Annotated in this window: 50 protein-coding genes (2 of these 50 cut by a window edge); 28 read left to right on the forward strand and 22 right to left on the reverse strand. The window is 74.0% G+C overall.

What is annotated here, in order from left to right; genetic code table 11:
- The 3 genes in view from DSZ44_RS00245 to DSZ44_RS00255 are tightly spaced (at most 14 nt apart) and all read right to left on the reverse strand, a layout consistent with a single transcriptional unit that may run on beyond the window.
- Positions 1-376, reverse strand: partial view of an ABC transporter permease gene (locus DSZ44_RS00245; protein ID WP_110850600.1) — the 5' end (the start) only. It extends 527 nt beyond the left edge of the window; only the first 376 of its 903 coding nucleotides appear in the window; its start codon is at positions 374-376; its stop codon lies off the left edge, out of view.
- Entirely contained in the window at positions 373-1,317 is a 945-nt protein-coding gene (locus DSZ44_RS00250; protein ID WP_110850601.1) for an ABC transporter permease, read from the reverse strand. The genes DSZ44_RS00245 and DSZ44_RS00250 overlap by 4 nt, the downstream gene beginning before the upstream one ends.
- A 14-nt stretch (positions 1,318-1,331) precedes the next feature.
- Positions 1,332-2,888, reverse strand: a complete 1,557-nt coding sequence (locus tag DSZ44_RS00255) for an ABC transporter substrate-binding protein (protein WP_110850602.1) — start codon at positions 2,886-2,888, stop codon at positions 1,332-1,334.
- 112 nt (positions 2,889-3,000) lie between these two features.
- Between DSZ44_RS00255 and DSZ44_RS00260 the strand changes: the two genes are divergently transcribed.
- The 4 genes from DSZ44_RS00260 (at position 3,001) to DSZ44_RS00275 (ending at position 7,636) form a co-directional block, all read left to right on the forward strand.
- On the forward strand, positions 3,001-3,639 hold the full coding sequence (locus DSZ44_RS00260; RefSeq protein ID WP_181424487.1) for a DUF1028 domain-containing protein: 639 nt from the start codon (positions 3,001-3,003) through the stop codon (positions 3,637-3,639).
- Position 3,640: 1 nt separating this feature from the next.
- A complete protein-coding gene (locus DSZ44_RS00265; protein ID WP_110850604.1) occupies positions 3,641-4,252 on the forward strand; it encodes a helix-turn-helix domain-containing protein in 612 nt (203 codons plus the stop codon).
- A gap of 94 nt (positions 4,253-4,346) precedes the next feature.
- On the forward strand, positions 4,347-5,276 hold the full coding sequence (locus DSZ44_RS00270) for a ComEA family DNA-binding protein (protein ID WP_258369115.1): 930 nt from the start codon (positions 4,347-4,349) through the stop codon (positions 5,274-5,276).
- Entirely contained in the window at positions 5,273-7,636 is a 2,364-nt protein-coding gene (locus DSZ44_RS00275) for a ComEC/Rec2 family competence protein (RefSeq protein ID WP_110850605.1), read from the forward strand. Before DSZ44_RS00270 ends, DSZ44_RS00275 begins: the two co-directional genes overlap by 4 nt.
- Here the strand turns inward: DSZ44_RS00275 and DSZ44_RS00280 are convergent.
- The 5 genes from DSZ44_RS00280 to DSZ44_RS00300 all read right to left on the reverse strand — a co-directional run bounded on the left by DSZ44_RS00280 (position 7,627) and on the right by DSZ44_RS00300 (position 12,357).
- The gene (locus DSZ44_RS00280) at positions 7,627-8,136 is read right to left on the reverse strand and encodes an NUDIX hydrolase (RefSeq protein WP_110850606.1); all 510 of its coding nucleotides are present in this window, start codon (positions 8,134-8,136) and stop codon (positions 7,627-7,629) included. The genes DSZ44_RS00275 and DSZ44_RS00280 overlap by 10 nt on opposite strands.
- Complete coding sequence (gene holA / locus DSZ44_RS00285; protein ID WP_258369116.1) at positions 8,133-9,131, reverse strand: DNA polymerase III subunit delta; 999 nt, start codon at positions 9,129-9,131, stop codon at positions 8,133-8,135. The genes DSZ44_RS00280 and holA overlap by 4 nt, the downstream gene beginning before the upstream one ends.
- A 42-nt stretch (positions 9,132-9,173) precedes the next feature.
- Positions 9,174-10,124 carry a DMT family transporter gene (locus DSZ44_RS00290; protein ID WP_110850607.1) on the reverse strand — a complete coding sequence of 317 codons (951 nt, stop codon included), beginning with the start codon at positions 10,122-10,124 and terminating at the stop codon, positions 9,174-9,176.
- 79 nt (positions 10,125-10,203) lie between these two features.
- Positions 10,204-10,464 (reverse strand): 30S ribosomal protein S20, encoded by a 261-nt coding sequence (rpsT, locus tag DSZ44_RS00295; protein ID WP_110850608.1) that lies wholly within the window; start codon positions 10,462-10,464, stop codon positions 10,204-10,206.
- 186 nt (positions 10,465-10,650) lie between these two features.
- On the reverse strand, positions 10,651-12,357 hold the full coding sequence (locus DSZ44_RS00300; protein WP_110850609.1) for a BCCT family transporter: 1,707 nt from the start codon (positions 12,355-12,357) through the stop codon (positions 10,651-10,653).
- Positions 12,358-12,452: 95 nt separating this feature from the next.
- Here DSZ44_RS00300 and DSZ44_RS00305 point away from each other — a divergent pair, with 95 nt between their 5' ends.
- A complete protein-coding gene (locus DSZ44_RS00305) occupies positions 12,453-13,016 on the forward strand; it encodes a hypothetical protein (protein WP_146237442.1) in 564 nt (187 codons plus the stop codon).
- A gap of 21 nt (positions 13,017-13,037) precedes the next feature.
- Here the strand turns inward: DSZ44_RS00305 and DSZ44_RS18135 are convergent, their stop codons facing one another.
- On the reverse strand, positions 13,038-13,178 hold the full coding sequence (locus DSZ44_RS18135) for a hypothetical protein (protein WP_181424488.1): 141 nt from the start codon (positions 13,176-13,178) through the stop codon (positions 13,038-13,040).
- Between the two features lie 120 nt (positions 13,179-13,298).
- Between DSZ44_RS18135 and lepA the strand changes: the two genes are divergently transcribed.
- Both lepA and hemW read left to right on the forward strand, forming a co-directional pair.
- On the forward strand, positions 13,299-15,173 hold the full coding sequence (gene lepA, locus DSZ44_RS00310) for a translation elongation factor 4 (protein ID WP_110850611.1): 1,875 nt from the start codon (positions 13,299-13,301) through the stop codon (positions 15,171-15,173).
- Positions 15,170-16,408: a radical SAM family heme chaperone HemW gene (gene hemW, locus DSZ44_RS00315; RefSeq protein ID WP_110850612.1), complete on the forward strand. Its 1,239-nt coding sequence runs from the start codon at positions 15,170-15,172 to the stop codon at positions 16,406-16,408. Before lepA ends, hemW begins: the two co-directional genes overlap by 4 nt.
- A 174-nt stretch (positions 16,409-16,582) precedes the next feature.
- Here hemW and DSZ44_RS00320 read toward each other — a convergent pair whose 3' ends face one another.
- The 3 genes from DSZ44_RS00320 to DSZ44_RS00330 are packed head-to-tail and all read right to left on the reverse strand — an operon-like array spanning position 16,583 to position 19,328.
- The gene (locus tag DSZ44_RS00320) at positions 16,583-17,707 is read right to left on the reverse strand and encodes a hypothetical protein (protein ID WP_110850613.1); all 1,125 of its coding nucleotides are present in this window, start codon (positions 17,705-17,707) and stop codon (positions 16,583-16,585) included.
- An 8-nt stretch (positions 17,708-17,715) separates the two neighbouring features.
- Positions 17,716-18,606 carry a cytochrome c biogenesis CcdA family protein gene (locus DSZ44_RS00325; RefSeq protein ID WP_110850614.1) on the reverse strand — a complete coding sequence of 297 codons (891 nt, stop codon included), beginning with the start codon at positions 18,604-18,606 and terminating at the stop codon, positions 17,716-17,718.
- Positions 18,606-19,328: a DsbA family protein gene (locus DSZ44_RS00330; RefSeq protein WP_110850615.1), complete on the reverse strand. Its 723-nt coding sequence runs from the start codon at positions 19,326-19,328 to the stop codon at positions 18,606-18,608. Before DSZ44_RS00330 ends, DSZ44_RS00325 begins: the two co-directional genes overlap by 1 nt.
- Positions 19,329-19,406: 78 nt before the next feature.
- Between DSZ44_RS00330 and DSZ44_RS00335 the strand changes: the two genes are divergently transcribed.
- Genes DSZ44_RS00335 through DSZ44_RS00345 form a run of 3 tightly spaced genes read left to right on the forward strand, consistent with a single transcriptional unit; the run spans position 19,407 to position 21,257 of the window.
- Positions 19,407-19,943: a hypothetical protein gene (locus tag DSZ44_RS00335; RefSeq protein ID WP_110850616.1), complete on the forward strand. Its 537-nt coding sequence runs from the start codon at positions 19,407-19,409 to the stop codon at positions 19,941-19,943.
- Positions 19,936-20,304, forward strand: a complete 369-nt coding sequence (locus DSZ44_RS00340) for a BlaI/MecI/CopY family transcriptional regulator (protein WP_110850617.1) — start codon at positions 19,936-19,938, stop codon at positions 20,302-20,304. The genes DSZ44_RS00335 and DSZ44_RS00340 overlap by 8 nt, the downstream gene beginning before the upstream one ends.
- Entirely contained in the window at positions 20,301-21,257 is a 957-nt protein-coding gene (locus DSZ44_RS00345) for a M56 family metallopeptidase (RefSeq protein ID WP_110850618.1), read from the forward strand. Before DSZ44_RS00340 ends, DSZ44_RS00345 begins: the two co-directional genes overlap by 4 nt.
- A 24-nt stretch (positions 21,258-21,281) precedes the next feature.
- Here DSZ44_RS00345 and DSZ44_RS00350 read toward each other — a convergent pair whose 3' ends face one another.
- The 6 genes from DSZ44_RS00350 to DSZ44_RS00370 all read right to left on the reverse strand — a co-directional run bounded on the left by DSZ44_RS00350 (position 21,282) and on the right by DSZ44_RS00370 (position 25,159).
- A complete protein-coding gene (locus DSZ44_RS00350) occupies positions 21,282-21,545 on the reverse strand; it encodes a metal-sensitive transcriptional regulator (RefSeq protein ID WP_110851269.1) in 264 nt (87 codons plus the stop codon).
- 26 nt (positions 21,546-21,571) lie between these two features.
- Positions 21,572-21,967, reverse strand: a complete 396-nt coding sequence (locus DSZ44_RS00355) for a DUF302 domain-containing protein (RefSeq protein ID WP_110850619.1) — start codon at positions 21,965-21,967, stop codon at positions 21,572-21,574.
- A 209-nt stretch (positions 21,968-22,176) separates the two neighbouring features.
- Entirely contained in the window at positions 22,177-22,494 is a 318-nt protein-coding gene (locus DSZ44_RS00360) for a hypothetical protein (RefSeq protein ID WP_110850620.1), read from the reverse strand.
- Between the two features lie 436 nt (positions 22,495-22,930).
- Positions 22,931-23,047 carry a DUF8730 family Cys-rich protein gene (locus tag DSZ44_RS19075; RefSeq protein WP_502530273.1) on the reverse strand — a complete coding sequence of 39 codons (117 nt, stop codon included), beginning with the start codon at positions 23,045-23,047 and terminating at the stop codon, positions 22,931-22,933.
- A 31-nt stretch (positions 23,048-23,078) separates the two neighbouring features.
- On the reverse strand, positions 23,079-24,791 hold the full coding sequence (locus DSZ44_RS00365) for an FAD-dependent oxidoreductase (protein WP_110850621.1): 1,713 nt from the start codon (positions 24,789-24,791) through the stop codon (positions 23,079-23,081).
- The gene (locus DSZ44_RS00370) at positions 24,788-25,159 is read right to left on the reverse strand and encodes a rhodanese-like domain-containing protein (RefSeq protein ID WP_110850622.1); all 372 of its coding nucleotides are present in this window, start codon (positions 25,157-25,159) and stop codon (positions 24,788-24,790) included. The genes DSZ44_RS00365 and DSZ44_RS00370 overlap by 4 nt, the downstream gene beginning before the upstream one ends.
- Before the next feature lie 215 nt (positions 25,160-25,374).
- On the opposite strand from DSZ44_RS00370, the gene DSZ44_RS00375 reads away from it, so the two are divergent.
- A complete protein-coding gene (locus tag DSZ44_RS00375; protein WP_146237443.1) occupies positions 25,375-25,893 on the forward strand; it encodes a DUF4825 domain-containing protein in 519 nt (172 codons plus the stop codon).
- A gap of 47 nt (positions 25,894-25,940) precedes the next feature.
- Here DSZ44_RS00375 and DSZ44_RS00380 read toward each other — a convergent pair whose 3' ends face one another.
- From DSZ44_RS00380 to DSZ44_RS00390, 3 genes are all read right to left on the reverse strand, one after another.
- Positions 25,941-26,270, reverse strand: coding sequence for a hypothetical protein (locus DSZ44_RS00380; protein ID WP_110850624.1), 330 nt, complete (start codon positions 26,268-26,270; stop codon positions 25,941-25,943).
- A gap of 278 nt (positions 26,271-26,548) precedes the next feature.
- A complete protein-coding gene (locus tag DSZ44_RS00385; protein ID WP_110850625.1) occupies positions 26,549-28,786 on the reverse strand; it encodes a DEAD/DEAH box helicase in 2,238 nt (745 codons plus the stop codon).
- A complete protein-coding gene (locus tag DSZ44_RS00390; protein ID WP_110850626.1) occupies positions 28,783-29,682 on the reverse strand; it encodes a DUF3097 domain-containing protein in 900 nt (299 codons plus the stop codon). The genes DSZ44_RS00385 and DSZ44_RS00390 overlap by 4 nt, the downstream gene beginning before the upstream one ends.
- A 138-nt stretch (positions 29,683-29,820) precedes the next feature.
- On the opposite strand from DSZ44_RS00390, the gene hrcA reads away from it, so the two are divergent.
- From hrcA to era, 7 genes are all read left to right on the forward strand, one after another.
- The gene (gene hrcA / locus DSZ44_RS00395) at positions 29,821-30,837 is read left to right on the forward strand and encodes a heat-inducible transcriptional repressor HrcA (protein ID WP_110850627.1); all 1,017 of its coding nucleotides are present in this window, start codon (positions 29,821-29,823) and stop codon (positions 30,835-30,837) included.
- A gap of 48 nt (positions 30,838-30,885) precedes the next feature.
- Positions 30,886-32,010, forward strand: coding sequence for a molecular chaperone DnaJ (dnaJ, locus tag DSZ44_RS00400; protein WP_110850628.1), 1,125 nt, complete (start codon positions 30,886-30,888; stop codon positions 32,008-32,010).
- Complete coding sequence (locus DSZ44_RS00405) at positions 32,010-32,768, forward strand: 16S rRNA (uracil(1498)-N(3))-methyltransferase (protein ID WP_110850629.1); 759 nt, start codon at positions 32,010-32,012, stop codon at positions 32,766-32,768. The genes dnaJ and DSZ44_RS00405 overlap by 1 nt, the downstream gene beginning before the upstream one ends.
- A gap of 202 nt (positions 32,769-32,970) precedes the next feature.
- Positions 32,971-34,017 carry a PhoH family protein gene (locus DSZ44_RS00410; protein ID WP_110850630.1) on the forward strand — a complete coding sequence of 349 codons (1,047 nt, stop codon included), beginning with the start codon at positions 32,971-32,973 and terminating at the stop codon, positions 34,015-34,017.
- Entirely contained in the window at positions 34,014-34,466 is a 453-nt protein-coding gene (ybeY, locus tag DSZ44_RS00415) for an rRNA maturation RNase YbeY (protein WP_110850631.1), read from the forward strand. Before DSZ44_RS00410 ends, ybeY begins: the two co-directional genes overlap by 4 nt.
- 1 nt (position 34,467) lies before the next feature.
- Positions 34,468-35,772, forward strand: a complete 1,305-nt coding sequence (locus DSZ44_RS00420) for a hemolysin family protein (RefSeq protein ID WP_110850632.1) — start codon at positions 34,468-34,470, stop codon at positions 35,770-35,772.
- Positions 35,769-36,674, forward strand: coding sequence for a GTPase Era (era, locus tag DSZ44_RS00425; RefSeq protein ID WP_110850633.1), 906 nt, complete (start codon positions 35,769-35,771; stop codon positions 36,672-36,674). Before DSZ44_RS00420 ends, era begins: the two co-directional genes overlap by 4 nt.
- A gap of 87 nt (positions 36,675-36,761) precedes the next feature.
- Here era and DSZ44_RS00430 read toward each other — a convergent pair whose 3' ends face one another.
- Positions 36,762-37,730 (reverse strand): hypothetical protein, encoded by a 969-nt coding sequence (locus DSZ44_RS00430; protein WP_146237444.1) that lies wholly within the window; start codon positions 37,728-37,730, stop codon positions 36,762-36,764.
- A 332-nt stretch (positions 37,731-38,062) separates the two neighbouring features.
- On the opposite strand from DSZ44_RS00430, the gene DSZ44_RS00435 reads away from it, so the two are divergent.
- From DSZ44_RS00435 to DSZ44_RS00480, 10 genes are all read left to right on the forward strand, one after another.
- Positions 38,063-39,544 carry an alpha/beta hydrolase family protein gene (locus DSZ44_RS00435; RefSeq protein ID WP_258369117.1) on the forward strand — a complete coding sequence of 494 codons (1,482 nt, stop codon included), beginning with the start codon at positions 38,063-38,065 and terminating at the stop codon, positions 39,542-39,544.
- 56 nt (positions 39,545-39,600) lie between these two features.
- Positions 39,601-40,404 carry a PP2C family protein-serine/threonine phosphatase gene (locus DSZ44_RS00440; RefSeq protein ID WP_110850636.1) on the forward strand — a complete coding sequence of 268 codons (804 nt, stop codon included), beginning with the start codon at positions 39,601-39,603 and terminating at the stop codon, positions 40,402-40,404.
- The gene (locus tag DSZ44_RS00445; protein WP_110850637.1) at positions 40,401-41,870 is read left to right on the forward strand and encodes an FHA domain-containing protein; all 1,470 of its coding nucleotides are present in this window, start codon (positions 40,401-40,403) and stop codon (positions 41,868-41,870) included. The genes DSZ44_RS00440 and DSZ44_RS00445 overlap by 4 nt, the downstream gene beginning before the upstream one ends.
- Positions 41,867-43,372 carry a serine/threonine-protein kinase gene (locus DSZ44_RS00450; RefSeq protein ID WP_110850638.1) on the forward strand — a complete coding sequence of 502 codons (1,506 nt, stop codon included), beginning with the start codon at positions 41,867-41,869 and terminating at the stop codon, positions 43,370-43,372. The genes DSZ44_RS00445 and DSZ44_RS00450 overlap by 4 nt, the downstream gene beginning before the upstream one ends.
- Before the next feature lie 8 nt (positions 43,373-43,380).
- Positions 43,381-44,091, forward strand: a complete 711-nt coding sequence (locus DSZ44_RS00455) for a hypothetical protein (RefSeq protein WP_110850639.1) — start codon at positions 43,381-43,383, stop codon at positions 44,089-44,091.
- 132 nt (positions 44,092-44,223) lie between these two features.
- Positions 44,224-50,406, forward strand: a complete 6,183-nt coding sequence (locus DSZ44_RS00460) for an Ig-like domain-containing protein (protein ID WP_110850640.1) — start codon at positions 44,224-44,226, stop codon at positions 50,404-50,406.
- Positions 50,407-50,456: 50 nt separating this feature from the next.
- On the forward strand, positions 50,457-51,452 hold the full coding sequence (locus DSZ44_RS00465; protein WP_181424489.1) for an AAA family ATPase: 996 nt from the start codon (positions 50,457-50,459) through the stop codon (positions 51,450-51,452).
- A 2-nt stretch (positions 51,453-51,454) separates the two neighbouring features.
- Positions 51,455-52,726 carry a DUF58 domain-containing protein gene (locus DSZ44_RS00470; RefSeq protein WP_110850641.1) on the forward strand — a complete coding sequence of 424 codons (1,272 nt, stop codon included), beginning with the start codon at positions 51,455-51,457 and terminating at the stop codon, positions 52,724-52,726.
- On the forward strand, positions 52,723-55,065 hold the full coding sequence (locus DSZ44_RS00475) for a transglutaminase TgpA family protein (protein WP_110850642.1): 2,343 nt from the start codon (positions 52,723-52,725) through the stop codon (positions 55,063-55,065). Before DSZ44_RS00470 ends, DSZ44_RS00475 begins: the two co-directional genes overlap by 4 nt.
- Positions 54,980-57,280 carry the 5' portion of a type VII secretion EssC family protein gene (locus DSZ44_RS00480; protein WP_110850643.1) on the forward strand. 2,121 nt of this gene lie beyond the right edge of the window, so only the first 2,301 of its 4,422 coding nucleotides appear in the window; its start codon is at positions 54,980-54,982; its stop codon lies beyond the right edge, outside the window. The genes DSZ44_RS00475 and DSZ44_RS00480 overlap by 86 nt, the downstream gene beginning before the upstream one ends.

Raw genomic sequence — 57,280 nt, forward strand, 5'->3', positions numbered from 1 at the left:
GCCAGCCGCCGAAGTAGCCGGCGACCACCCCGAGCAGCACGCCCGCGACGAGCGCGATGGTGACCGAGACGAGCGCGACCTGCGCCGAGACCCGTGCCGCGAGGAGCACGCGCGAGAAGACGTCCCGTCCGAGCTCGTCGGTCCCGAAGAGGTGCGCACCGCTCGGTGGCTGCAGTGCGCGGCTGACGTCGACGGCGTTGGCCGGGTAGGGCGTGAGCTGCTCCCCGAGCACGGCCGCCACGACGACGACGGCGAGGACGAGCAGGCCGACGACGGCGATCGGCCGGCGCACCAGGGCCCGCAGCGCCCGCAGCCGGTTCGGCGGACGGTGCGGCACGTTCGGTGCGGCGGGTGGGACGGCGGTCGCGGCGCTCATGAGGTCACCCGGACCCGCGGGTCGACCTTGCCGTAGAGGAGGTCGACGAGCAGGTTGATGAGCAGGAAGATCGCGGCGGTGAGCAGGATGGCCCCCTGGAGGAGCGGGTAGTCACGGGCGAGGACGGCGTCGTAGATCAGGCGGCCCAGCCCCGGCCACGCGAAGACGACCTCGACGACGACGACGCCCCCGAGCATCGTCGCCAGCTGGTTGCCGGTGATCGTGAGAACCGGGATGAGGGAGTTGCGCACGACGTGCCGCCCGAGGACGACCCGGTTGCGCAGGCCCTTGGAGCGGGCGGTGCGGACGTGGTCGGCGGCGAGCACCTCGAGCACGGAGGAGCGGATGTAGCGGGTGAGGATCGACCCGGCGACCAGCCCGATCGTCAGGGCGGGCATGACCACGCGCCTGGCCCACCCGGCCGGGTCCTCGGTCAGTGGCACGTAGCCGGAGGGCGGGAGCCAGCCGAGGGTGGAGGAGAACAGCAGGATGAGGAGCATCGCCATCCAGAAGTCCGGGACCGACACCCCGAGCTGGGACACGCCACGGACCAGGGAGTCGCTGCCGCGGCCGTGGCGGAGCGCGGCGAACAGCCCGAGCGGGAAGGAGACGAGCAGCGCGATGACGATGCCCGTGCCCGCCATCGAGATCGTCGCCGGGAGCCGGCCGAGGAGGATCTCGGTGACCGGCTGCCCGGAGCGGAAGGACACCCCGAGGTCACCGGTGAACGCGCTCGTCACGTAGCCGAGGTACTGCTGCACGAGCGGGCGGTCCAGGCCGGAGGCCTCCCTCAGCCGGGCGTAGACGTCGGGGTCGAAGCGCGTGCCCATCGCGATGCGCACCGGGTCTCCCGGCACGAGCTGGACGATCGCGAAGACGAGGACGGAGACCCCGAGCAGCACGACCGCCGAGTGGAGGAGCCGGCGGACGACGAAAGCCATGTGTCAGGTCCGCCTCAGTCGGTGAGGGAGACGTCCTTGAACCGGATCGCCCGGTTGCTCATCACCGTGTACCCCTCCAGCTGCGGGCTCCACGCCTGCACGACGTCGGGGTTGTAGAGGTAGATGTAGCTCGCGTCGTCGGCGACCTGGGTGGCGACCTGCTCGTAGATCTCCCTGCGGGCCTCCTCGTCGGTCTCGACACGGCCCTGCTCGAGGAGGGCGTCCACCTCCGGGTTGCTGTAGCCCTGGAAGTTGTTGGCGCCCTCGGAGTGGTGCTGGGCGTAGTAGAAGTCGTCCGGGTCGAGGTTGCCGAGCCAGCCCATCATGAGCATGTCGTAGCTGCCCTGACCCTGCTCGTCCAGCCAGGTGCCGAAGTCCAGGGTGCGGATCTCCACGGCGATCCCGACCTCGGAGAGCTGGCTCTCGATGATCTGGGCCGCCTGGACCGTCTCTGGGTAGTCGCTGGCGACCATGAGGTCCAGGGTGATGTCGCCCTCGGCGACGCCGGCGCCCTCGAGGAGCGAGCGCGCCTGCTCGACGTCGTGGGAGTAGCGGTCGTAGGGGGTGTAGAAGCTCGAGGACTCGGGGATGGCGGTCTGGTTGACCGTCGCGTTGCCGTACATCGTCGCCTCGGTGATCGCCTCGCGGTCGATCGCGTAGGAGATCGCCTGGCGGACCTCGACGTCGTCGTAGGGCTCCGCGTCCTGGTTGAGCGCGAGGTACCAGTAGTCGTTGGACCCGACCTGCCCGAGCTCGATCGTGTCGTCGGCGCTCAGGGAGGCGACCTGCTGCGGCGGAAGGTTGTCGGTCCAGTGGATCTCGCCGGCCTGGAGCGCGGCGACCGCCGTCGTCGGCTCCGGGATGAACTCGAAGGTGACGCCCGCGACGGAGGGCGCGCCGTCCCAGTAGTCCTCGTTGGCGACGAGCTCGATCGACTCGCCGGTCGCGTAGCGCTCCACGCGGAAGGGACCGGTGCCCACCGGCGCGGTGCCGATGTCGCCGGACTCGACGTTCTCCTGCTGGACGATGGCCACGCCCTTGAAGCCGCCGATGTTGGCGAGGAGGTTGGGGGAGGGGCTGGAGACGGTGATCGTCACCGTGGACTCGTCGGTGGCCTCGACGCTCTCGACGGCCGAGAAGCGCCAGGAGTTGGCGAGCTCCTCGTCGATGATGCGGTTGAAGGAGTAGGCGACGTCGTCGGCGGTGAAGGGCGAGCCGTCGTGCCAGGTGACGCCCTCGCGCAGGGTAAAGGTCCACGTGAGCTGGTCCTCGCTGGTCGTCCACGACTCGGCGAGGGCGGGAACCATCTCCAGGTTCTCGTCCGGCTGCACGAGCGTGTCGAAGACGTTCTCGAGGACCTGGAAGGAGAAGTAGGCGGTCGTGCTGTGCGGGTCGAGCTGGTCGGGCTCTCCCGCGATGCCGGCGACGACGACGTCGCCGCTCGGCGTGCCTGTGCCCGAGCTGGTGGCACCGTCGGTGGCGTCGACGTCGACACCCTCTCCGGTGCTGCAGGCGGCCAGGGTGAGAGCTGCTGCGGCGGCCGCGACGAGCCGTCGGGTGGAGGCGGACATGGTGAGCTCCTTTGGTTGCCGTGCCGCTGTCATTGCAATGACGATATCGTCAGTATGTTACTTCCGTGTGACGGGCACAAGACGCGTCCGTCCTCCGAGCCGATGGGACCCGATGACCTACTCGATCGTTGCCCGCAGCGGTGACTCGCTGGGCGTCGCTACCGCGACGTGCACGCTCGCCGTCGGTGCCGCCGTGCCGGCGGCAGCCCCGGGAGTGGGTGCTGTGGCCACCCAGGCGCGCACGAACCGTGCTTTCCGGGCCCGCGGCCTGAAGCTCCTGCGTGCGGGTGCCGCGCCCGACGAGGTCCTCGCCGCCTTCGCGCAGGAGGACACCGCCTTCGGCGAGCGTCAGGTCGCCGTGCTCGACGCCGACGGCCGTGGGGCCGTGTGGACCGGGCCCGAGTGTCTCGCCTGGGCGGGCGGGTGGGTGCGCCCGGACGTCGTCGTCGCGGGCAACCTCCTGGCTGGGCGGGAGGTTCTCGAGAAGATGGACGCCGCCTTCGCCGCGCACCCGTCACAGCCGCTCGCGGACCGGCTGCTCGCGGCGCTCGCGGCCGGCGAGGACGCCGGCGGTGACCGCCGGGGGAGGCAGAGCGCGGCCCTTCTCGTCGTCGCCGGCCCGCAGGACTGCGGATGGCCACCGCCCACCATCGTCGACCTCCGCGTGGACGACCACGCCGATCCCGTCGGGGAGCTCGGGCGCCTGCTCGCTCTGGACCCCGCTGCGGGCTCGTCGGCAGGCGCGCCCTAGCATGGTCGCCGTGAGCCATTCCGCGGCGGACCAGGACGCCCTCGACGTCGGTGCCCTCGGCGCCGTCGTCCGCCGCAGCCGCCAGCGCATGGGGCTGTCGGTCGAGGCGCTCGCGGCGCGGTCCGGCCTGAGCACCGGCCTGCTCAGCCAGCTCGAACGGGGCAAGGGCAACCCGTCCCTCCAGACCCTGTCACGGCTCGCCGGGGCGCTCGGCACTCAGCTTGTCCTTCTGCTCCAGAGCGCGCAGCGACACGGCGAGCCGGTCGTCCGCGCGGACGCACGGCCCGTCCTGCCGGACGTCGACCCCGGCGAGGACGAGGGCCCGCGCCCGGTCCGCGAGCTCCTCACACCCGACCAGAACCTGCCGCTCCAGGTCATCCGCACCGTCATGCCGCCGGGCTTCTCCAACGCCTCGCGCCCCTTCCGGCACCTGGGCATGGAGTCGGTGCACGTGCTAAGCGGGCGGCTCGACGTCGTCATCGGCGAGGTGCGCCACGAGCTCGGTGCGGGGGACACCATCACCTACGAGTGCTCCCAGGCCCACTGGTGGCTCAACCCCTCGACCTCCGATGAGACTGTGGTCATCGGCGCGGTCACGCCCTTCGCCGGCTGAGTGCTGCTCCACAGGGCGGGCGCGCACGGCGGTCGTCCCCGCGGTCGCCCGGCGTGCGCCCACGCGGTCGGTGGACCTCCGTACGGTCACGCGCATGGGACCGACGAGGCGCACGGACTCCGCGGCTCGGCTGCGGGCGCTGACCCGCCGCGCCTACACGGCCACGGCCGGGCACCTTGACCTCGAGGACGACGCCGGGCGCGAGTTCGACCGCATCGTCAGCGGCGAGGCCCAGCCCCGCACGGTTGCGGCGGAGCCCCGCACGGGCACGGGGAAGACCGGTCGCGGGCGCCGGGACGGTGGGGCGGTGGCGCGGCCCGGGCGCCGGTGGTCGGTCTCTGGCCGGGCGGTCGTCGTCGTGCTGGCGGTGATGGCCGCGTTCGCCGGTGCCGTCGTGGCGCGTGCGATCGCGCTCGGTCCGTCCGACGCCGTCCCGGTGCCGCAGGTGAGTGCGGTGGTGGAACCGGCCGAGTCCTCACCCGGCGGCCCGACCCCTCCTCCGGACGGTGTCGACAGCACCACCGTGCCCGACGAGCCGCCTGGTGATCCAGGGCCGACCGAGGCGACGGGGGTCGTCGTCGTCCACGTGGCGGGTGCCGTCCACGATCCCGGGGTCGTGGAGCTGCCGGTGGGCGCGCGGGTCGCCGATGCCGTCTCCGCGGCAGGAGGTGAGCAACCGGACGCCGAGCTGGCCGCGGTGAACCTCGCCCGGCCGCTCGTCGACGGCGAGCAGGTGTACGTGCCGCGGGTCGGGGAGGCACCACCGGGTGCGGCCGAGGGCGGGGGACCGGCCGGGGCGCCGCCGGCGGCGGACGGTGCCGCCGCGGACGGCGGGGTGGTCGACCTCAACAGCGCCGACCTCGCGGACCTCGACACCCTGCCCGGGGTGGGCCCGGCCATCGCGCAGCGGATCCTCGAGTGGCGCGAGGCGAACGGTCCGTTCCACTCCGTCGAGGAGCTGCTCGAGGTCTCCGGGATCGGTCCGGCCACCCTGGACAAGCTCCGGGAGCGGGTGCGGGTGTGACCCTCGACCTGCGCCTCGCGCCGGCCGCCCTCGCCGCGTGGGCGGTCGCCTTCCTCGGCGTCCTCGTCCCGCCCACCGTCGCCGTCGTCGGGGCCGCGCTGCTCCTGCTCCTCGCTGGACGTGCCGCGTGGTCGCTGCGCGGCGGCGGACGGCACCGCGACCGCGCCGGCCCCACGCCGCAGGCCACCGCGGCGCTCGCGCTCGTCGTCGCCGCGCTCGTGCTCGGAGCCGTCGCCGCGCACGTCCACCAGCGCGCGAGCGGGCTGCTGACCGAGCTCACCGAGGCAGGGGCGGTCGTCACGGTGAGCGGACCGGTGACCGGGGACCCCGCCGTCATCGCCACGCCGCCCGAGCGCGGGGGCGGGGAGCGGGTGACGGTCCCGGTGCGGGCCGACCTCGTCGTGGGTCGCGGGCTGACGGCCCGCGCACGGGCGCCGGTGCTCCTCCTCGCGCCACCGACCTGGACCGGTGTCGAGCTCGGTGCCCGGGTGCGCCTCACCGGACGGCTCGTGGCGACCGAGCCGGGTGAGGACGTCGCCGCGCTCGTCGTCGTCCACGCCGATCCCGAGGTCGAGGCGCCACCACCGGCTCACCAGCGCCTCGCGAGCCGGATGCGCGGCGGGCTCGTCGCGGCCGTCGCGGACGCGCCGGCGCAGGCTCGCGGGCTCGTGCCCGGCATCGCCGTCGGCGACGACTCGCGTCTCCCGCCCGAGCTCGACGACGCCATGACGGCGGTCTCCCTCACCCACATCACCGCGGTCTCCGGCGCGCACGTCGCCATCGTCCTCGGCGCCGTGCTCGCCGGGCTCAGCTGGGCGCCGCGCTGGCTGCGCGCGGCCGTCGGCGGGGCGGTGCTCGTGTGCTTCGTCGTCCTCGTCCGACCGGAGGCCAGCGTGCTGCGCTCGGCGACCATGGGCGGCGTCGCGCTCCTCGCCCTGCTGCTCGGCCGGCCCGCGCGTGCCCTGCCCGCACTGTGCAGTGCGGTCATGGTCCTGCTCCTCCTCGACCCGTGGCTGGCCCGGTCCTACGGCTTCGTCCTCTCGGTGCTGGCCACGACCGGTCTCGTCGTCCTGTCCGGGCCGTGGGCCGAGGCCCTGTCCCGCCGCATGCCCCGGACCCTGGCCCACGTCGTCGCCGTGCCGGCCGCGGCGCAGGTGTGCTGCGCGCCCGTCGTCATCCTCCTCGAGCCGGCCGTCGCCACCTACGCGATACCCGCCAACGTCCTCGCGGCTCCCGCGGTGCCGCCGGCCACCGTGCTCGGCGTCGTCGCGACGGTCGTCTCCCCGTGGCTGCCCGCTGCCACCGAGCCGCTCGCCGCGGCGGCCGGCTGGTTCACCGGCTGGATCGCCTGGGTCGCGCTCGGCTGGGCCGAGCTGCCCGGCGCGCGGCTGCCGTGGCTGGGCGGGCTCGCCGGGGCTGCCCTGCTGGCCGCGGTCACCGTCCTCGCGGTCGTCGTGGCCCGCCGGGGCAGGCGGGCCCAGCTGCTCGGAGCCGGGGTGGGTGCTCTCGTCCTCGCACTGGCCCTCGTCCCCGGTCCTCGCCGCGCGCTGGGCGGCCTCGTCTCCGCAGTCCCCGACGACTGGCTCGCCGTCCAGTGCGACGTCGGTCAGGGCAGCGGCTTCGCGCTGCGCAGCGGCCCGCGCTCGGCCGTCGTCGTCGACGTCGGTCCCGAGGGGCCCGCCGCTGCGGACTGCCTCGTCGCTGCCGGCGTGCGCGAGGTCGACCTCCTCGTCCTCACCCACCTCCACGCCGACCACGTCGCCGGGCTGCCCGAGGTCCTCGACGCCGTCGAGGTCCACCACGTCCTGCTCACCCCGCACGACGGGCCGGCCGCCGCCGAGCGGCAGGTGCTCGCGGCGCTCGCGGAGGAGGGGGCCACCGTCGAGCGCGTCGGTGCGGGCACGGCCGGTGAGGTGGCCGGGGTGCGGTGGCGCGGGCTGTGGCCGACTCCGCGGGCCCTCGAGCTCGCCACCCCCGGGGACGACGACGTCGCCAACGACCTCTCGCTCGTCGTCCGCCTCGAGACCGCGCAGCTCTCGGTCCTGGCGCTGGGCGACCTCGAGCCGGACGGGCAGCGCGGGCTGCTCAACGAGCTGGCGGCCGGCGGAGAGGCCGGGCCGGTCGGCGTCGACGTCGTCCTGGTCCCGCACCACGGGTCCGCGGCCCAGCTCCCGGCGCTCGCCGAGGCGGTCGGCGGGCGGCTCGCGCTCGTCAGCGTCGGCGCGGACAACGACTTCGGGCACCCGGCTCCCGCGACGCTCGAGCTGTACGGACGCGGCGGCGCCCTGGTGCTGCGGACCGACGAGTGCGGCGGCGTCGTCGTCGTCCCCGCCGAGGGCGGCCTGGGCGCTCAGTGCTGAGCGAAGCCGAAGGTCGTGACGGGCATGAGCGTGCCGGCAGCGAGCGCGTCGAGCACCTGCCGCTCGTGGGGGACGACCGGCTCGCGCAGGGAGTCCAGGGCGTCGAGGCGCACCCAGCGCAGCGCGGCGGCCTTGTCCTCCCGCAGGCGCGGCTCACCGTGCCAGCGGCGGCAGGAGAGGAAGAAGTCGACGCGCTCGTCGATCGCCAGGCCCGTGCCCTGCGTGCGGTGCATGACGGTGAGAGGGAGGAGGTCGGTGGGAGCGATCCGCACCCCGAGCTCCTCGGTGGCCTCGCGCACCGCGGCGTCCAGCACGCTCTCCCCGGCCTCGACGTGCCCGGCCGCCCCGCACGCCCAGTGCCCGTCCATGAACCCGGTGCCCGAGCGCAGCTGGAGGAGCACGCTGTCCGCGGCGCCGGCCTCCTCGCGCAGGAGCGCGACGTAGGCCGCGGGCACCACCCGGTAGCGGTGGACCGGGCCGTCCCCGGACGGGTCGCTCACCGCCGCCCCCGGCTGGCGGCGATGCGCAGCACCGCCCGCTCCACGGCGAAGACGGGGTCGCGGCTCAGGCCCTTGACCTCGGCGTCCGCGGCGGCGACGGCGGTGATGGCGCGGGCCAGCCCCTCCGGCCCCCACCCGGCGAGCTCGCGCCGGGCCTGGTCCACCTGCCAGGGCGCCAGGCCGAGCCCGCCCGCACCACCGCGGCCGGACATCGCCTCGACCTTGGCCATGGTGCGGAGCTTGACCGCCAGCGCGGCGACGAGCACCACGGGGTTGGCACCCGTCTCGACGGCGTGCCGCAGGAGCGTGACGGCCTGGCCCGCGTGCCCGGCGATGGCGGCGTCGGCGACCTTGAAGCCCGTGGCCTCCACCCGCCCTCCGTGGTAGCGCTCGACGACGTCCGCGCCGACGCGGCCGGTGGTGTCCGCGACGAGCTGGGTGCACGCGGCGGCGAGCTCACGCAGGTCCGAGCCCAGCGCCTGGACGAGCGCCTGGACGGCGTCCTGGTCGATCTGGCGCCGCGCACGTCGGAACTCGGCGGCGACGAACGCCGCCTTCTCCGCGTCCCGCTTGACCGGCTCGCAGGCGACCACGGGGTGCCCGGCCTTCGTCACGGCGTCGAGCAGGCGCTTGCCGCGCACGCCGCCACCGTGCTGGAGGACGAGGGTGACGTCGTCGGCGGGGGCGCGCAGGTAGGTGATCGTGTCGTCGATGAGGGCGTCGGTGCAGCTCTCGACGCCGGTGATGACGATGCACCGCGCCTCCCCGAACAGGGACGGGCTGGCGAGCATCTCCAGGCGCCCGAGGTCGTAGGCGGCGGCGTCGAGGCGGGTGACCTCCGTGCCGGCGTCCGCCTCGCGGGCCTGCTCGACGATCCGTGCGACGGCGCGGTCGCTCAGCACGCCCTCGGCGCCGCGCACGAGCACCACGGGCGCGAGCGGGGCCTCGTCCCAGCTCAGTCCGGACGGGGCGCTGCGACGGGTCTTCGGGGGCACGCCCCAAGCCTGCCACGGACCGCCCACACCGCGGACCGTCGGTCAGGGGCGGCGCCGGGGGAGGGAGGCGAGGGAGATCGCGACGAGCGCGAGCACGGTCCCGGCGACGGTCGCCGGGCTGACGGTGGCGCCGGCCACCGGCGCGAACACGTCCAGCGCGAGGGAACCGATGAGCTGGCCGGCGATCGAGCCGAGCCCGAGCACGAGCACGCCCGTGCGCGGGACGATCGCCGCCGAGCCGGCGATGAAGACGATGCCGTAGAGGCCGCCGGTGTACAGCCACCACTCGCCGGGCAGCTCAGCGGGCAGTCCGCGGCCGCGGACCACCACCGCGACGACGAGCGCGACCGTGCCCGCGACGAAGTTCGTCACGGTCGCCGTCAGCGGCGAGCCACCCACGGCCCCCACGCGCGCGTTCGCGGCGTGCTGGAAGCCGGTGAGCAGACCCGCCACGAGCGGCAGCACGGCCGGCAGGAGCAGCTCCTGCCACGGCCGCTCACCGGTGAAGGAGGAGGACGCCGCCAGCACCACCGCCACGAGCACCAGCCCCGCCCCCACCAGCCGCTGCGTCGTCGGCCGGCGGCGCACGTCCTGCGCGAAGCCGACGGCGTCGGTGAGCAGCCCGCTCAGCGTCTGTCCCGCGACGACCGCCACCGTGAAGACCGCCACCCCGATCAGCGCGACGACGGCGGACTGGGTGAGGACGAGGAGGGCACCGATGGTGCCCGCGAGGAGGTAGGCGGGCGGCAGCTCGCGCCGTCGGACCGCGCCCGGCAGCCGCAGCACCCCGCGGCGCACACGCGGCAGCACCAGCGCGACGACGACCATGACGACGAGCCCACCGCCGAAGCTCATGGCAGCGGCGAGGACCGGGTCCTGCAGCTGCGCGCCGAGCTCACCGTTGATGCGCGACTGGACGGGCACGACGGCGCCGATCGCGGCGGCGAGGAGCGCCGCCAGCCAGACGGGCAGGGCGGTGGAGCGGTGGGGCATGGCTCTCCTCGAGCGTGCGCGAGACGACGACGGCGCCGCTCCCCGGTGGGGAACGACGCCGTCGAGGGGAGGGCCGGTCTTAGAGGCCGGCGACCTGCTTGGCCAGCTTCGACTTGCGCTGCGCGGCCTGGTTGGCGTGGATGACGCCCTTGCTCGCGGCCTTGTCGAGCTTGCGCCCGGCGGACTGGAGCGCGGTGGCCGCGGTCTCCTTGTCGCCGGCGGCGACGGCCTCGCGGACCCGACGCACGTGCGTCTTCAGCTCGGACTTCACGGCCTTGTTGCGGAGACGCGCCTTCTCGTTGGTGAGGATGCGCTTCTTCTGGGACTTGATGTTCGCCACGTGTGGACTTCTCCTACGTTTCGCCGAAGCGATCAGACAATGGGTCGGTGAGGGCTGTGCCAGCGACCGGGACTGGGGAGTGGGGACACCCGTGGTCGGCCGCAAGCCGGCCCCCGCACGACCGGCGGAGGCTCAGCGAGGTACTTTACCAGGTACGTGGCCGCCGCGGCGCACGTGTGGCGCCCGTCATGCGCGCCCGTCGTCGTCGGCCACCAGGACAGGGTCCAGCTCGTGCGGCTCCTGGTCGGGCTCGAGCTCCGGGACGACCGTGAACTCGCTCTCGTCGTACTCGTCGTCCTCGGTGCGACGTGCCGCCTCCTCCGGCGGCAGCACCCGCCGCCAGCGCAGGGCGCGGATGGGCGGTGCCTCCCCGGCGTCCTCCTTGAGGGCCGCGAGGATCGTGTAGATCATCACGTAGCCGATGATGAAGAACGGCAGGCCGACGACGATGATCACCTGCTGCAGGGCCGCGAGCCCGCCCTCACCGGTGGCGGCGAGCATCGTCGCGGCGACGGCGCCCATCGCGACCGTCCAGAACACCCGCTGGCGGACGGGGGCCTCCTCCTCGTAGCCGTTGCTGATCGAGTCGATGACGAGCCCGGCGGAGTCGACCGACGTCGTGAAGAAGACGACGACGAGGACGACGGCGACGATCTGGGTCAGCGTCGTCAACGGGAAGTTCTCGAGGAATCCGAAGAGCGCCGTCGCGACGTCGCCCTGCTCGACCACCGGTCCGACGAGCTCGCCGGGGCTCTCCCGCTCGATGTCGAAGGACGCCCAGCCGAAGACGCCGAACCACACGATGCTGAAGAGGACGGGCGCCGCCAGCACGCCGCTGACGAACTGGCGGATCGTGCGCCCCTTGGAGATCTTGGCGATGAAGATGCCGGTGAAGGGCGACCAGGAGATCGTCCACGCCCAGTAGAAGACCGTCCACGAGTTCTGCCAGCCGGAGCCGTTGACGGTGTCGTTCCAGAAGGCCAGCTGGGGCAGTGCGGAGGCGTAGACGCCCACCGACTCGATCGTGCCCTTGACGAGGAAGAGGGTGGGGCCGGTCGCGACGACGAAGCACAGCAGGCCCACCGCCAGGATGATGTTGAAGTTCGACAGCCGCTTGATGCCCTTCTCCAGCCCCACGCTCACCGAGGCGACCGCGATGGCCGAGACGGCGACGATGATGAGCACCTGGATGAGCCGGCTCTCCCCGAGGCCCCACAGCGTGTTGAGCCCGCTGTTGATCTGCAGGGTGCCCAGGCCCACCGAGACGCCGACACCGAAGATCGTGCCGACGACGGCGACGACGTCGATCGCCGCACCGACGGGCCCGTGGATCTTCTCCCCGAGGAGGGGCTGGAAGATCGAGCTCACGCGCGGGGGCAGGTTGCGCCGGTACATGAAGTAGGCGAAGCCCAGCGCCGGCAGGGCGAAGATCGCCCAGGTGTGCAGGCCGAAGTGGTAGAGCGTGAAGGCGATGGCCTCGCGCGCCGCCGCCTGGGTCTGGCCGGCGACGTCCTGCAGCGGCGGGTTGGCGTAGTGGTTGATCGGCTCGGCCACGCCCCAGAACATGAGGATCGAGCCGATGCCCGCGGCGAAGAGCATGGCGAACCACGCGAGGCCCGAGTGCTCGGGCCTCGTGTCACCGAGCCGGACCCGTCCGAAGCGGCTCGCCGCGAGGTAGACGAGGAAGAGGAGGAAGACCGTGACGCCCAGGATGTAGAACCAGCCGAGGTTCGTCATGATCCAGCCCGAGGCACCGGCGAAGGCGGCGTCCACCTGGTCGGTGAACAGGATGGTCCCCACGACGAAGACGATCGCGACGAGCGCCGCCGGGAAGAAGATCCGTGGACTGGTGCGCAGTCCGAGCGCGTCGTGCAACCGGTCGAGCGAATTCATGGATGAGTGCTCCTCCTCGGGAACCGAAACGGTCGCCCCGACGTTAACGGGGGGCCCGGGGGATCGCCTCCCGGGCAGCGTGGGAGGCTGGTGCCATGAGTGCGACAAACGACGCGATGAACCAGATCGTCGTCAACGTCGTGCGCCTCGCGCGCCGGCCGGGGTACCTGCTCCTCGTCGGCGCCGCGGTGCCCGTCGGTGTCTTCCTGCTCCTCGGGCTGCTCCTCGGCCTGGACGCCCGGTCGTGGGGCGGGTGGGTCCCCTTCGCGCTCGCGCTCGCCCTCGCCGTGCCCGTGGCCCTGCTCACGGTGCGCCGCGAGCGGCTGCAGCGCACGACGGCGGACATCGGCGACGGGCCGGTCACGACGGCCGGTGGCGTCGTCGTCGTCACGGACGCGCCGACGCAGGCCGCCCTCGAGGAGGAGCTTGCCACCCTCACGGAGGCGATGGACGAGGGACGCGTACGCACGGCGCGGTGGCTCCCGCGGGTCGAGGCCACCCAGCGCGCCCTGCTGCGCGCGGCGGGCGGACCCGTGCGGGCGCCCTACCTGCGTGACGACCTGAGGATCACGCTCGCCGCCTTTCTCGGCACGGTCGCCGCGATCCCGCTCGGCGTGCTCGGGTCGTTCATGAGCGCCTTCGCCCTGCTCCTGTCCTGACGGACGCCCGGCCTGCGACGGCTACGTCGGGTTGGCCCGCAGCTGGTCGGCGATCTCCTCCTCCGGCCGCGGGGGGACGGTCTCGTCCTCCTCGAGCGTCACCGGCTCCTCGTGGTCGGCGGGTGGCTCGACGCGGGTCGGCTCGTCGGGCGTTGTCGACATCGTGCTTCCTCTCGTGGTGGACACGGCGCGGCGTGACAGGACGCCCGCTCGTGGGACGATGGGGCCAGTGTGTCCTTGCGGAGTCGGTTCCGCGCGTCGTCGTCGCTTGAAGGAACGTGAGTGTCCCCGATCCCCAGCCCCGCGCTGACCGCAGCGATCGCCCCCGCGGCGACCGCGCCCGAGCTGCTGCGCAACTTCTGCATCATCGCGCACATCGACCACGGCAAGTCGACCCTGGCCGACCGCATGCTCCAGCTCACCGGGGTGGTCGAGGACCGCGCGATGCGCGCCCAGTACCTCGACCGGATGGACATCGAGCGCGAGCGCGGCATCACGATCAAGTCGCAGGCGGTGCGCATGCCGTGGCAGGTGGGTGAGACCGCCTACGCGCTCAACATGATCGACACGCCCGGCCACGTCGACTTCACCTACGAGGTCTCCCGCTCGCTCGCGGCCTGCGAGGGTGCCCTGCTCCTCGTCGACGCCGCGCAGGGGATCGAGGCGCAGACCCTCGCCAACCTCTACCTGGCGATGGAGAACGACCTCACGATCATCCCGGTCCTCAACAAGATCGACCTGCCCGGCGCGCAGCCCGAGCGCTACGCCGACGAGCTCGCGAACCTCATCGGCGGGGAGCCGGAGGACTGCCTGCAGGTGTCGGGCAAGACGGGCGTCGGCGTCCCCGAGCTCCTCGACCGCCTCGTGCGCGACATCCCCGCCCCGGTGGGCGACCCGGACGCCCCCGCGCGGGCGATGATCTTCGACTCCGTCTACGACACGTACCGCGGGGTGGTCACCTACGTGCGCGTCGTCGACGGCGCGATCAAGCCCCGCGAGAAGCTCACGATGATGTCGACCGGCACGAGCGTCGACCTCCTCGAGATCGGCGTCAGCTCCCCGGAGCCCAAGCCGACCAAGGGTCTGGGCGTCGGTGAGGTCGGCTACCTCATCACCGGGGTCAAGGACGTGCGCCAGTCCCGCGTCGGTGACACGGTGACCAACGCGGCGCGACCCGCCGCGGAGGCCGTGGGCGAGTACCGCGACCCGCAGCCGATGGTGTACTCCGGGCTCTTCCCGGTGGACGGCTCGGACTACCCGGTGCTGCGCGACGCGCTGGACAAGCTCAAGCTCAACGACGCCGCCCTGGCCTACGAGCCGGAGACCTCGGTCGCGCTGGGCTTCGGCTTCCGCTGCGGCTACCTCGGCCTGCTCCACCTCGAGATCGTGCGCGAGCGCCTCGAGCGCGAGTTCGACCTCGACCTCATCTCCACCGCGCCCAACGTCGTCTACGGCGTCGTCATCGAGGACGGCACCCGCACCGAGGTGACCAACCCGAGCGAGTACCCCGACGGGAAGATCGCGGAGGTCTACGAGCCGGTCGTCCGTGCGACCATCATCACGCCGTCGGAGTTCATCGGCGCCGTCATGGAGCTGTGCCAGCAGCGGCGCGGCACCCAGGACGGGATGGACTACCTGTCCCCGGAGCGCGTGGAGATGCGCTACCACCTGCCGCTGGCCGAGATCGTCTTCGACTTCTTCGACCAGCTCAAGTCCCGCACCCGCGGCTACGCGTCCTTCGACTACGAGGCCGACGGCGAGCAGGCGGCGGACCTCGTCAAGGTCGACATCCTCCTCCACGGGGAGAAGGTCGACGCCTTCAGCTCGATCGTCCACCGCGACAAGGCGTACTCCTACGGCGTCGAGATGGCCGGCAAGCTGCGCGAAATCATTCCCCGCCAGCAGTTCGAGGTGCCGATCCAGGCCGCGATCGGCGCGCGGATCATCGCCCGCGAGACCATCCGGGCGCTGCGCAAGGACATGCTCGCCAAGTGCTACGGCGGTGACATCTCCCGCAAGCGCAAGCTCCTGGAGAAGCAGAAGGAGGGCAAGAAGCGGATGAAGTCGATCGGCCGGGTCGAGGTCCCGCCGGAGGCCTTCATCGCCGCCCTGTCCTCCGACACCCCGACGGGCAAGGACTCCAAGGGCAAGAAGTGAGCCCTGCCCTGCCTGCGGGCGAGCCCGTCCCCGCGGACGGGGCGCTGCCCGCCTCCGCCGCGGCCGGCTCCGACCAGCGGGACTTCGGCGTCTACCTCCACGTGCCCTTCTGCCGGGTGCGCTGCGGGTACTGCGACTTCAACACCTACACCGCGACCGAGCTCGGGGGCGGAGCGAGCCAGGCGGCCTACGCGGACACCGCGCGGCGGGAGGTCGACCTCGCCGCGGGCGTCCTCTCGCGGGCCGGTGTCGCGCAGCGGGAGGTGTCGACCGTGTTCGTCGGGGGCGGGACGCCCACGCTGCTGCCCGCCGCCGACCTCGCCGCGATGCTCGCCCACGTGCGGGGGACGTGGGGGCTGGCCGACGGCGCCGAGGTGACCACGGAGGCCAACCCGGACTCCGTGACGCCCGCGTCGCTCGAGCAGCTCGCCGACGCCGGCTTCACGCGCGTCTCGTTCGGGATGCAGTCCGCCGTCCCGCACGTGCTGGCCACGCTCGACCGCACGCACGACCCCGCGCGCCTTCCCGACGTCGTGCGCTGGGCGCGCGACGCGGGCCTCGACGTGTCGGTGGACCTCATCTACGGGACGCCGGGGGAGTCGGCCGCGGACTGGCGGACCAGCCTGGAGACCGCCGTCGCCCTCGAGCCGGACCACGTCTCCGCCTACGCGCTCGGCATCGAGCCGGGCACGAAGATGGGGGCGCAGGTCCGCCGCGGCGAGCTGCCGATGCCCGACGACGACGACGCGGCCCTCAAGTACGAGGCGGCCGACGACGTCCTCACCGCCGCCGGCCTGTCCTGGTACGAGGTGTCGAACTTCGCGACGACGCCGGAGCACGCGTGCCGGCACAACCTCAACTACTGGCGCGGCGCGGACTGGTGGGGGATCGGGCCGGGGGCGCACAGCCACGTGGGCGGGGTGCGCTGGTGGAACGTCAAGCACCCGCGCGCCTACGCCCACCGCCTCGACCAGGGCCTGAGCCCCGGCGCCGGGCACGAGGTGCTCGACGACGGCGCCCGCGAGCTCGAGCGGGTGCTGCTCGGCGTGCGGCTGGCCGAGGGCCTGGAGCTGGCGCCGGGGACCGGGCGCGTGCCGGAGAAGCACCGCGAGGCCGTGGCCGGGCTCATCGCCGAGGGGCTCGTCGACATGCCCGCCGCCCGCGCCGGCCGCATCCTCCTCACCCGCCGCGGCCGCCTGCTCGCCGACACCGTCGTCCGGGCCCTGACGGACTGACGGCCTACCCTCCCTCCCTCCCTCCCCCCCTCCCTCCCGCGCCGAGCGCTGAGTTGTTCCGGTCACCCCTCGCGTCGATGTCCCGGCGTCTGGGGAGGAAGCCCGTCCTGACGGCAGACGCGACGTCGGCCGGGTGCCGGCACCACGGCAGCGACCGGGAGTCCCGACAGGTCGTCAGCCGGCTCCGGACGGGCCGGCCGGAACGAGGGCCACGTCGGCACCCTCGACGACGGTCGCCCCACCCGCGGTGACGAGGACGGGCACGGCCGGCTCGGTGACGCCGTCGTCGTAGGCGACCGCGTCGGCCCCGGTGACGACGTTGACCGCGCGGACCGCGGAGTCGGACCTGAGATAGGCGAAGAGGTTCCCCGCCGCGGACAGGCCCAGGCCCTCCGTGGGGCGCTCCCACCGCTCACCGTCAGGACGGCCCACGAGAGACCCGTCCTCGACCGTGACGAGGGTGCCCGAGATCGGCTCGGTCACGGCGTCGCGCACGCCGGTGGCGAGGACCTCACCGGTCGTGAGGTCGACGAGCACGCCGAGCGCCTGCCCCGGTTCCCCGAGCAGCGCGGTGCCGGGCGGTGCCTGCACACCGGGCAGCGCGCCCGGTTCCGGTCCGGTCCCCAGGTCGGCGAGCGGCAGCTGCCACGAGGTGCCGGCCCCGTCCGCGTGGAGCGTGCCGTCGGTCGCCGTGAGGACGACGCCTGCGTACTCGCCCACGACGGTGACGTCGTCGTCCTCGCTGGCGACGACCTCGCCGGTGGCCGGGTCGAGCACGACGCGCGGTCCCGTCTCTCCCATCGCGGCGCGAGGGGCGGGCGCGGCGAACACGGCGCCCGGCCCCTGCAGCGGGCCAGGGACGTCGACCGGGCCCCACACCAGCTCCCCCGTAGCGAGGTCGTAGGCGCTCGCGGACGTCTCGCTCAACGTGTCCCGCCCGGGCGTGACGTCGTTGAGGATCGCGATCGTCCGCTCACCGGCGCGGCTGAGCGTGAAACCCGTGCACGACGGCGGCCGCTCGGCACGCCACAGCAGCGTGCCGTCCTCCCGCGCGGCGACGAAGCGCAGGGGCTCGCCGTCCTCCGGGTGGTCCAGGCCGAGCAGCAGCCCGTCGAGCTCTTGGGGCACCTGGTCCCACCCCGGGTCGAGGACCGGCAGCCCGGACAGGGCGAGGGGCAGGGAGTCCTCGTGGACCTCCTCCGAGGGTGCGGCCCGGTCCTCGAGGACGGCCGGCTCGGTCTCCACGGGAGGGTCACCGGCGCAGCCGGCCAGCAGGCCGGCGACGGCGAGCAGTGCCAAGCGCCGCCTCACGCGTGTCCGCCCGTGTGCTCGGACGGCTCGGACGGTTCCGGCTGCCGCGCTGCGCCGCCCTCGGCCTCCCTCCGGCGCCACACCGCCCACACCCCCAGGGCGGCGAGGGCCAGGACGGCGATGAGCACCGGCTCGGGCACCGCCGCCCCGACGGTCAGCAGCGACGACTGCACGTCCCCCAGGACCTGGGTCGGCACCAGCTGGGGGAGACTGGCCAGCCCGTTGGTGCGCAGGAAGACGACGCCGACGACGACGAGCAGCACCCCGGTGAGCACCGAGGTCGTGTGCAGCTGGAACGGCCCCACCTGCCAGGCACGGCCACGCAGCCTGGCCCGCCCGCGTGCGCCGAGGCGGCTCCACACGGCGGCGATGGCGACGAGCGGCACCACCATGCCCGCGCCGTAGACGGCCAGCAGCACGCCGGCCAGCACCGGGGAGGGCTCCGTCGCGGCCATGGTGAGGACGGCCCCGAGGATCGGGCCGGAGCAGAACCCGGCGATCCCCGACACGGTGCCGAGCAGGACCGAGCGGAGGACGGAGCCCTTGCCGTGCGCGGCCGACCGCACCGACCGGGTGCCGGGCAGCAGCCGGGACAGGTCGAAGCCGAGGCCGAGGACCTGGAGGACGCCGAAGGTGATGATGAGCCAGCCCGCGACGGTGATGAGGAGGTCCCGGTGGGCGGTGAGCAGCGAGCCGAGCAGCGAGGCGCCGAGGCCGAGGGGGACGAGCGTGGCCGACAGCCCGAGGAGGAAGAGCCCGCCGTGGAGGAGGAGGCGCCTGCGGGTGCCGACGGTCGTCGCGAAGAAGGCGGGCAGCAGCAGTGCGCCGCAGGGGCTGAGCAGGGCCAGGGCACCGCCGAGGAAGGCGGCGAGAAGACTCAGCTCCATCAGGCGCCGGCCTCGGACAGCGCCTGCTCGACCGCCGTGACGAAGACGTCGGTGGGCTGGGCACCGAGGATCGGCTGCCCGGCGAGGAGGAACGCCGGGGTGGAGAAGGCGCCGATGGTCGCGGCCTCGTCGATGTTGCGCTGGACCGCGTCCGCCACCTCCTCGGACCTCATGTCCGCGGTGAAGCGCTCCACGTCCAGCCCGAGCTCGTCGGCCGTGGCGACGAGCGCCTCGTCCGTGAGCCCGCGCGGGGGAAGCGCGACGCCCTCGGGGAACAGGGCGTCGTGGAAGTCGAGGTAGCGGCCCTGCAGCCCCGCGGCGTAGGCCGCGAGCGCTGCGGTGCGGGAGTCCTCGCCGAAGACGGCGATGTCGCGGAACTCGATGCGCAGGTCCCCGGCGGCGGCGTAGTCGAGCATCGCCGGTGCGGTGTCGGCGGCCCAGGACGCGCAGAAGGGGCACTGGTAGTCGGAGTAGACGATGAGGCTCACCGGTGCGTCGACAGGGCCGGCCGCGAGCGGGTCGTCCGCCTCGAGGCGGGTGAGGTCGACGGTCGGGGCGGTCTCCGGCGTGACGACGTCGGCGACCGGCGCGGGGGAGGCCGCCGGGTCCGCGGCGTCCTCGCGCCCGGACAGCACGACTGACACCGAGACGAGCACGGCCGCGAGACCGACGATGAGGGCGGGGACGAGCCACGGCGTACGGCGCGTGGGGGTGGAAGACATGTCGTCCTTGGGGGATCGGGGGCGGGACGGCGGCGGCTACTAAGCCACGTAGTAATTACTATCATCTATAGTAGGAGGATGGTCTGGTCAGCTTCCTCACGGTCCGGCGTCAGCGTGCGGCCCACGACGACGGCGCAGGTGCTGCGCGGCTGGGACGCTCGGCGCTGGGCGGTCGCCGCTGCCGTCGCCGTGGGGTACGGCGCCGTCGTGGGGCTCGCGACGGTGATCATCCCGAACCCGGTCTTCGCCCGCGACGTCCCGGTCGTGGCGTGGAACTACCCCGTCCTCGTCCTCACCGCGCTGGTCGTCGGGCTGCTCGCGGCGAGCTACGTGCGCCCCCTCGGCAGCGCCGGCCCCGCGCCGGGCGGCGCCGCGGCGAGGCGCGCGAGCCGTGCCGGCACGGCCGGTGGCGTGCTCGCCTGGTTCGCGGTCGGCTGCCCGGTGTGCAACAAGATCGCGCTGCTGGCGCTGGGCTACTCCGGCGCACTGACCTGGTTCGCCCCCGTCCAGCCCCTTCTCGCCGTGCTCGCGCTGGCCCTCACCGGCTGGGCGCTCGTCGTGCGGCTCCGCGGGGAGATCGCCTGCCCGGTCCCGGCGGTGGTCGCCCGTGGCTGAGCACGCCCCCACGCTCGGGCCGCTCGAGCGTGAGGTCATGGAGATCCTCTGGGACTGCCCCGAAGAGATGTGCACCCGTGACGTCCTCGAGCGCACCGGCCAGTCCCTCGCGTACACGACGATCGCGACCGTCCTCACCAACCTCCACCGCAAGGGCCTGGTGGAGAAGGTCCTCGTGGGCAGGGTCTGGGCCTACCGGCCGCTCGTGGCCCGCAGCGAGTACACCGCCGAGGTGATGGCGCGTGCCCTGGCCTCCAGTGGCAACCGCAGCGACTCCCTCCTCCACTTCGTGGGCTCGATCCCCGAGGAGGACCTTGCCGTCCTCCGCACGCTGCTCGACGGCGACGGGGGCGCACGGTGACGGGTCTGGTCGCCGTCGCCGGTCTCGTCACGCTGCTGGCCGTGGGCGCGACGGCCGGACCGTGGGCACTCGCCCGCCTGGCGCCGGCGCTGGCCCGGCGGCCGCGTGCCGGGATCACCGCCTGGACGGCCGGCGCCGTCCTGTGGGTGCTGGGGCTGCTCGCGCTGGGCCCGCTCGTCGGCTGGGTGGCCGGCGGTCCCGGCCTTCCCGGGCCTGCCGGCGCCGTGTGCCGCCGCTGCCTGGAGGCGAGCAACCCCTTCGTCGCGGCCACGGCGGTCGACGTCCCGCCCGCCGTGCCGCTCCTCGCCGCCGCACTCCTCGGGCTCGCCCTCCTCGCCGTCCTCGGCGCGACGGCACGCCGCCGGAGGCGCGAGGTGAGGGCGCACGTGGCGGCCCTCGCCGCGACGGCGCGGCGCAGCACCGTCGGTGGTGAGCGTGTGTGGCTCGTGCCCACGGTCGAGCCGGCCGCCTACACGCTGCCGCGCGCCGGCGTCGTCCTGTCGAGCGGGACCGTCGACGCACTCGACCACGAGCAGCTGGGGGCCGTCCTCGCGCACGAGCGGGCCCACCTGGACGGACGCCACCATCTTGTCCTTGCCGTCCTCGGCGGGCTGCAGGCGGTCCTCGGCTGGGTCCCGCTCCTGCGCCACGCCCGCGATGCCGTGGCCGCCTACGCCGAGATGGCCGCCGACGACGCGGCACTGCGGGCCCACGGCTCGCGCGCCCTCGCCGGTGCACTCCTCGCCCTGCACCGGCCCGGCGTGGCCGCGGGCGTCGCCCTGCACGCCGGGGCGGTCCAGGTGCCCTCGCGCATCGCCCGCCTGGCGGGCGGCACCGTGGCCCCGGACCGCCTCGCCGGCGCCCTCGTCGCCTGCTACCTCCTCGTCGCCGCGGCGGCGGTCACGCTGGTCACCGTGCCGTACGCGGCGACGATCCTCCAGGGCGCCTGCTGAGCCGAGCTCGCCGCGCGAGGGCGGTCAGGCGAGGGACAGGAAGAGCTTTTGCAGCTTCTCGACGTCCAGGGTCTCCTCGCCGTTCGACTCGACGAGGCACTGCCTCATGCCCGAGGCGATGATCGCGAAGCCGGCCCGGTCCAGGGCCTTGGACACCGCCGCGAGCTGCGTGACGACGTCCTCGCAGTCCCGCCCCTCCTCGAGCATGCCGACGACTCCGGCGAGCTGGCCCTGCGCGCGCTTGAGGCGGTTGACGACCTTGCCCATGTCCGCGGGGTCGAGCTCGATGCCGCGACGTCCGGCCACGTCGGTGCTCATGCCACGGCCAGGGCTGCCAGGGCGGCGCGCAGGCGTCCTGCGGCGTCATCGGCGACGGCGTGGAGCGCGTCGTTGCCGGTCACCTCGACCATGGTCTGCGGGTCGAGGGCCTCGACGACGGTGCGCGTCGCGCCCGTGGAGCGGACGACGACGTTGCACGGCAGGAGGAGCCCGATCGACTCCTCCGCCTGGAGCGCGCGGTGCGCCAGGGGCGGGTTGCAGGCGCCGAGGATGACCTGCGGCGGGATGTCGACGTCCAGCTTCTGCTTGAGGGTGGCGGCCATGTCGATCTCGGTGAGGATGCCGAAGCCCTGCTCGGACAGCGCCGCGCGCAGTGCCGCCATGGTGTCGTCGAAGGTCTGCTCCACGGTCGTGCTGATTCCGTAGCTCATGGTGTTCTCCTGCTCGGTGGACGATCAGGCGCTGCGGCCTGCGGACTGCTCGGCCAGCTCCGCGCGGACCTGGCTGGAAGAAGGCGGGGACACCGTCACGGAGGGCGGTGAGAGCGGGGAGGGAGACGTTGCCGGCCTGGTCCCCGCGATGCGATGATACCCCTACGGGTATGTCAACGGTCGGCCGTGTGCGGTTGTTCCGCGCGGGCTCACGCGCGGCAGCGCGTGCCCGTCAGCCGGTGGGCCAGGCCGTACCCGACCGCGACGACGGCTCCAAGGGCGCCGGGCACCGCGTGCGGCTCGGCGCCGAGCAGCCAACCGGCAGCGAGCACGGTCACGAGTGGGACGACCGTGCACGGCGTGAGGTCGACGGTGCGGTGCCCGCGCGTGGGGACGTAGGTCGCCAGGACCGTGGCCCCGCCGACGGCCGCGAGCGCCACGAGCCCGGTCCACAGGGGTGCGCGCGTCGCGTCCCAGCCGCCGCCCTCGCTGAGGAGGAGGGTGAGGAGGAGCGGCGCGAGCGCCACCGTCGCCACCGTGTGGCGCAGCGTCCAGCGGCGTGGGGGCGCGGACCGGACAGGCTCACGGGACGTGACCGGTCGACCGCGACGAGAGAGGCGACCTTGCCGAGCGGGTCACCGCCCGGGGCCGCGGGTGCGGAACCGGCGTGGGCGACGTCGTCGAGCGCGTCCACAGCGCCGGCGAGGTACGCCTCCCACGACGGTGCCGTGTCCGCGCGGTCCTCGAGCGTGCGCCAGTGTGCACGCGCGTGGAGGAGCGCGGCGTCCGCCGGCTCTCGGGAGAGCCGGCGGCGCAGGTCGCCGAGGGCGGCGACGGCGCCCTCGTGGTACTTCACCGCGGGACGCGCGGTGCCGTCAACGGAGACGGCGCACAGCGAAGCGTCCCCGGTGGCCGTCTCGAGCCGGGTGAGGGCCTCGCCCCGGCGCTCGTCCACGGCCTGGGTCAACGGCACGTGCACCGGGCCGACGGCTCGACGTCGGCCATGACCTCGTCGACGTGCATGCCGCAGCCGGTCCAGGTGACCTTGCCGCAGGTGGCGCAACGGATGGGACTGCACATGGGTGTTCTCCTCGTGGTGTGGGTGGTGGTGTCAGGCGTCGACGGTGTCGGACAGGGCGGCGGGCCGCACGGCGCGCAGGGTGAGCCAGCCTCCGGAGAGGTTGCGGGCGTCGATCCCCTCCCCGCGCAGGATGCGGGTGGCGAGGTAGGACCGGACCCCGCTGGCGCAGTGGACGGCCACCGGACGGCCCTCGGCGGCGGTGCGGACCTCGTCGAGCCGGTCCCGCAGCTCGGTGTGCGGGACGAGGAGAGCGCCGTCGAGGTGGTCGCCCGCGTACTCCTCGGCCGAGCGGACGTCGAGCACGAGCGACTCGGCGCGCACCTGCTCGAGGTCCCAGGCCTGCCACTGCGGCATGGTGCCGTCAAGGACGTTCTGCGCGACGAAGCCCAGCATGTTGACCGGGTCCTTCGCCGAGCCGTAGGGCGGGGCGTAGGCGAGCTCGAGCTCGGCGAGGTCGTCGGCGGTCATCCCGGCGCGCAGGGCGGTGGCGAGGACGTCGACCCGCTTGTCCACCCCGGCCCGGCCGACCGCCTGGGCACCGAGGAGGCGACCGTCGGGCGCGAAGCTGGCGACGAGGTGGACCTGCTCGGCGCCGGGGTAGTACCCGGCGTGGTGGGCGGGGTGGAGGTGGACGACCTCGTGCTCGATCCCGGCGGAGCGCAGGGCGGCCTGGTTGGCGCCCGTCACCGCCGCCGTGAGCCCGAAGACGCGGACGACGGCCGTGCCGAGGACCGGCTGCTGCGGGGTCGTGCGGTGGCCGCAGATGGCGTCGGCGGCACGCCGCCCCTGACGGTTCGCGGGGCCCGCCAGCGGGACGGCCCCGGACGTGCCGGTGACGGCCTGGCGGACCTCGACGGCGTCACCGACGGCCCAGATGTGCGGGTCGGAGGTGCGCTGGTCGGTGTCGACGCGGATCGCGCCCCGCTCCCCGAGCTCGAGCCCCGCCTCCTCGGCGAGCGCGCTCGCCGGCCGCACGCCGACGTTGACGATGACGACGTCGGCCGGCAGGACGCTGCCGTCGGACAGGGTCACGGTGGCGCCACCGTCCGGCGCGTCGGCGACGGACTGGGCGGAGACCCCGAGGTGCAGGTCCACGCCGTGGGCCCGCAGCTCCTCGGCGAGGAGCGGCGCGAGCTCCGCGTCCAGCGGGGGCAGGACGTGGTCGGCGAGCTCGACGAGCTGGACCCGCATCCCGCGGGCGGCGAGTGCCTCGACGGCCTCGAGCCCGATGAAGCCGGCACCGACGACGACGGCGTGCGTGTGCTCTCGCTCGGCGAGGACGGCGTCGACCGCGCCCGTGACACGGTCGAGGTCGGGGATCGTGCGCAGGGAGTGGACAGCCGGGTGGTCCAGACCCTCGATCGGCGGGCGGACGGCGACGGCACCCGGCGCGAGGAGCAGGGCGTCGTAGGCCAGCCGGTCCGTCGTGACGCCGCTGACGACGGTGACCTCGCGGCGGGCGCGGTCGATCGCCGTCACCCGGTGGCCGGTGCGGACGTCGAGGTTGAGGGTGCGGGCGAGCGACTGCGGGGTGTGGAGCAGCAGGTCCTCGCGCGAGCCGATCTCGCCGGACAGGTGGTAGGGCAGGCCGCAGTTGGCGAAGCTCACGTGGTCGCCCTGCTCGAGGACGACGATCTCGGCGTGCTCGTCCAGACGACGGGCGCGGGCGGCGGCGCTCATGCCGCCGGCGACGCCGCCCACGATGACGATGCGCCGGCTCGGGCGGCGGTCGCTGGCGGTCATCGGCGCACCGCCCCTCCGGCCTGCTCCCAGGCGGTCATCCCGCCGGAGACGCTGGCGGCGTCGAACCCGGCCGCGCGCAGCGTCTTCGCGCCGCTGCGCGAGCGCATCCCGCTCGCGCACACGACGAGGACGGGGGAGTCCGCCTGCAGGCGCCGCGGGGCGGAGTCGAGCCTGCCGAGCGGGACGTGGATCGCCTGGGGGGCGTGCCCCGCCCTCCACTCGTGGCTCTCCCGCACGTCGACGAGGGCGGCGCCCTCCCGGACGAGCTCGACCGCGCGAGCGGCGGATACGGATGATCCCAGGGTGCTGGTGTCACGGCCGCGGCCCAGCAGGGCACGCAGCCACGTGGATCGTGTTGATGTGGTCATGGCCCCACTATACCCCCGGGGGTATGTGTTGTCTCGGTGAGGGTGCTCACCGGAGGCGGTGACGCCGTCGAGACTCCGACGGCGTCGACCGAGGCGACGGCCGCGCCGGAGCCGACCCCCACCGTGGTCGAGGAGCCGACGACCGAGGGGAGGGCCTGTGCTGACATCGGCGGAACGTGCCCCACGGTGACCTGAAGGCGTGGGACGCTGACGGCATGAGAAATCTGGGGTGCGCGCTCGCGGCGGGAGGGGCGCTGCTCGTGCTCGCCGGGTGCGCCGGCTCGGGCGACCGGGCGGACGTGCCGGCGTCGACGGTGCTGCGCGACGCCGTCGACGTCGCCTCCCTCGAGGCCAACCGCACGCCCCACCTGGGCGACAACAGTCGGGTGGTCGCCCTCGTCGGTGCGACCCGCCCCGACGCCGTGGGCGAGTCGACGCTCGAGCTGCGCACCGACGAACGGCCCTACGAGCTGGTCGTGCACTTCTCCTCCGTCGCGGACGGTGTCACGGCCGACGTCGCGGACGGCCTGATGGCCGACCGCGCGGCTCTCCTCCTGGCGACGATCGACAACGTCGACGAGGTCCGCTGGACGCTGCCGGAGCTCTCGGGCCAGGAGTCTGACGGCATGCTCAGCCGAGCCGAGGCCGATGCCTTGTTCGGATCACCCGTGGCGGAGCTGGGGGCAACGGCAGACGGTCTGACAGACCTCGTCGAACGTCTCGAGAGCACCTGACCCCGCCGCAGGTGCGTGCGCTGCGAGGACGGGCACTCCTCGCAGCGTCAGGGGCCGTTCAGGCGAGCCAGCAGCCGGCCGCTCAGCTCGACGTCGTGGGGCAGGTCGCTCAGCTCTCGGGCTGCTGTGCGGACGCCCTGCCGACCGAGGACGCCGGCAAGACCCTCCCAGTGGTCGGCCTCCGCGTCCTGCGCCGTCTGATCCCCGAAGGGCTCGTCCGGCCCGACAACCGTCCGCGCCGTCGCGGCGACCGTCGTCGCCGACATGTGCTGCCACACGTCGCCCGGTCCACCCACTGTCCACCCCCGATCGTCGAGCAGGGTCAGGCGGCGACCGTCGTCGAGGACGGCAACGAGCAGCGCGGAGAACGAGGCCACGCCGGCGTGGGGAGGAGGAGAGGGAGGGGCTGGTGCCCACCCGGGACGAGCGTGCTCCGGGGCTGAAGGGCTCCGAACCGGGGCGCTGGCAGTGTCTCGGCGGTCCTCGACGTCCACGACGGTGAGGAGGCGGACCACGGGCATGGCTGCATCATCCGTCATCCCGGCGCGTCCCGGGAAGCGGTGAGTCCGCCCGGCGCAGCCCAGGTGGAGGCGGCGCGGACCCGGCGAGGAGGGCCGTACGTCGTGGACGAGGCGCCGAGGCGCGGAACGGTCGCTCAGACGCCCTCGAGCTCGTCCCACACCGGGCCGTAGCCGAGGCGCGCCTGCTCGGCGGCGACGACCCGTGTCGCGAGCTCGGCCTCGGTGACGTCGACGGCGCCGAGCGCCTCCTGGGCCAGGCTCGACTCCCCGGCGTAGGCGTCGAACACCTGTCGCTTGCCGGCGAGCAGCTCCTCGATGCGCTCGTCGACGCTGTCCTCGGTGAGCAGGCGGTGCACCTGGACCGGGCGCTGCTGGCCCATCCGGTGCACCCGGCCGATCGCCTGGTCCTCGACGGCCGGGACGAGCTGCGGCTCGCAGATGACGACGACGCTCGCCGCCTGGACGTTGAGCCCCACCCCGCCCGCGCCGATCTGGCTCACGAGCACCGCGCCGGGCGGCCCTACCGTGAAGGCGTCGACGATCTCCTGCCGCTCGGCCGCAGGCACCGAGCCCGTGATCGGCCCGAAGGCCTGCACCCCGCCCAGCCGCTCCACCTGCTCGGCCACCCGGGCCACGACGTCGAGGAAGTAGGAGAAGACGACGACGCGCTGCCCGCCGTCGCGCGCCTCCGCGACGATCTCGAGCAGCCGCTCGAGCTTCGCGGAGTCGGCCGGATCGGGGACGGTGAGGTCGGCCCGGCGCATCGCCATGAGGTTGCCGGCGGCGACGGCCGCCCGGTAGCGCCGCTCCGCCGTCGGCGTCATGGTCTCCCACTCGTCCACGACCATCCGTGGCGGCAGCTCGACGAGCACGTCGTCGAGGTTGCGGCGCAGGTAGACCGGGGCGAGGTGACGGCGGAAGGTGTCGGCGCCCGCGAGGCCGAGGTGCGGGGGGATCGCGGCGACGACCTCGGGCTGGAGGAGGCGGGCCAGCGAGAGCAGCTCCTCGACCCGGTTGAGCAGCGCGGTGCCGGTGAGGAACAGCGCCCGCGGGGTCCGCTCGGCCCAGGCGGCGACCTGCTGGCTGCGCTGCGCCCGGGGGTTCTTCGCGTAGTGCGCCTCGTCGACGACGAGGAGGGCGGGCGCGGGCGGTAACAACTCAGCGCTCGGCGGGAGGGGGGTGGGTGCCGGGGTGGCGGGGAGGGGGATGGTGGGGAGGGTGGCGAAAGTCGTGACGGCGATGCCGCCGTCGCGGTGCCAGGCGGCCAGCGCGTCCTCGCGGCCGGGGCCGTGGACGCGGTGGACGCGCAGCTCGCTGTGGAGCGTCACCTCGCGGCACCAGTTGACGACGACGCTCGCCGGGCACACGACGAGCGCCCGGTCCTCGCCGGTCGCCGCGAGGTGGGCCATGACGGCGATGGCCTGGACGGTCTTGCCCAGGCCCATCTCGTCGCCGATGAGCGCGCGGCCCTGGTTGAGCGCGAACTTCGCGCCGAAGACCTGGTAGCCACGCAGCCGGGCGCGCAGCGGCGACTCGTCCAGCGGGAAGGCGCTGATCCGCTCGACGAGCTCGGCGGGCAGGGTGCCCTGGGCAGCGGTGCCGCCGAGCCCGGGCACGAGCTCGTCGAGCAGCGCGTAGTAGCGGGCGGTGTGCTGCTCGAGGTGCTCCCACACGGTGAGGGGGCCGGGCTCGGCGAGGAGCGCGGTGAGCTCGCGCACCGTCCGGGGCAGGCCGGTCGCGGTGAGCCAGGGCTCCCACCGGGCGAGCGCCTCCAGCGCCTCCCGGGCGCGCTCGCGGGTGCTGGGCAGGCGCAGCAGCAGCCCGAGCCGGCTGCGTGCCGGTGCCGCCTGGCGCACCTGTCCCGCGACCGTCGTGGCGACGTCGGCCAGCTCGTCACGGTGCGCCCCCAGCGGCCCGGACAGCCGGTCCAGCCGGTAGAGCAGGGACGCGAGCCCCAGGCCGAGCGGCCCGTCGCTGCGGGGCTCGATCCGCACCGGCACGCCCGCGCGGAACGTCTCGGCCAGCCGGTGCGCCGCGGCGGCCGCCGCCCGCGCGGTGTGCGGCCCCACCCCGTCCAGCGCCTCCAGCTGCTCCGCGCCGGCGTCCAGGACGTCCCGGACCGTCCGCACCCCGGCGTCCTCCAGGGCCTGCAGCCGCAGGTTGCGCTCGGTCGTCTCCCGCAGCCGGCCGACCTCGATCCCCCCGAGCTCGGCGCGGACCCGCCCGTCCCGGTACCCGTCGACGAGCGCGACGACGCCGTCCCGCAGCCGCGCCTCCTCGTGCAGCACCGCGGCGGCGGCCTGCGCCAGCTCGGCCCGCTCCGCGAGGAGCTCCCGGGCGTCGGCGCCGGGCCGGACCGCCGTCGTCGTCATCGCTGGTCCGGCACCTCGGTGACGAAGTCGATGAGCTCCTCCATCCGCCCGAGCAGGGCGGGGGAGAGGTCCTTGTAGCTCCGCACGGTGCCGAGGATCCGCTTCCAGCCGCGGGCGACGTCGGCCTGGTCGGCGTGCGGCCACCCGAGCGCGGCGAGCGTCCCGTACTTGATGTCGGTGCCGCGCGGCACGTCCGGCCACGCCTCGAGCCCCACCCGCTCGGGGCGCACGGCCTGCCAGACGTCGACGTACGGGTGCCCGAGCACCTTGACGTGCCCGGCCGAGCGGCCGAGCGAGCGCAGCGCCTCCTGCACCAGCCGGGTCTCCTTCGAGCCCTGCACGAGATGGTCGACGAGCACGCCGGCGCGGCGCGTGGGCCCGGGCGCGAAGTCGGCGAGCACCTCGGCGAGGTTGTCCACGCCCTCGAGCAGCTGGACGACGACGCCCTCCACGCGCAGGTCGTCCCCCCACACGCGCTCGACGAGCTCGGCGTCGTGCCGCCCCTCGACCCAGATCCGCGAGGCGCGCGCGACCCGCGCGCGGCTCGTGTCGACCGCGATCGAGCCCGACGCCGTGAGCCGACGGCCCCCGGCCGTCACCGGGCCGCGGGGTGCTGCCCGGCGCGCGGGCGGCACGAGGTGCACCGGCTTGCCGTCCACCCAGAAGCCCGAGCCGAGCGGGAAGGTGCGGGTGCGTCCCCTGCGGTCCTCGAGGACGACGACGTGCATCCCGCCGGACTTCTCCACGGCGGTCACCGCCCCGACCCAGCCGGTCTCGACGTCCTCGACGACCAGGCCGAGCTCGGCGGGCTCGTCGCGGACCGTGGGACGGTGGGCGTGGGCACCGGTGCGGTGGGGGTCGGAGGACAGGACGTCCGAGCCGTAGCGATCCTTCACCCCGGCAGGGTAGGCGCGCGGTGGGAGAGGTCACGAGACACTCGGGGGCGTGGCGCGTAGAATTAGCACTCCGGGCCGGTGAGTGCTGACCGCCGGCCCGTCACCGAGCCGGCCACGAGCGCCGTAAGGAGGAACCCGTTGGCTGACCGCCGACTCGACGTGCTGAGAGCCATCGTCGAGGACTACGTCCACACCCGTGAGCCGGTGGGCTCCAAGGCGCTGGTCGAGCGCCACTCGCTCGGGGTCTCCCCGGCGACGATCCGCAACGACATGGCCGTCCTGGAGGAGAGCGGGTACATCCACCAGCCGCACACCTCCGCCGGCCGCGTGCCCACCGACAAGGGCTACCGCCTCTTCGTGGACCAGCTGTCCACCTTCAAGCCGCTGTCACCGGCCGAGCGGGGCGCCATCCAGCACCTCCTCGAGGGCGCCGTCGACCTCGACGACGTCGTCGAGCGCACCGTGCGCCTGCTCGCCCAGCTCACCCACCAGGTCGCCGTCGTCCAGTACCCCTCGCTGCGCAACTCCGCGCTGCGGCACGTCGAGCTCGTGCCGCTCTCCGAGCACCGGCTGCTCGTCGTCATCATCACCGACGCCGGACGCGTGGAGCAGCGGGCGCTGGAGGTCGACGCCCCGCTCGACCTCGGCGTCGTCGCCGAGCTCCGCGCGCGTATCAACGCCGGCAGCATCGGGCGCCGCGCCGCGGACATCGGCTCGGCGCTCGAGCACACTTCGAACCGCTTCGCCCCCGAGCACCGGCCGCTCGTCGCCCGCGTCGTCGAGGCGCTGACCGAGACGCTGCGGATGGACGCCGAGGAACGCATCGTCATGGCGGGCACCGCCAACCTCGCCCGCTCCGACGTCGACTTCTCCCGCACCATCGGCCCCGTCCTGGAGGCCCTCGAGGAGCAGGTGATCCTCCTGCGGCTGCTTCAGGAGATGGCCGAGGACGACGCCGTCGCCGTGAGCATCGGTGAGGAGAACCGTCATGAGTCGCTGTCCGAGGCGTCGATCGTGGCGACCGCCTACGGTGGGGGGAGTGGCGAGGGGGTCGCCCGCCTCGGTGTGCTGGGCCCCACGCGCATGGACTACCCCTCGGCCATGACCTCCGTCCGGGCCGTGGCCCGCTACCTCTCGCGGATCCTCGCCGGCTGACCGGCCCACGACACACCTGCCCGAAGACCCCCCACAGGAAGTGACCTGGTGAACGACTACTACGAGATCCTCGGCGTGCCGCGTACCGCGACGCAGGAGGAGATCAAGCGCGCCTACCGAAAGATGGCGCGCAAGCTCCACCCGGACGTCGCCGGGCCGGACGCCGAGGACCGCTTCAAGGAGGTCGGGCGCGCCTACGAGGTCCTGTCCAACCCCGAGAAGCGCCAGATGTACGACCTCGGCGGGGAGTCGGCGCTCGGCGGCAACGGCGGGGGCGGGGCCGGGGCCGGCTTCGGCTTCTCCGACATCTTCGAGACCTTCTTCGGTGCCGCCGGCGGCGCGAGCCGCGGCCCCGCGCCGCGCGGGCGACGCGGCCAGGACGCCCTCATCCGCCTCGAGATCGAGCTGCGGGACGCCGTCTTCGGCGTCGACGAGGAGGTCCAGGTCGACACCGCCGTCCTGTGCGGCACCTGCAACGGCACGTGCACCCGCCCCGGCACGAGCGTGCAGACCTGCGCCGTGTGCCACGGCCGCGGCTCGGTCCAGCGGGTGGCGCGCTCCTTCCTCGGCAACGTCATGACGACCTCGCCCTGCTCCGCGTGCGGCGGCCACGGCACGACCATCCCCGACCCCTGCCCCGAGTGCTCCGGCCAGGGACGCGTGCGCAACCGCCGCACGATCCCCGTCTCGGTGCCCGCGGGCGTCGACACCGGCAACCGGATCAAGCTGACCGGCAGCGGCGAGGTCGGCCCCGGGGGCGGCCCCGCCGGCGACCTCTACGTCGAGCTCAAGGTCCGCAACCACCCGGTCTTCGCCCGGCGCGGTGACGACCTCTACGCCCGCGTCGAGATCCCCATGACGGCCGCCACGCTCGGCACCGTCCTGCACCTGGAGACCTTCGACGGTCCCGAGGAGATCGACATCGCGCCCGGCACCCAGCCCGAGGAGGTCATCACCCTCGAGGGGCTGGGTGTGGGCCGCCTCAACGGCCCCGGACGCGGCGACCTCAAGGTGCAGGTCGACGTCGAGGTGCCGACCGCTCTCGACGACCGTCAGCGCGAGCTGATCGCGGAGCTCGCCACGCTCCGCGGGGAGGAGCGGGCCGAGCCCCGCCTTGCCCCCGCGTCCAGTGGCGTCTTCTCCCGCCTGCGGGACCGCTTCTCCGGCCGCTGATGAGCGCGCCCGTCTTCCTCGGCGCGCCCGAGGACCTTGCCGCGGCACGCGCCGGGGCGGTGCTCACCGTCCGCGGTCCCGAGGCGCGCCACGCCGTCTCCGTGCGGCGCGTGCGGGCCGGTGAGGTGGTCGACGTCGTCGACGGCGAGGGCACGCGAGCCCGCGGAGAGGTCACCACCGCCGCGGGGGAGGAGCTCGCCGTCGCCGTCACCGAGGTCACCCGCGAGCCCGCGCCCGCGGTGCGGCTCGTCCTCGTCCAGGCCCTGGCCAAGGGCGGGCGTGACGAGCAGGCGGTGGAGACCGCCACCGAGGTGGGGATCGACGCCGTGCTGCCGTGGCAGAGCGAGCGCTGCGTGTCCGTGTGGGCCGGGAAGAAGGCCGTCAAGGGGCGCGAGCGGTGGCAGGCCGTCGCGCTCGCCGCGACCAAGCAGTCCCGCCGCGCCCGCCTGCCGGAGGTCGAGGAGCTCGTTGTCGGCACGCAGCTGCTCGCCCGGGTCGCGTCCGTCGTCGACGGCGGGGGCGCTGTCGTCGTCCTCCACGAGGAGGCGACCGTGCCGCTGTCCACCGTCGCGCTGCCGGAGGCGGGCGAGGTGCTGCTCGTCGTCGGCCCCGAGGGTGGCCTGAGCCAGCGGGAGGTGAGCGACCTGACCGAGCGTGGCGCCGTCGTCGTCCGCCTCGGCCCGCACGTCATGCGCACCTCCACGGCCGGCCCGGTGGCCGCCGCCCTCCTCTCGGACCGCCTCGGCCGCTGGTCCTGACGCGCCCCCCGACGTCGCACTTGGTGACCTGACTGACGGTGATGGCCGGCGGACCGTCGCTCAGCCCACCACCTGCGACGGTTCCGGGGGACGACGTCTCGGGGGAAGGTGAGGGACGGGAAGTTTCCGGTGGCCCTCGCCGTTATGCTCTTTCGTACGTCTTCACCCCCAGCCAGGAGGAAACGGGGCCACGCCCCTGCCCATGCCACACAGCGACGACGCGTCCAGGACGGACGCGGTGCTCCAGCACCAGATCACGATCCCCGACGACGTGCCCATGGTCTTCCTCCTCGGCCAGCGTGACGAGGTCCTGCGGGCCGTCGAGTCGGGCTTTCCCGCCGTCGACATCCACGTGCGCGGCAACGTCGTGTCCTTCTCCGGCCCCGCCGGGGACGTCGCGCTCGCCGAGCGCCTGGTCGACGAGCTCGCCGCGGTCGCCCGCAGCGGGCAGGCGCTGACCGCCGACGCCGTCGAGCGCGCCATCCGCATGCTCACCGCGCCCACCGGCGAGCGGCCCGCCGACATCCTCACCCTCGACATCCTCTCCAGCCGCGGTCGCACCATCCGCCCCAAGACGCTGGGCCAGAAGACGTACGTCGACGCGATCGACGAGCACACGATCACCTTCGGCGTGGGCCCGGCCGGCACCGGCAAGACCTACCTCGCCATGGCCAAGGCCGTGCACGCCCTGCAGTCCAAGCGCGTCAACCGGATCGTCCTCACCCGCCCCGCCGTCGAGGCGGGGGAGCGGCTGGGCTACCTGCCCGGCACGCTCAACGACAAGATCGACCCGTACCTGCGTCCGCTGTACGACGCGCTGCACGACATGCTCGACCCCGAGTCGATCCCCAAGCTCATGGCCGCCGGCACCATCGAGGTCGCCCCGCTCGCCTACATGCGCGGGCGCACGCTCAACGACGCCTTCATCATCCTCGACGAGGCCCAGAACACCTCGCCCGAGCAGATGAAGATGTTCCTCACCCGGCTCGGGTTCAACTCACGCGTCGTCGTCACCGGTGACGTCACCCAGGTCGACCTGCCCAGCGGCACCTCCTCCGGGCTGCGGGTGGTGGAGGACATCCTCGACGGCATCGAGGACGTCGCGTTCTGCCGCCTCACCTCGGCGGACGTCGTCCGCCACCGCCTGGTCTCGGAGATCATCGACGCCTACGAGCGGTGGGACGCCGGACCGAGCGGCGGCAACCGCGCACAGCGACGGACCGGCGCGCGCCGGGAGGGACGAGCATGAGCACCGAGGTCGCCAACGAGTCCGGCTACGAGGTCGACGAGGCGGAGTTCTCCGCGCTCGCGAGCTACGTCCTCGAGCAGATGCACGTGCACCCGCAGGCCGAGCTGTCGATCATGTTCGTCACCAGCGACGTCATGACCGAGCTCCACGTCAAGTGGATGGACGAGCCGGGCCCCACCGACGTCCTGTCCTTCCCCATGGACGAGCTGCGTCCCGGCCGGCCGGGCGAGGAGCCCGTCGAGGGCATGCTCGGTGACATCGTGCTGTGCCCGGAGGTCGCCGCCTCGCAGGCCAAGGCCGCCGGCCACAGCACCGCCGAGGAGCTCCTCCTCCTCACGACGCACGGCATCCTCCACCTCCTCGGCTACGACCACGCCGAGCCCGAGGAGGAGAAGGAGATGTTCGCGCTGCAGCGCCGGCTGCTGCTCACCTTCCTCGCCGGGCGCTGACATGGACGGACTGCTCTCCGACATCCCCGAGTGGTGGCTGCTCGTCCTCGCGCTCGTCGCCCTCGTCCTCACCGCCGTGCTGGTCGCGGCCGAGGCCGCCCTGCGGCGCATCGGGCGCACCGCGCTCAGCGAGCTGCACGTCGCCGACCGGCCGCGCGCCGAGCGCGTCGAGCGGCTCGCCGACACCCGTGAGGACGCGCTGCCCGCGCTGGCCCTGGCACGCGTCCTCGCGGAGATGACGACGGCGGTCGCCCTCACCCTCGTCGTCGCCGACCTCCTGCCCGAGTGGTGGCAGGTGCTGCTCACCGCCGTCGTCGTCACGGCCCTGCTCGTGGCGGTCGTCGCCGGCTCCGGGCCGCGGCGGCTGGGCACCCGCCAGCCCGGGCGGGTGCTGCACGCCCTGCTGCCCCTCGTCGGGGCCGTCCTCGCCGTCACCCGCCCCGCCGTCGCCGTCGCCCGGGCGCTGACGCCCAAGCCGACGCTCACGGAGGCCGAGGCGCGCGAGGAGGCCGCCGAGGACCTGCGTGACATGGTCGACCGCGTGAGCCAGTCCGAGCAGCTCGCCGACGAGGAGCGCACGATGCTCCAGTCGATGTTCGAGCTCGGCAGCACCCTCGTGCGCGAGGTCATGGTGCCGCGGCCGGACATGGTGACGATGGACGCCGACCGGCCGCTCACCAAGGCCCTGGCCCTGTTCGTGCGCTCCGGGTTCTCCCGCGTGCCCGTCGTCGGGGAGTCCGTCGACGACGTGTGCGGCATCCTCTACCTCAAGGACGTCCTGCGCCGGACCCACATGCGGCCCGACGCCGGCTCCGACCTCGTCGAGTCCGTGGCCCGTGAGGCCGTCTTCGTGCCCGAGACGATCCTCGTCGACGACCTGCTGCGCGACATGCAGGCGAAGAACTTCCACATCGCGATGGTCGTCGACGAGTACGGCGGCATCGCCGGTCTGGTCACCATCGAGGACCTCCTCGAGGAGCTCGTCGGTGAGCTCACCGACGAGCACGACCGTGCTGAGCCCGTCGTCGAGGAGCTCGACGACGGCCTCGTCCGGGTGCCCGCGCGGCTGCCCGTCGACGAGCTCGGGGAGCTCTTCGGCCTCGAGCTCGACGACGACGACGTCGACTCCGCGGGCGGACTGCTCGCCAAGGCGCTGGGCAAGGTCCCGATCCCCGGGGCCGAGGTCGAGGTCGCCGGTCTGCACCTGCAGGCCGAGCGCGCGGGCGGGCGACGCCGCCAGATCGCCACCATCCTGGCGCGGGCCGTCGAGGCGCCCGAGCACGACGAAGAGGACGAGAGCTCATGACGTACTCGTGGCCCGAGGGCTACCGAGCGGGGTTCGCCTCGATGGTCGGACGCCCCAACGCGGGCAAGTCCACCCTGACGAACGCGCTGGTCGGACAGAAGGTGGCCATCACCTCCGGCCGGCCCCAGACGACCCGGCACGCCGTGCGCGGCATCGTCCACCGCGAGGACGGGCAGCTCGTGCTCGTCGACACCCCGGGCCTGCACCGGCCGCGCACCCTGCTGGGGGAGCGGCTCAACGACCTCGTGCGCGACACGATGGGCGAGGTCGACGTCGTCGTCTTCTGCCTGCCCGCCGACGAGAGGATCGGTCCCGGTGACAAGTTCATCGCCCGCGAGCTCGCCGAGCTGCGCACCCCCGTCGTCGCCGTCGCCACGAAGAGCGACACGGTGGGCCGCGAGCGGCTGGCCGAGCACCTCCTCGAGATCGACGCGCTCGGCGACTGGGCGGAGATCGTGCCCGTCTCGGCCAAGCGCGGCGAGCAGGTCGACGTCCTCGCCGACGTCCTCCTCGCGCAGATGCCGGAGTCGCCGCCGCTGTACCCCGAGGGGGAGCTCACCGACGAGCCGGAGGTCGTGATGATCGCCGAGCTCGTCCGCGAGGCCGCCCTCGAGGGCGTGCGCGACGAGCTGCCCCACTCGCTGGCCGTCGTCGTCGAGGAGATCGTCGAGCGTGAGGGCCGCAAGGACCTGCTCGACGTGCGCGTCAACCTCTACGTCGAGCGGGACTCGCAGAAGGCCATCGTCATCGGCCGCGCCGGCTCGCGCCTGCGTGAGGTCGGCACCCGCAGCCGCCGCGGCATCGAGATGCTCCTCGGCACGCGGGTGTACCTCGACCTCCACGTCAAGGTCGCCAAGGACTGGCAGCGCGACCCCAAGCTCCTCGGCCGCCTGGGCTTCTAACCCCGCCCCCTCCCGCCGAGTACGCACCTACGGTCACGTTGGGCGCCCTGGCGGGGCATCAGATCGACCGTAAGTGCGTACTCGCGTTCAGGAGTGTGGGCGGAGGGCTGTGCCGTAGAGGAGCTCCGGTACGGGGGTCAGCTCCGCGCGCACCTCACGCGGGAGCACTGACAGCATGCGGGCGAACGCACGGTCCGGGTCGAACACGTCGCCCTTGCTGAACCGTCGCAGGACGTGGTCCCGGTTCTCGCGGATGAGGTCCTCGCGGTGCTTCTCCGCCAGGACTGCGGCCACTGCTCCGTCGACGGAGTCGACCAGCCCTTCACCGGGCACGTACTTGATCTCGCCGTCGTACTCGAGGAGGACGACGTAGACGACGGTCGAGCCGTCAGCGCGCCGCAGGGTCCATCTCCATCCGAGGTCGACGTAGAAGGTCCCCCCACGGGTGTGCACCGGCATCTGCACCTCGGGCGCGGGCAGGCCACGGGAGACGGCGACCCATCGGAGCACCGTCTCCATCGGCGACTCGGCGTACGGGTCGGCAGCGGCGATGACGGCACGCGCCTGCCGTCGGCCTCGCGGTGGTCCCGTGTCCACCATGTGCCGGAGGCGGCGCCGGAGCTCGGCGACGCGCGCAACCTCCGCCTCCTTGGTGCGTCGATCGGCGTGGAGGATCGCGCGCATGCCGCTGTCTGCGACGGCGAGCGCGTCTCGTGGGCGCATGGTGCGGGCACAGTCCGCGATCGTGCGTTCGAGCGTCGTGACGCGTAGTCCGTCGAGGGTGGCCACGTCGTTGTGGGCGAGCCTCGCGTGATGACGCCAGAGGGAGCTCTTGGCGTGCATGTTCGGCCGGGTGCTCTGGCTGACTTCCGGACGCTCAGGGACGGTCAGCACCCACAGCCCGTGGAGGAGAGCTGCGGAGGCGTGGCTGAAGGCAGCGTCGTTGCTCAGCTTGCTCCGTGTCGAGGCGATCATGGCCAGGGCGTGGCTCTCTGCCTCCTCCCAGTGCTTGCCCACCGGCAGTGGTGGCACCAGTGCGCCCCGGCGCACGCTCACGGACTCACCCGACCGCAGAGCTGCTCGCGCCGCACGTCTGCCGACCACCGAGGTGAGTGAGGCGGTCGGAACGCCGCGGGGTTCGATGACCAGGCCCATGGGGAGATCATCGACGCGGCCGCACCCGCGAGCGTCGACGGTGTCGCGGCCCGGTGGACACCGGTGTCGCGCCCCGCACATGTGCAGCACCCCGCCTTCCTGCGAGTACGCACATACGGGCGAGTTTCAGGCGTTCCGAGGCCACCCTGCTGACCGTATGTGCGTATTCGGCGGAGGGGGGGACGGAGGGGCGGCGGGGGTGGGGTGGGTGGGGGTGCGTCTACCCTGGCTCGGTGAGGTCGTGGAGAGTCGCCGTGACGGTGGTCGCGGTCCTGCTGTTCGGGCTCATCGGCACCGTCGCCGGGCCCGGCTGGCACCCGCAGCCGCTGCAGCAGACCCTCGTCGTCCAGACGCCCGACGTCGCGATCGGCGGCGACGTCGCCACCGACCCGGTCGGCACCTACGAGACCCGCACGGAGAGCTTCACCGTCGAGCTCGACGGCGCCACCGTCCGGGCGACCGTCCACGAACCCGTCGGCGCGCCCGGCCCACGCCCCGGCCTCGTCTTCATGCACGGCGCCGGGACCGCCACCCACGACAACTTCTGGCAGATCACCGAGGCGCTCGCCAGCGCCGGCGTCGTCTCCCTGGTCCCGGACAAGCGGATGGACACCTACAGCGCCCGTTTCCGCGACTACCCGGCGATGGCCGAGGACTACATGCACAGCTGGCGGGCGCTCGCGGCCCGGCCGGGCGTGGACCCGGACCGGGTGGGCTTCTACGCCGAGAGCGAGGGCGCCTTCGTCGCCCCGGTCGCCGCCGCGGAGCACCCCGAGGTGGCCCACGTCGTCCTCGTCTCCGCGCCCGTCGTCCCCGCGCGGGAGCAGTTCGCCCTCGCCACCGACACCTACCTGCGCAACCTCGGCGCCCCGGAGCAGCTGCTGCGCGCGGTGCCCCGGCTGCTGGGAAGCGAGATCCCCGGCGGCGGCTTCGTCTACGCCGACTTCGACGTCAGCCCCTACCAGCAGCGCATGGACCAGCCCGTCCTCATGGTCTACGGCACCGAGGACGTGTCGATGCCGGTCGTCCAGGCCCCCGCCAAGGTCATCGCCGACCTCACCGAGGCGGGCAACGGCGGCTACACGGTGCGCTACTTCGAGGGCGCCAACCACGGCATCCGCATCGACGACGCGCTCGCCCCCGGCTTCCCGGACGCCCTGGCCCGGTGGGTGCAGGGCCTGCCCGAGACCGCCGACGCCCAGCCGCGCATCGCCGGCGGCCAGCCCGAGCAGCGCTTCCGCGCCGACCCGGTCGACAGCCCCCGCTGGTACGCGTCGGGCGACATGATCGTCCTCACCCTCGTCGGCCCGGTCGCGCTCCTCGCCCTGGGGCCGGTGCTCTGGCTGCTCACCCGGTTCGTGCGCCGCCCCAGCGAGCCGCTGCCCGCGCCGCTGGCCCGCGCCACGGCGGCGCTCGCGATGGGGGTGCTCGCCGTGTGGACGCTGTTCATCTCCTACCTCCTGGTCGTCGCGGACCTCGCGCTCAACTACGAGACGAACGACGTCGCCGTCCAGGGCGGCTGGCTCGGGGTGCAGGCCGTGGCCATCGGGACGACGGCGGTGGGCGTCTGGTCGGCCACCACGTGGCTGCGCGTGCGGCGCAGCGGCATGCGCACCGGGACGGTCGGCACGATCACGCTCGTCGGCGTCCACCTCGGGGCGCTCGTCCTGCTCCTCGCCGCCGGCTACTGGGGCGTCTTCCCCACGGTCTGGTGACCGCGGCGCCTTCCGCGCTCCCGTAGGATCCCCCTCGGAACGGCGAGAGGAAGCGGATGCAGATCCACTGGGGCGTGGCCACCGACGCGGGTGGCCGACGCCAGGCGAACGAGGACTCCGTGCTCGCGCAGCCACCGGTCTTCGCCGTCGCCGACGGCATGGGCGGGCACGCGCGCGGCGACATGGCCAGCCGCACGGTGGTGACCGAGCTGGAGAACCTCGCCCGCTCGGAGCGGCCGCTGCGCCCGGAGGACGTCTCCGCCGCGCTCGTCCGCGCCGGCGAGCGGATCCGCGGGACCATGGCGGGGGAGGACGCCGTGGCCGGGACGACCGTGGCCGGCGCGATCCTCACCGAGGAGGACGGCAAGCCCTTCTGGCTCGTCTTCAACGTCGGCGACTCCCGCGTCTACCGCTGGACCGCGCAGGCCCTCGAGCAGGTGAGCGTGGACCACTCCCTGGTCCAGGAGATGGTCGACTCCGGCACGATCAGCCGCGCCGAGGCCCGCCGCCACCCCCAGCGCAACGTCATCACCCGGGCGGTCGGCACCGGCGCCGTGCCCGAGATCGACTTCTGGATGCTCCGCGCCGGCGGGCCGGACCGGCTCGTCCTGTGCAGCGACGGCCTCTTCGGGGAGCTCGAGGACGGCGAGATCGCCGAGGTCGTCTCGGGCGCCACCCACCCCCACGAGGCCGCCGCCACCCTCCTCGACCGCGCCGTCCAGGGCGGCGGCGCGAACGACAACGTCTCCGTCGTCGTCGTCGCGGCCGGCGGGGACGCCGACGTCGACAGCACCGAGCGGCGCGCCGGCGAGGACCACGGGTCCACGCTCCCGCGCGCCGAGGCAGGAGCAGGCCGATGACGGCGCACGAGTACCAGACCGGCGGCTGGACGGCCCTCGTGACCGACGGCGCGCTCGCGCTCCTCCACCCCGGCGTGGCGGACGACGTCGCCCGCGAGCTCTGGCAGCTGACGACCACCGGACGGCGCCTGGGCGCCTGGGTCGAGTACCTCGCCTCGCGGGGCATCGCCACGCTGCCGTCCTTCGCCATGGTCGAGGCCCATCCCGACGGCCTGCGCGTCCTCGTGCGCGGGGACGTGGACGTCGAGATCGCCGGCCGCCCCGTCTCCGCCCGCGGCTACGCGACGTGGCGCGAGGAGGTCGTGCCAGCGGCCACCGACGTCACCCTCCGCGCCGCGGCCGACGACGGCGGGTGGCTGCCCGTCACGGGCGGCATCGTCCGCGCCGCCGCCGTGCGGCTCGCCGTGGACCAGCAGGTCCCCGCCGCGCCGCTCGAGGAGGAGGACGACGACGTCGAGCTCACCGTCGCGCGCATGCCCGCCCTGGCGGCAGCCGTCGGTGCCTCCGCGGCCTCGCCCGCCGAGGCGGTGTCGGCCGACGTCGACGCGGCGACGCCGCAGGCGTCCGCGGCGTCGGGCGCGGGTGCGGACGAGGCGACGACGGACGCGCCGGTCGAGGAGGCCGCGGCGCCGAGCCCACCGGTGGCCGACGCCGCACCGGGCGCCGCCGCCGAGGACGGCCCGGAGGACTCCGACGACTACGACTTCCTCCTGTGGTCCACCGAGCAGGTGCAGGCCCGCGAGGAGGCCCCGGCCCCCCAGCCCGACCCGGACCCCGAGCCCGAGCCCGCGTCCGCCGAGACTCACCCGCCCGAGCCGGCACCCGAACCGGCGGACGACGGCGGCCCCATCGACCTCGAGGCCACCCGGCTGCCGGAGCCCGAGGAGCAGGCGGACACCGGCGGCATCATCGACTCCGTCCCGGGCCGCCTGCGCCCCGCGGGCCCGCCGCCCGCCCCGGCCGCGCTGCCGACTCCGCCGGGCGCGCCCGTCGGTGCGCCCGTGGACCTGCCGCCACCGCCGGACGACGGCGACCACGACGGTGAGACCGTCCTCGCCTCGGACCTGCCGGTCACGGACGTCGAGATCGCCGTCGAGCCGGTCGCGCGTCCCGCGCCGCTGCTCGAGCTCGTCCTGTCCACCGGGCCGCGCATCGAGATGGACCGCCCGGTCCTCCTCGGCCGCGCGCCGGAGGCGGCCCGCTTCGCCGGGACCGAGGTGCCGCGCCTGGTCAGCGTGTCCAACCCGGAGCGTGACATCTCCTCCACGCACGCGGAGATCCGGCCGGCCGGCGGGCACGTCGTCGTCACCGACCTCAACTCGACCAACGGCACGGTCGTCCACCGCCCGGACCAGCCCTCCGTCCGGCTGCAGCCCGGCACGGGGGTGCCGGTGGGGGAGGGGGCCGTCATCGAGCTCGGCACCGGCGTCACGGTCGCGGTGGAGCGGCCCGAGGGCGCGCAGTGAGCCCACGGCGCCAGCCCGCCCCACCGCCGGACCTGCCGGGCTACACCGTCGAGCGGCTGCTCGGCTCCGGCGGCTTCGCCGACGTCTACCTGTACTCCCAGCGCATGCCGCAGCGGCAGGTGGCGATCAAGGTCCTCACCCACGAGGCGACGCAGGGCCAGTCCCGGGAGCAGTTCGCGGCCGAGGCCAACCTCATGGCCCAGCTGTCCACGCACTCCTCGATCGTCACGATCTACCACGCGGACACCGCCGCCGACGGGCGCCCCTACCTCGTCATGCAGTACTGCCCGCTGCCCAACCTCGCCGAGCGCGTCAAGGTGCGCCCCCTCGGCGTGCCCGAGGTGCTCGGCATCGGGGTGCGGCTGGCCGGTGCCGTCGAGACCGCGCACCGCGCGGGCATCGCCCACCGCGACATCAAGCCCGCCAACATCCTCACCACCGAGTACGGGCGCCCCGCGCTCACCGACTTCGGCATCGCCGGCCTCACCGGCGCCGACGAGTCCGGCGGCGTGTCCATCCCGTGGGCGCCGCCCGAGGCCGTGGAGGGTCAGTCCGCCGGGGTGGCGGGCGACGTCTACTCCCTCGCCGCCACGCTCTACACCCTCCTCGCCGGCCGCTCGCCCTTCGCCCGGCCCGGCGGCCCGAACTCCCGCCTCGACTTCACCATGCGCATCAAGCGCGACCCGGTGCCCCCGATCGGGCGCACCGACGTCCCCGCCTCCCTCGAGCAGCTCCTCGCGCGCGCCATGGCCAAGTCGCCGGCGGCGCGGCCCGCCACCGCGCTCGAGCTGGCCCGCGCGCTCCAGGTGGTCGAGCAGGAGCTGCGCCTGGCGATGACGGACATCGAGGTGCCCGACACCTCCTGGCTCTCACCCGCCGCCCCCAGCCCCGACGACGGCTCCGACGAGGGCCGCACGGTCGTGCGCGCCGTCACCGAGGTCGACCCCACGGGCGCGCCACCGCCCCCGCCGCCCACGGACGACGAGCCGCACACCGTGCTCCGTCCCGTCCGGGACGCGTGGGAGCCCGAGGACCTCACCGAGAGCACCCGCAGCCGTCGTGCCGTCGCCTCCGACGACGACGCCGCCCCCGCGCGTGGCCGCCCCGGGCGACGGTGGGTGGTCGCGGGAGCCGCGGCCGCCGTCGTCGTCGCGGGCGCGATCGTCGTGGCGGGCCAGCTGCGCGGGGAGGAGGAGCCCGAGCCGGGGCCGACGTCGACGATCGGCACCGTCGTCATCCCCGACGTCGTGCCCGGTCCCGTCGACCTGCGCGGCGAACGGGTCAGCGACGACCGGGTCGAGTTCACCTGGACGGCGCCCGACGTGCCCGGGGAGCTCACCTACTCGTGGGTGCGGACCGACGGGAACAAGGTCGGGGAGAGCCAGCCGGTGGACGAGGCGCCGCTGGCCCTCGAGTCCAGCGGGCGGGTGTGCATCGCGGTGCGCACGATCACCGAGCAGGGCATGGTCTCGGCCGAGCCGGCCGAGGCGTGCGTCGAATGAGGGAGACGATGAGCGAGGACAGCACGCTGCAGCTGGAGTTCTGCGGGGAGTGGTTCCCCATCTCCCGCGACGAGCCGTTCTACATCGGGCGCGAGGGCGCCCTGGAGATCGACGACAACCCCTACCTCCACCGGCGCTTCCTGCGCATCGCCTTCGTCGAGGACCTGTGGTGGATCGAGAACGTCGGGGCCCGGCTCTCGGCGACCCTGGCCGACAGCGAGGGCAACACCCAGGCCTGGCTGGCCCCCGGTGCCCGTCTGCCGCTCGTCTACGCCGGCACGACGATCCTCTTCACCGCCGGCCCCACGACCTACGAGATCAACCTCGTCAACCCCGACCCGACCTTCGCCCCCGCGAAGGCCGAACCGGTCCACGTGGGGGACACGACGATCGGACCCGTGGCCCTCACCGAGTCCCAGCACCTCCTCGTGCTCGCGCTGGCCGAGCCGGTGCTCTCGGGCCGGGGGAGCGCGGCGATCCCCACGTCGGCGCAGGCCGCCGAGCGGTTGGGCTGGGCGCTGACGAAGTTCAACCGCAAGCTCGACAACGTCTGCGACAAGCTCGACCGCAACGGCGTCCGGGGACTGCGGGGCGGCCCCCAGCAGCTGGCGGTCAACCGGCGCGCGCGGCTCGTCGAGCACGCCGTCGCCTCCCGCATCGTCAGCACCGACCAGCTGCCCGGCCTGGACGAGGAGAAGGCCCGCAACACCTCGTCCTGACGGTGGGCAGTTCTCCCCATCCTTCGGTAGGAGATTCGTCTCCTGCCTTTGCTAGTCTCCGGAGCGGCGCCGGGGGCCCGGTGAGGTCGTCGGTCCCCAGCATGCCTCCACACACGACACAGGGCGGAACACGTGCGACTCGGACGCGGGCGGAACGGTGGTGCAGACGTTCCTGACGCCCCCACGGGCAGGCGCTCGCGCCGCGCCGCCGACCCGAAGCGGCGCCAGCGCCTCGTCTCCGCCGCGACGGTCACCGTCCTCGGTGCCGGCCTCGTCGTCGCCGGCGCGCTGTACGACGGCGTCGCGACCGCGGACGTCGACCTCAACGACGGCGGCGTGTGGGTGACGAGCCAGGAGCACATGCGCCTGGGCCGCCTCAACAGCCAGGTCCAGCTCCTCGACGGCGGGCTCGCGGCGCGCAGCGCGAGCTTCGACGTCCTCCAGGAGGGCGGCCACGTCTTCCTCGTCGACGAGGGCGCCGGCGTCCTCCAGCAGGTCGACCCGGCCACGGTCCTCACGACGACCACCGTGTCCCTGCCCGGGCCGCGCCAGATCGAGATGGGTGGCGACACCCTCGCCGTCCTTGACTCGCGCAGCGGCCAGCTCCACACCGCGCCCGTCCTCGGCGCCGGCGGGCTCGCCGACGAGGAGCGCGAGGCCACGGCCGCCCTCGGCGCCAACGCCGTCATCTCCGTCGGCGTGGACGGCACCACCTACGGCGTCTCCCCGGGCGACGCCACCCTCGTCACCGTCCCCGCCGGCTTCGACCCCGAGGGCGAGGACGAGCCCGCCGTCGCCGAGCTCGGCATCGACCCCGCGCGCCTCACCGACGCCGAGATCCAGGTGAGCGCGGTCGGTGACGAGCCGGTGGTCCTCGTGCGCGACGAGCAGGACCGCGTCACGCTCCTGCGCCCGGAGACCGAGCCGCTCGAGCTGGCCGAGCTTGCCGACACCGCCCAGGTGGCCCTCCAGGCGCCCTCCGCCGCCGCCCGCGACGTCGTCCTCGCCGCCCGCGACGGCCTCGTGCGTGTGCCCCTGGGCAGGGGCGAGCCGAGCGTCGACCGCGTCTCCCAGCCCGGCACCCCGACCGAGCCGGTCGTCGTCGCCGGCTGCAGCCACGGTGCGTGGGCCGGCGCCACCGGGGTGTACCAGTCCCGCTGCGGCAACGGTGAGGTCGTCGAGCAGCCCATCGACAAGACCCTCACCGACGCGCGGCTCGTCTTCCGCGTCAACCGTGACGTCGTCGTCCTCAACGACCTCGTCGCGGGGACCGTGTGGCTGGTCAAGGACGCGATGGAGATCGTCGAGAACTGGGACGACGTCGTCCCGCCGCAGGCCGCGAGCGACGACGAGGAGGAGTCCCAGCAGCAGATCGAGGAGCAGCTCCCGCTCGACCGCGAGCAGGAGAACCGCGACCCCATCGCCCAGGACGACGAGCTCGGCGTCCGCGCCGGGTCGACGACCGTCCTCGAGGTGCTCGCCAACGACACCGACCCCGACGGCGACCTCCTCACCGTCGCATCCTTCGACCCACCCGGTGAGTCCTTCGGCACCGTCCGCCCGATCATGGGCGGCCGCGCGCTGCAGGTCGCCGTCGCCGACGGCGCGAGCGGCGCCGTCGCCATGCGGTACTCGGTGAGCGACGGGCGCGGCGGTGAGGCCGAGGCCGTCGCCCGCGTCACCGTGGTGCCCGAGGAGGCGAACCGGCCACCGGAGCAGGTGCGCCCGGCGACCCTCACGCTCGTCTCCGGCGCGACCGGCAGCGTCAACGTCCTCGACACCGTCATGGACCCCGACGGCGACGATGTCGTCGTCGTCGGCGCGAGCGCCACCACCGACGACATCGTCCGCTTCACCCCCGACGGCGCGGTGACCTTCTTCGACTCCGGTGTCACGCCCGGCATCAAGCCGGTGACGGTCGAGGTGTACGACGGCACCGACACCGCAGAGGTCGAGCTCGACGTCGACGTCCGCCCGGCCGGCGCGCTGCCGCCCACGCCCGTCTTCGACTTCGTCACCGCGATCGCCGGTGAGGAGACCGTCGTCGAGCCGCTGGCCAACGACACCGACCCGGGCGGTGAGGCCGAGCCGCTGCGCCTGGCCGACGTCCAGCAGGTGGCGGGCGCGACCGTCGTCCCCGACTACGACGCCGGAGCCTTCCGCTTCTCCGCGGACACCGCGCAGACGTACTACCTCACCTACATCGTCGTCAACGACGCCGGCGCCTCGGCCACCGGCCTCATCCGCATCGACGTGCGGGAGCCTGCCGAGGCCGCGCCGGTCGCCGTCCAGGACGTCGGCCTGCTCCCCGCCGACGGCCAGGTGCTCGTCGACGTCCTCGCCAACGACGAGGACCCGAGCGGTGAGCTGCTCGCCGTGCGGCAGGTCGACGTCCCGGAGGACTCGGGGCTCACCGTCGCCGTCCTCGAGCACCGCATCCTCAAGATCACCGCGAGCCAGGACGTCCAGACGACCCAGCGCCTCACCTACGAGGTCTCCAACGGTGAGTCGAGCGCGACCGGTGAGGTCGTCGTCATGCAGGTGCCGCCGGACGCGCTCGTCCAGCCGCCGGTCGCCCAGGCCGACGTCGCCAACGTCCGCGCCGGTGACTTCGTCACCATCCCCGTGCTGTCCAACGACTCCCACCCGGCGGGCCTGGAGTTCGAGCTGTCCGGCGAGCTCGTCGAGGAGCCGCAGGCCGGGCACCTCTTCGCCTCCGGGGACACGCTGCGCTTCCGCGCGCCGGAGCAGCCGCAGACGATCAACGCGGTCTACGAGGTCGTCGACGAGGCCGACCAGCGCGCCTCCGCCCAGGTGACCATCTACGTCCAGGCCGACGACGGGGAGCGCAACGCCCCGCCGCAGCCGCTGCCCGTCGAGTCGCGCGCCTTCGCCGGCGAGCGGGTGCGCATCCAGATCCCGCTCTTCGGCATCGACCCGGACGGCGACTCCGTCCAGCTGCTCGGCGCCGACCGCGCGCCCACCAAGGGCCGCATCGTCGAGGTCGGCCCCACGTACATCGACTACGAGGCCTACTCCCGCTCCACCGGCACCGACACCTTCACCTACGCCGTCCGCGACCGCATGGGCACCTACGCCTCGGCGACGGCGCGCGTCGCCGTCGTCCCACCGCCCGAGCTCAACCGGGCGCCGCAGGCCCTGGACGACGAGGTGACCGCGCGACCGGGCCGCGTCGTCGACGTCGACCCGATCGTCAACGACACCGACCCCGACGGCGACCCGCTCTACCTCGGCGACCCGGCCTTCGACGAGGTCGAGGAGCTGGAGGTCGAGCAGCTCGACAGTGGCCGGCTGCGCATCACGACGCCGGAGCAGGAGGGCACCTTCGCCCTGCCGTACCACGTGAGCGACCAGCGCGGGGGTACCTCGACGGGCATCATCACCGTCCGTGTCGACGCGGACGCGCCGCTGCAGGCACCCGTCGCCGTCGACGACCTCGTCCGGGCCATCACCATCCTCGACCAGGAGCGGGTGACGATCCCGGTCCTCGACAACGACTCCGACCCCGACGGCAGCCGCGAGGACCTCACGGTGGGCCTCGAGGGCTCCCCGGAGAACGCCACGGTCGTGGGCGACGAGATCCAGGTCGACGTGCTCGCCTCGCGGCAGGTGCTCACCTACTCGGTGACCGACGTCGACGGCCTCACCTCCTACGCCTTCGTCGACGTGCCGGGCCTGGAGGACTCCGGCCCGGTGCTGCGCACCGACGTCGACCCGATCGTCGTGGCGACGGGGGAGACCCGCGAGCTCGAGCTCGCGGACTACGTCATCGCCCCGAGCGGCAAGGAGGTGCGGCTCACCGACGCCTCCTCGGTCCGCGCGACGAACTCCGACGGCAGCTCGCCGGTCGTCGGCCCGACGACGCTCACCTTCACCTCCGCGCCCACCTACGCCGGACCGGCCACGCTCACCTTCGAGGTGACCGACGGTGAGAGCGCCGAGGACCCCGAGGGCCTCACGGCGGTGCTCACCCTCGACATCACGGTCGAGTCGACGGAGAACACCCCGCCCACCTTCGACGGTGCCGCGATCGAGGTCGTGCCCGCCGAGGGGCCGGTCGGGCTCAACCTGCGCCAGCTGTCGGAGGACCCGGACACGGGTGACTACAACCAGCTGGACTTCGAGCTCGTCGGCGTTCCCGAGGGCATCGACGCCAGTCTCGACGGTCCCAACCTCACCGTCTCGGCGCCCGTGGACACCCCGCGCGGGACGGCAGGCACCATCGAGGTCACCGTCTCGGACTCCAAGGCCGAGCCGGTCCCCGGTGTCGTCGAGGTGACCGTGGCGGCGTCCAACCGGCGCCTCGCGTCGGTCAACGACCACGACCTCGGGGAGATCGAGCAGGGCGAGTCGCAGTCGGTCGACGTGCTGCAGGGCGCGTTCAACCCCTTCCCCGGCGAGCCGCTCACGGTCGTCTACGCGCGCAGCGAGACGGGCGGGCCGGAGCCCGCCACCGACGGGAACACGGTCACGGTGACGGCCGGGACCGACTTCGTCGGCCGTGCCGCCGTGCGCTACGCCGTCCAGGACGCCACCGGCGACCCGCTGCGCGACGTCGAGGGTCGCATCACCTACTCCGTCATCGGCGTCCCCGAGCGTCCCGCGCCCCCGCGCGTGGAGGAGGTGCGCGACGAGACCGTCGTCCTCACCTGGTCCGCCCCCGCGGACAACGGCGCGCCGATCACCGGCTACCGCGTCGAGGCCGACGGCGTGAGCCAGGAGTGCCCGACGACCACGTGCACGATCAGCGGCCTGACCAACGACGTCGAGTACACGTTCACGGTCACCGCGACCAACAAGGTGGGCGACTCCGAGCCCTCCGGCCCGTCCGCCGTCGCGCGGCCCGACGTCAAGCCCGAGCGGCCGGCGGCGCCGACCCTCACCTTCGGTGACGGCCAGCTCGAGGTCGACTGGACGACCCCGGTGAGCCGCGGCTCGGACGTCACCTCCTACGACCTGCAGATCGCGCCGTCCCCGGGCGGCGGGCAGATCTCGGTGGGCGGCACCTCCCACACGTGGACCGGGCTGCAGAACGGGCAGTCCTACACGGTGCGTGTGCGCGCCCACAACGACGCTCCCGACCCCAGCGAGTGGTCGGAGTGGTCGGCGCCCGAGGTGCCGGCCGGCAAGCCCGAGCAGCCAGTGGCGCCCGTCGCGCAGCGCGTCGACTCGCCGGTCAACGCCCAGATCACCGCGTCCTGGACGGCGCCCGCCGACAACGGTGACGCGATCGCGTCCTACGACGTCGTCATCCGCCGCGACGGCTCGGCCTTCAAGTCCTTCACCGTGCCCGGCGGACAGACCTCCTTCACCGAGGATGCCCCCGCGGGCAGCGACTACACGGTGACGGTGGCGGCGACGAACAAGGCCGGCACGGGCGAGACCAGCCCGCCGTCCGCGCCCGTACGGTCCTTCCTCCAGCCGGACCGCGTCCCCAGCGTCACCGCGGAGGCGACCGGGACCGACGGGCAGGTCCAGCTCTCCCACCAGAGCCCGGCCGACAACGGCGACCCCATCCGTCGCTTCGAGGTCAGTGTCAACGGCGGCGGATGGAGTCAGCTCCCCTCGAACAAGCTCATGACCGGCCTCAACGACGGCTCGAGCTACACCTTCTCCGTCCGCGCCTGCAACACCTACTGCGGCGAGGCGAGCCCCGCCTCGGCAGCGGCGGTGCCCTTCGGACCCTTCGGCCAGGCGACGATGTCCGCGAAGCGGCACGGCGCTCACGACCGCTACATCGACACCGTCTCCGAGCAGCCCGGCGCGACGTTCACCTGGACCACGCCGGAGGGCAACGGCCGCGAGGTCACCAGCGTCCAGCTGAAGATCGGCAACGGCGGCTGGGAGAACGTCCCCGCCAACGGCAGCCGCAAGATCGACGGTGACTGGGGCACCACCTACCAGGCGCAGATCCGCGCTCGGCGGGCCGACGGCGAGGTCCGCACCGCGGACGCCTCCGTGCGGACGATCGACGCGCCGGTGCGACGCCCCGACCCGCCGCCGCCGGAGCCCTCGGTCCGGATGCTCAAGGGTGACTCCACGCGCCAGCCGACGTGCACCCACAGCTCGTGCGCGTTCCTCAAGTTCTCCTGGGCGGACATGCCGAGCGGCACGTACACGGTGCGCTTCACCGCGTCCAACGAGCCCGGCGACGGACACTGGCGCAGCTACACCCGCTCGCTCTCGGGCTCTGGCAGCTGGCAGTCCCCGACCTTCCGCGGACAGCCCGGCGAGCGGGTCGGGGTGTGCGTCACCGGCAACGGTGTCAACGCCTGCGACACGATCACCTGGTAGCCCGAACGCCCTCCACTCCTGCACGACCGCCCCAGAGACACGGAGCCCGCATGACGACGACCGAGCAGCAGACCACGATGACGCCCGAGCAGGCGGCGTGGTTCGCCGACACCTTCGAGAAGATCGTCGCCGCCGTCGGCGGGGCCGTCGTCGGCAAGGCGGGTGTCATCCGGCTCGTCGTCACGACCATGCTCAGCGGCGGCCACGTGCTCCTCGAGGACGTCCCGGGCACCGGCAAGACCCAGCTCGCCCGCTCGCTCGCCGCGGCCGTCCAGACGACGAGCTCACGGATCCAGTTCACCCCCGACCTGCTGCCCTCCGACGTCACCGGCGTGTCGATCCTCGACCCGAAGACGCAGCAGTTCGAGTTCCACAAGGGCCCGATCTTCGCCTCGGTCGTCCTCGCCGACGAGATCAACCGCGCCTCGCCGAAGACCCAGTCCGCGCTCCTGGAGGTCATGGAGGAGGGGCGGGTCACCTTCGACGGCGTCCCTTACGACGTCGGGCGCCCCTTCATCGTGCTCGCCACCCAGAACCCCATCGAGCAGGCCGGCACCTACCGCCTGCCCGAGGCGCAGCTGGACCGCTTCCTCATGAAGACCTCGGTCGGTTACCCGGACCACAACGCGACGGTGAGCATCCTCGCGGCCGCCTCCACCCGCGACCGCGCCGGCGGGGTTACCCCCGTCATCACGGGCACCGCCGTCGTCGAGATGATCGAGCTCGCCGGCACCGTCCACGTCGACGCCGCGGTCCTCGAGTACGTCTCGCGGGTGGTCGCGGAGACCCGCCGCGCGGAGAACGTCACCATCGGCGTCAGCGTCCGCGGGGCCATCTCCCTCATTCGCGCCGCCAAGACCTGGGCCGCCGCGCACGGGCGCAACTACGTCGTCCCCGACGACATCAAGGACCTCGCCGAGCCGGTCCTCGCCCACCGCATCGTGCTCGACGCCGAGGCGGAGTTCGAGGGGGCGACGGCGGCCGGCGCGATCCGCGGCGTGCTCGCCGAGATCGCTCCGCCCACCCGCCGCGGCGGCGACCAGTAAGCGTGAGCGAGCCCTCCACCACCACGAGGGGCCGCGCCGCCCTCTCCGAGCGACTCTCGGAGACCAGTGCGCTGCGGTCCCTGGTCGAGCGCACCCGCGCCCCCCGCCTCGGGATCGCGCGCGCCGCGAGGGCGGTGAGCGTCGCCGGCTGGGCGGTGCTCGTCGTCGGCGTCATCGCCTGGGTCGCCGGGCGCCGTCTCGGCTGGGTCGAGCTCGTCGTCCTCGGCGCCACGCTCGTCACCACCTTCGTCGCGGCCCTCATCTTCACCCTCGGCCGCCACCCGTACGAGGTGAGTCTGCGGATGAGCGACCGCCGCGTCGTCGTCGGGGAGCGGGCCATGGCGGGCGTCACCGTCCGCAACGCCGCCGCTCACCCGGTGCTGCCCGCCCGCGTCGAGCTGCCCGTCGGCGCCGCGGAGGTCGGCTTCCACCTGCCCGGCCTCGCGGCGGGGGAGGACCACGAGGAGATCTTCGCGATCCCCACGAGCCGCCGCAGCGTCATCCAGGTCGGCCCGGTCCGCACCGTCCGCGGCGACCCCCTCGGCCTCATGCGCCGCGGCGTCTCCTGGGGCGAGCCGGAGGAGCTCTACGTCCACCCCCGCACCGTGGTGCTCAGCTCCTCGGCAGCCGGCTTCATCCACGACCTCGAGGGCAAGCCCACCCGCGACGTCACGAGCGCGGACCTGTCCTTCCACGCCCTGCGCGAGTACGTCCCCGGCGACGACCGCCGCTACGTCCACTGGCGCACCTCCGCCCGCGCCGGCAAGCTCATGGTCCGCCAGTTCGAGGAGACCCGCCGCTCCCACCTCGTCGTCGGCATGAGCCGGGGCGAGCGGGACTATGGTGACGACGAGGAGTTCGAGACCGCCGTCTCCACCCTCGGCTCCCTCGCCCTGCAGGCGATGCGCGAGGAGAAGGACCTCACCACCCTCACCAGCCACGAGACCCTGCGCGCCGTCTCCCCGGGCCAGTACCTCGACACCCTCACCCGCATCGAGCGCGGCGGTGGCCCCTCCGGCGTCCTGTCGATCGCCCACCAGATCAGCCGGGACGTCGAGCGCGCCTCGATGGTCGTGCTGATCTGCGGCTCCACCGTCGCCCCCGACCAGCTGCGCGCCGCCGGCGCCGTCCTCCCCGTGGACGCGCGCGCCTTCGCGGTCCAGGTGGTCGCCGGCGCCGAGACGGCCGTCCACACCGTCGGCGTCGTCACCGTCCTCACGATCGGCGAGCTCTCCGAGCTGCGCCGCGGATTTCGGAAGGCCGAGCGCCGGTGAGCGACTACCTCGCGTTGCTGCGCGCCCGCTGGATCGACGTCGTCGTCCCCGTCGGGCTCGTCCTGCTCGCCCTCATCCCCTTCATGCCCGTCTTCGGCAGCGCCCGCCTCGTCGCGGCCGCGCTCGGAGGAGCGGTGCTCGGCACGATCGTCGCCACCCTCGGTGCGTGGCGACGCTGGACCACCCTCACCGTCGTCGCCGCCACCCTCGGGGCCACCGTCCTCGGCTCCTCCCTCGGGGCCCCGACGACGGCGCTGGCCGGGATCGTGCCCACCCCGCAGACCCTCGGTGCGGTCGGCAGCGGTGCGGTGACGTCGTGGAAGCAGATCGTCACCCTCGCCCCGCCCCTCGGTGCCGTCGGCAACACGCTGACCGCGCCCTACCTCCTTGCCCTGCTCGCCACGCTCGTCGCGGTGACGGTCTCGCTGCGCACCCACCGGCCCGCGTGGGCGCTGCTCGCGCCCGCCGTCGTCCTCGCCGGCGCCATCCTCCTCGGCACCGCGCGCGAGATCCTCGCGCTCCCCCTCGCCCTCGTCGGCGCCGTCGTCGGTCTGCTGTGGGCGACGTGGCGCACCGGCCGGCTGCAGCAGGGACGTCCGGTCGCCGTTCTCATCCTCGTGGCGGTCGCAGCGGCCGGCGGCACCGGCGTCGGGCTCCTCGCCCCCGGGGACACCCACCGCGTCGTCCTGCGCGAGATCATCGAGCCGCCGCTCGACCCGCACGACTACCCGAGCCCGCTCGCCGGCTTCCGCGCCTACCTCAAGGACCACCGCGAGGACACGATCCTCACGGTGAGCGGCCTGCCCGCCGGCGCCCCGGTGCGCCTGGCGACGATGGACGCCTACGACGGCACCACGTGGGCCGTCGCGGGCAGCGCGGACGGCAGCGCCACGAGCTCGGGCACCTTCACCCGCATCGGGGAGCGCGTCGAGGCGACCGTGCCCGACGACGCCGCCACGGTGGAGGTCGAGCTCGGCGAGTACGCCGGGGTGTGGCTGCCCACCGTGGGCCGCACCTACGACGTCGAGTTCGCCGGCCCGGACGCGACCGAGACCGCCCGCAACCTCTACTTCAACCGCGCCTCCGCCACGGGCATCGTCACGAGCGGCCTGCGCCAGGGCGACAGCTACTCCCTGCTCGCCACGCCCGTCCTCGAGCCGCCGGTGAGCGCCCTGGAGGGCGCACCGCTCGCCCGCGTCGACCAGCCCGAGCTGTCCGGGGTGCCCGAGATGGTCGTCGCCGAGGCGTCGACGATGGTCGCCTCGGCCGAGACCCCGCTCGCGCGGGTCCAGGCGCTCGTCGGCGGGCTGCAGGAGGGCTACTTCTCCCACGGCCTCGAGGGCGACGCGCCGTCCCTGGCCGGCCACGGCGCCGCGCGTCTCGCGCAGATGGTCACCGAGGAGCTGATGATCGGCGACGAGGAGCAGTACGCGGCGCTCATGGGCCTCCTGGGCCGCGCCGTCGGCCTGCCCACCCGGGTGGTCATGGGCTTCGCCCCGCAGGCCACCGGCGCGTCCGGTCCCGTCGAGATCACCGGCGACGACGTCACCGCCTGGGTCGAGGTGGCCTTCGAGGACCACGGCTGGGTGCCCTTCTACCCGACGCCGGACGAGGACCGCATCCCGCAGGTCGAGGAGCCCGAGCCGCAGGACCGTCCCCAGCCGCAGGTGCTCCAGCCGCCGCCGCCCGCGCAGGAGCCGCCCGATGCGCCGCCGATGGACCGCGACGAGGTCGACGCCGACGAGGAGGACGTCCCCGAGGACGAGCCGCTGAGCTACACCATGCTCATCGTCCTCGCCGCGGGCGGCTCGCTGCTCCTCCTCCTGCTCCCGCTCCTCCTCATCGTCCTGCTCAAGCTGCTGCGCCGGCGCCGTCGGCGTACCCGCGGCAGCGGCTCAGGCCGCGTCGCCGGGGGCTGGGACGAGGTCGTCGACCGGGCCCGGGACCTCGGGGTGCCAGTCACCGGCTCGGGCACCCGCCACGAGCAGTCCCGCGAGCTCGAGGAGAGTCTGGCCGGCGGGCGCAGCACCTGGCGCCGCAGCCCCGGGCCGGTGGACGTCTCAGGGCTGGACACCGCCGCCCTCGCTCGGCACGCCGACGCCGGCGTCTTCGGCCCGGTGCTGCCGGACGAGGGTGCCGTCGCCGGGTACTGGGAGCATGTGGAATCCACAGAGGGCCGCCTGCGTGAGGCCGTGGGTCCCCGCCGCTGGTTACGCTCACGGATCTCGCTCACCTCACTGCGGAAGGGCCGGGATGCGCGTCACGCTCACCCTGCTGCGGTCCGGCGCCGAGCCCGCCGACCTCACGGTGACGGTCGACGGGACCGCGACGGTCGCTGAGCTCGCCCGCGCGCTCGCCGAGACCGATCCCGTCCCCACGCTGCTCTCCGAGCAGGAGCGGCGCCGGCTCACCCTGCGCGTCCACGGCACCCCCGGCTGCGAGGACCGCTCCACCCGCCTGCTGCTGCCCGAGGGCGCCGCGGCCGAGACCGTCCGGTCCGGCTCCGTCGTCTCCCTCGCGCCGGCGGCAGCGAGCGTCGACGGCGCGGGTGGAGACCTGCCGGCCGCGGCCCGTCTCACCGTCGTCGACGGCCCCGACGCCGGCCTCGAGGTCACCCTCCCGGAGGGCACCTCGATCATCGGCCGCGGCAGGGGCTGCGACGTGCGGCTCTCGGACCCGACGGTCTCCAAGGAGCACGCGCGCCTCGCCGTCACCGACATCATCGAGATCGTCGACCTGCGCAGCGCCAACGGCCTCCTCATGGGCGACGGCCTCGTCCAGCGCGCCGCGCTGCTGCCGGAGGACACCGTCACCCTCGGTGACACGACGATCCGCGTCACCCGGATCGCCGCGAGCCGCCACGCCGCCCCTGGCGCCGCGCACGTCGAGTTCAACCGCTCCCCGCGGCTGGCCCCGGTCTACGAGGGCGAGGAGCGCGACGCCCCCAAGCCGCCGGAGCCGCCGAAGCCGGCGAAGTTCCCCTTCGTCATCCTCATGATCCCGCTCATCATGGCGCCGGTGTTCATCTACTTCGGCCGCGGCGCCCTGGGCCTGGTGTTCATGGCGATGATGCCGCTCATGGTCGTGGGCAACTACCTCGACAAGCGGACGACCAACAAGCGCGAGTACCGCGCCGCCATCGAGCAGTTCGGGCAGTCGGTGGACGCGATGCGCACCGAGCTGGAGACCGAGCGCGAGCGCGAACGGACGACCAGGCTGGGGGAGTCGCCCGCCGTCCAGGACATCCGCGGCTCCGCCCTCGCCCTCGAGCCGCTCCTGTGGACCCGCCGCCCCGAGCACGACGCCTACCTCGACCTGCGCCTGGGCCTGGGCACGCTGCCCTCCCGCAACGAGGTCACGCTGCCCGCGCGCAACGCCGCCATCCCCGAGCACTGGGACATGGTCGCCGCCCTGCGGCAGGACTTCCGCGACGTCGACGGCGTGCCCGCCACCGTCCAGCTGCGCGAGAGCGGGGCGCTGGGCCTGGCCGGCCCGCGCCACGTCCTGGACGACGTCGCCCGCGCGGCCGTCGCCCAGCTCGCCACCCTCCACTCCCCGGCCGAGCTCGTCCTTACGGTCGCCACCTCCGCCGCCAGCGCCGCCCGCTGGGACTGGACGAAGTGGCTGCCGCACGTCGGCTCGGTGCACTCCCCGCTCGACGGCGCGCACATCGGCTCCAACCAGGCCGGCGTCATCCAGCTCGTCGGCAAGATCGAGGGGCTCCTCGACGCGCGCCGCCGTGCCGCCGGCGCCTCCCGCACGCTCCAGCTGCCCACCCTCGTCCTCCTCGTCGAGGACGACGCACCCATCGAGCGCGGCCGCCTCGTGCGGATCGCCGAGGAGGGGCCCGCCGTCGGGATCCACGTCCTGTGGTGTGCCTCGGCGCAGGAGCGCCTGCCCGCGGTGTGCCGCACCTTCCTCATCGTCACGACGGCGGCGGACGGCGCGACGGCCGGCTACGTCCAGCAGGGGACCGCCGTGCGGCCGCTCGCCTGCGACACGGTGAGCGCGGACCAGGCGAGTGCCCTGTCCAAACACCTGGCCGCCGTCGTCGACGCCGGCGCGCCCGTCGACGACGCCTCCGACCTGCCCGCCCGCGTCTCCTACCTCGGGCTCATCGGTCCGGAGACCGCGGAGGGTCCGGCCGCCACCCTGGAGCGGTGGCGGGAGAACGGCTCGCTCGTCCCGCGCGACGGCACCCCACCGCAGCGCCGCCGGCACGACGCGAACCTGCGCGCGCTCATCGGTCAGGCGGCCACCGAGCCCTTCACCCTCGACCTGCGCACTCAGGGCCCCCACGCCCTCGTCGGTGGCACCACCGGCGCGGGCAAGTCGGAGTTCCTCCAGTCCTGGGTGCTCGGCATGGCCGCCGCGCACAGCCCGGACCGGGTGACCTTCCTCTTCGTCGACTACAAGGGCGGCTCGGCCTTTGCCGACTGTGTCGACCTGCCCCACACCGTCGGCCTCGTCACCGACCTGTCCCCGCATCTCGTGCGCCGCGCCCTCACCTCCCTGCGCGCCGAGCTGCACTTCCGCGAGCACCTCCTGGGCCGC

The organism is Georgenia satyanarayanai (assembly GCF_900116375.1).
Lineage (GTDB): Bacteria > Actinomycetota > Actinomycetes > Actinomycetales > Actinomycetaceae > Oceanitalea > Oceanitalea nanhaiensis.

What these genes read in the sequence shown, in the direction of transcription:
- DSZ44_RS00250 (WP_110850601.1), bottom strand. Translation starts at nt 1,317, where the DNA reads ATGGCTTTCGTCGTCCGCCGGCTCCTCCACTCGGCGGTCGTGCTGCTC.
- DSZ44_RS00255 (WP_110850602.1), bottom strand. Translation starts at nt 2,888, where the DNA reads ATGTCCGCCTCCACCCGACGGCTCGTCGCGGCCGCCGCAGCAGCTCTC.
- DSZ44_RS00260 (WP_181424487.1), top strand. Translation starts at nt 3,001, where the DNA reads ATGACCTACTCGATCGTTGCCCGCAGCGGTGACTCGCTGGGCGTCGCT.
- DSZ44_RS00265 (WP_110850604.1), top strand. Translation starts at nt 3,641, where the DNA reads ATGGTCGCCGTGAGCCATTCCGCGGCGGACCAGGACGCCCTCGACGTC.
- DSZ44_RS00270 (WP_258369115.1), top strand. Translation starts at nt 4,347, where the DNA reads ATGGGACCGACGAGGCGCACGGACTCCGCGGCTCGGCTGCGGGCGCTG.
- DSZ44_RS00290 (WP_110850607.1), bottom strand. Translation starts at nt 10,124, where the DNA reads ATGCCCCACCGCTCCACCGCCCTGCCCGTCTGGCTGGCGGCGCTCCTC.
- DSZ44_RS00300 (WP_110850609.1), bottom strand. Translation starts at nt 12,357, where the DNA reads ATGAATTCGCTCGACCGGTTGCACGACGCGCTCGGACTGCGCACCAGT.
- DSZ44_RS00305 (WP_146237442.1), top strand. Translation starts at nt 12,453, where the DNA reads ATGAGTGCGACAAACGACGCGATGAACCAGATCGTCGTCAACGTCGTG.
- DSZ44_RS18135 (WP_181424488.1), bottom strand. Translation starts at nt 13,178, where the DNA reads ATGTCGACAACGCCCGACGAGCCGACCCGCGTCGAGCCACCCGCCGAC.
- DSZ44_RS00325 (WP_110850614.1), bottom strand. Translation starts at nt 18,606, where the DNA reads ATGGAGCTGAGTCTTCTCGCCGCCTTCCTCGGCGGTGCCCTGGCCCTG.
- DSZ44_RS00330 (WP_110850615.1), bottom strand. Translation starts at nt 19,328, where the DNA reads ATGTCTTCCACCCCCACGCGCCGTACGCCGTGGCTCGTCCCCGCCCTC.
- DSZ44_RS00335 (WP_110850616.1), top strand. Translation starts at nt 19,407, where the DNA reads ATGGTCTGGTCAGCTTCCTCACGGTCCGGCGTCAGCGTGCGGCCCACG.
- DSZ44_RS00355 (WP_110850619.1), bottom strand. Translation starts at nt 21,967, where the DNA reads ATGAGCTACGGAATCAGCACGACCGTGGAGCAGACCTTCGACGACACC.
- DSZ44_RS19075 (WP_502530273.1), bottom strand. Translation starts at nt 23,047, where the DNA reads ATGTGCAGTCCCATCCGTTGCGCCACCTGCGGCAAGGTCACCTGGACC.
- DSZ44_RS00365 (WP_110850621.1), bottom strand. Translation starts at nt 24,791, where the DNA reads ATGACCGCCAGCGACCGCCGCCCGAGCCGGCGCATCGTCATCGTGGGC.
- DSZ44_RS00370 (WP_110850622.1), bottom strand. Translation starts at nt 25,159, where the DNA reads ATGACCACATCAACACGATCCACGTGGCTGCGTGCCCTGCTGGGCCGC.
- DSZ44_RS00375 (WP_146237443.1), top strand. Translation starts at nt 25,375, where the DNA reads ATGAGAAATCTGGGGTGCGCGCTCGCGGCGGGAGGGGCGCTGCTCGTG.
- DSZ44_RS00385 (WP_110850625.1), bottom strand. Translation starts at nt 28,786, where the DNA reads ATGACGACGACGGCGGTCCGGCCCGGCGCCGACGCCCGGGAGCTCCTC.
- DSZ44_RS00405 (WP_110850629.1), top strand. Translation starts at nt 32,010, where the DNA reads ATGAGCGCGCCCGTCTTCCTCGGCGCGCCCGAGGACCTTGCCGCGGCA.
- DSZ44_RS00410 (WP_110850630.1), top strand. Translation starts at nt 32,971, where the DNA reads ATGCCACACAGCGACGACGCGTCCAGGACGGACGCGGTGCTCCAGCAC.
- ybeY (WP_110850631.1), top strand. Translation starts at nt 34,014, where the DNA reads ATGAGCACCGAGGTCGCCAACGAGTCCGGCTACGAGGTCGACGAGGCG.
- DSZ44_RS00420 (WP_110850632.1), top strand. Translation starts at nt 34,468, where the DNA reads ATGGACGGACTGCTCTCCGACATCCCCGAGTGGTGGCTGCTCGTCCTC.
- era (WP_110850633.1), top strand. Translation starts at nt 35,769, where the DNA reads ATGACGTACTCGTGGCCCGAGGGCTACCGAGCGGGGTTCGCCTCGATG.
- DSZ44_RS00440 (WP_110850636.1), top strand. Translation starts at nt 39,601, where the DNA reads ATGCAGATCCACTGGGGCGTGGCCACCGACGCGGGTGGCCGACGCCAG.
- DSZ44_RS00445 (WP_110850637.1), top strand. Translation starts at nt 40,401, where the DNA reads ATGACGGCGCACGAGTACCAGACCGGCGGCTGGACGGCCCTCGTGACC.
- DSZ44_RS00455 (WP_110850639.1), top strand. Translation starts at nt 43,381, where the DNA reads ATGAGCGAGGACAGCACGCTGCAGCTGGAGTTCTGCGGGGAGTGGTTC.
- DSZ44_RS00465 (WP_181424489.1), top strand. Translation starts at nt 50,457, where the DNA reads ATGACGACGACCGAGCAGCAGACCACGATGACGCCCGAGCAGGCGGCG.